Source organism: Arthrobacter gandavensis (assembly GCF_039528575.1).
Lineage (GTDB): Bacteria > Actinomycetota > Actinomycetes > Actinomycetales > Micrococcaceae > Arthrobacter_B > Arthrobacter_B citreus_B.
The window spans coordinates 220,244-269,838 of sequence record NZ_BAAALV010000001.1 but is presented as its reverse complement, the minus strand read 5'-3'; the positions used below and the strand labels follow the sequence as shown (position 1 = coordinate 269,838).

The window sequence follows — 49,595 nt, the reverse complement described above, 5'->3', positions numbered from 1 at the left end:
GCAGCGGATCCGCAGCTAGCGGACCCCGAGCAGGTCCACGACGAAGATGAGGGACTCACCCGGTGCAATTGCCGAGCCGGCTCCCCGGTCGCCGTAGGCCATGTGGGAAGGGATTTCCAGCCGGCGGCGTCCGCCGACCTTCATGCCAAGCAGGCCCTGGTCCCAGCCCTGGATAACCTGGCCGATGCCGACCGTGAAGTCGAGCGGGGCGCCGCGGTTCCAGGACGCATCAAACTCTTCACCGGTGGAAAAAGCCACGCCCACGTAATGGGTGGAGACGGTATCTCCGGCCTTTGCCTCGGCGCCGTCACCGACAATGATGTCTTCGATGACGAGATCCGTCGGAGCATCGTGCTCCGGGAAATCGATCTCCGGCTTCTGGCGGTCGTATTCACGCTTTCCGAATGACATGGAACTCCTTCGTTTTGGGACTGCCAGCAATCCTATCCGGATTGTCCGGTTACTTGGCCTCGAGGATGTCTACGACGAAGACCAGGGTTTCGTTCTGGAGTTCGTTGCCCTCAGCCGATCCGTAGGCGGTGGCAGGCGGAGCCACGATCAGGACCTGGGATCCTACCGTCTTGCCGGCCAGGCCGTCGGTCCACGCGGAAATAACCTGGTTCAGGCCGAAGGAAGTGGGCGCACCCCGTTCCCAGCTGGAGTCGAAGACGGAGCCGTCGGACCACTTGACGCCGTGGTACTGCACGGTGACCGTGTCGTCAGCCTCCACTACCTTGCCGTCGCCCTTCTTGAGCTCCTGGGCGATCAGCTCGGTGGGCGCTTCTCCCTCCGGGACGGTGATCGTGGGCTTGCCGTCGTCATCCAGGGTCACAGTGGGCTGGCCTTCGACCGGTTCGACGTCGGTGCCCCAGGCACGCGTCGGAATGTCGCGTGCGCCGGTAAGCGTGAAGACGATGAACTGCGTGGCAGTGCCTGCCTCTTCGTTGCCGGGAACGTAGTAGGCGAAGTCCGAGCCGACGGGAGCGCCGACGAGGGCGCTGTACATCTGCTCATTGCCCTGCTTGAGGGTCTCATCCACGGCAATGTCTTCGGCGGTTTCCGCGGTGTAGGTTTCCTGGCCCGCTTCGCCGCTTTCGGGATCCATGACTACCAGCCGCACGGAAGCGGTCTGGCCGTCAACCAGTTCCTCGCCGTCGCCGTCGTTCACCCGCACCAGCGTCGGTTCTTCGGCTGAGAGCGGGGTATCAAACTCCACCGTGGGGACGGCACCGTCACCGTTGGAACTGACCTTGACGGAGGAGAGCGGTTCGCTGCTGCCGTCTCCGGAGCATGCAGTGAGCAGCAGGAGGGCGGGCAGGAGCAGGGCTAGTACTTTGCGCACAGTACTTCTTTCAGTGGCGGACAAATGTCTTCTGCCGGCAGCGTGGGAGCACGGAGGTGCCCGCACCCTCTCCGGGCAGCAACACCAACCCTAACGCCTCCACCTGAAAGGAGCCTAGATCCGGTCCGGAGGCCTTGCGTCCGTGAAGCCGGCTCAGAGCGTGGACAGCAGCGCTTCGACCCTCTCGTCCACTGCAGCAAACGGGTCCTTGCACAGGACCGTCTGCTGGGCCCGGTCGTTGAGCTTCAGGTGGACCCAGTCCACCGTGAAGTCGCGGTTGGCAGCCTTGGCACGGCGCACGAAGTCTCCGCGCAGCTTGGCGCGGGTGCTCTGCGGCGGCACGTCAACGGCTTCCTTGACGGCGCTGTCGTCAACGACGCGGGCTGTTTCGCCGCGTGCCTGCAGGAGGTAGAAGAGCCCCCGGCGGCGGGAAATGTCGTGGTACGTGAGGTCGATCTGGGCCAGGCGGGGTGATCCCATGTCCAGTCCGCCCCGCTCCGCGTACCGGTCCACCAGTTTCTTCTTGATGGCCCAGTCGATTTCCGTGTCGATCCCCGAGGTGTCCCCGGACTCCACGGCGTGGAGCGTCCTTTCCCACAAATCCAGCACGCGCGGCACGTGGCGGTTGTGGGGGCCGTTGTCCTGCACGAAGTCCTGCACCCGGTCCAGGTAGATGTGCTGCAGTTCCAGCGCCGTCATCGTGGAACCGTTGGCCAGCTTCAGCGGTGCCGAGCCGGTGAGATCATGGGAGATCTCGCGGATACTGCGGATCGGATTCTCCAGGCGCAGGTCGCGCATGATGACCCCCGCCTCAATCATCCGCAGCATGAGGTCCACCGAACCGACCTTGAGCATTGAGGTGGTCTCGGACATGTTCGAATCCCCGGCGATCACGTGCAGGCGCCGGTAGTGCTCGGCGTCGGCATGCGGTTCGTCCCGGGTGTTGATGATGGGCCGCGAACGCGTGGTGGCAGATGAAACGCCTTCCCAGATGTGGTCAGCCCGCTGGGAGAACGCGTACAGGGAACCTGACTGGGTCCGCAGCACTTTGCCGGCGCCGACCAGCAGCTGGCGGGTGACCAGGAAGGGGATCAGGATGTCTGCCAGCCGGGAGAACTCCAGCCGCCGCGGAATCAGATAATTCTCGTGGCTGCCGTAGGAGTTGCCTGCGGAGTCGGTGTTGTTTTTGAACAGGTAGACGCTGCCGTTAAACCCCTCCGCCGCGAGGCGTTCCTCGGCCTCGTCCACCAGGTCGTCCAGGATCAGCTCCCCCGCACGGTCATGGGCTATCAGCTGCGCCAGGTCGTCGCACTCTGCGGTCGCGTACTCCGGATGCGAACCAACGTCCAGGTAGAGCCGGGACCCGTTGGTGAGGAAGACGTTCGAGGAACGCCCCCAGCTCACCACTTTCCGGAACAGGTACCGGGCAACCTCCTCCGGGGAAAGCGGCCTTGAATCCGGTCCGGAGTAGGCAATCCCGAATTCGGTTTCGACACCGAAGATCCTGCGTTCCATCAGTCTCCCTCCGCGCTGGAAAGCAAGCGGTCCAGCTCAACGGTTCCTATCCTGCGGAACGCCCTGACGGTTCCCCGGGTCGAAAGCGGATCACGGTCAAGGACCGCGACCTCCAGCAGACCGGCACCGAGCACTTCCGTTCCCTGCGCCGGGTCCTGTGCCGCCGCATCGACGGTCTGCCCTGCCTGGCCCGCAGCGACTTCCGGCGGCCGGCGGGTGGCGGCAAGGGCGCGCACCGCCACCTGGATCGCTTCGTTGAACGTGGTGTCCGGGGACCAGGTGCGCGCCAGCGAGTCGTTGACTATTTCCGCCTGGCCGCCCATGACGACGTAGTTGCTTTCGTCGGCGATTGAGCCGTCGTAGGTCAGCCGGTAGAGGTGGTCTGCGTATGGTTCCCTGCCCACCTCGGCGACGGCCAGCTCCACTTCGAAGGGCTTGCCCTCGGCGGTGAAAACGGAGCCCAGGCTCTGGGCGTAGACGCTGGCCAGTCCCCGGGCCGAGACGTCCTCCCGCGCATAGGAGTAGCCGCGGACGTCCGCGTAGCGCACGCCGGCCTGGCGCAGGCTCTCGAACTCGTTGTACTTGCCCACGGCTGCGAAACCGATGCGGTCGTAAATTTCACCGAGCTTGTGCAGCGACGGTGAGGGGTTCTCGGCCACAAACGCGATCCCGTCGCGGCAGGTCAGCACCACTACCGAACGGCCGCGGGCGATTCCCTTGCGAGCGAAATCGGCCCGGTCCTTCATCAGCTGTTCGGGTGAGACGTAGAACTGCTGTGTCATCTCCTAGGCCTCCCGTCCGGCAACTGAACGGCGGGCAACCAGGTCCTGGGCGAGCTGGCTGAGTTCCCGTTCCGGGATCTCGCGCATTCCTGCGGAGTTGACCACGTAGACCACGGGCCACAGCTGCCGGACCAGGTCCGGCCCGCCCGTGGCGGAGTCGTCGTCGGCGGCGTCATAGAGCGACTCGACGGCGATCCGCACCGCTTCGTCCTGGTCCAGTCCGGGGCGCCAGAGCTTCTTGAGGGCTCCCCGCGCGAAGACGGAACCGGAGCCCACGCTGTGGTGCTCATATTCCTCGTACCGGCCGCCGGTCACGTCGTAGGAGAACATGCGGCCGGTGTGCCGTTCGGTGTCGAAGCCGGCGAAGAGGGGAATGACCGCCAGGCCCTGCAGGGCCAGCGGGAGGTTCTGGCGGACCATAGCCGCGAGCCGGTTGGACTTGCCATCCAGGCTCATCGGAGTGCCCTCGATCTTCTCGTAATGCTCCAGCTCCACCTGGAAGAGGCGGATCATGTCCAGGGCCAGGCCGGCGGTTCCCGCGATGCCCAGCACGGAGTAGCTGTCCGCCGGGAAAACCTTGCGGATATGCCGGCTGGCGATCATGTTCCCCATGGTTGCCCGCCGGTCCCCCGCCATGAGTACGCCGCCGGCGTACGTCAGGGAGACGATGGTGGTGGCCTGGGGTGCTGCTGCCGATGCCGATCCTGCTGGGGCTGTTCCGAGCCTGCGGGCCGAAGGGAGCAGCTCCGGGTGGTGGCGGCTAAGGTGTTCGCTGAAGGATGACCCCGCCTCTGCGGCCACCGTGTGTGCAGGATCCGTTGGCACCATCCGCTACTGACCGCCCTTCTGGATGAACCCGCGGACGAACTCTTCGGCGTTGTTCTCGAGCACGCCGTCAATCTCATCCAGCAGGTCGTCAACACCTTCGGTCTGGGCTGAAGCCTGGTCTGCCGGCTCTGCTGCGGGGGGAGAAGTCTCTTCGGTCTCCTCCACTTCCTGCGGACGTGCTCCGGTATTCCTGCGGTCCTGGGTTGCCATGATGCCTGCCCTTTCCGGCTGACGCCGTGCTGCGGAATGTGTCCTAGGTCCTATGGTGCCACGGTAGGTTCCGGACCGGTCAGGAGACGGGTCACAAAATCCTCCGCATCTGCGGAAACATCAAACAGCTCTCCCGTGAGTTCCCTGGTTCCCCGGAGCGGCTCCCGGGTGGGGATGCGCTGCAGCCTGCGCCGGGACGGGAGCTCGAAGATAATCGAGTCCCAGCTGGCCCCGATCACCTCCGCCGGGAAACGGGTGATGCACCGCCCGCGGAAATACGCCCGGGTGTCTTCCGGCGGCTCTGCCACGGCGGCCGCTATCTGCTGGTCGGTCAGGATCCGCTCCATCTGCCCGCGGGCCGCCAGCCGGTAATAGAGGCCCTTTTCCGGGCGCATGTCCGAATACTGCAGGTCGATCAGGTTCAGCCTGGCATCGTTCCAGGCCAGCCCGTCGCGGTCCCGGTACGCCTGCAGCAGCCGTAGTTTCGCAACCCAGTCCACCTGCGCGGACGCGGACAGAGGATCCCTCTTGAGGGTCCCCACGACCGATGTCCACCGGTTCAGGATGTCCTCCGTGGCGGCGTCGGCCCCGCCTTCCCTGCGCGCATGGGCAGCCGCGGCTTCGAGGTACATCTCTTGGAGGTCCAGTCCGGTGACGCTCCTGCCGTCCTTCAGCTCCACCAGCACGGTGAGGGTTGGATCGTGGCTGATGGCCTGCAGGGCAGCCACCGGATCCCGGAGCTCGATCTGCGGAGCTGCGGCGTCCTCGATCATGGAGAGCACGGCCGACGTCGTTCCCATCTTCAGCAGCGCCGAAACCTCGCTGAGGTTTGCATCGCCGATAATCACGTGAAGGCGCCGGTACTTTTCCGCAACGGCATGCGGTTCGTCCCGGGTGTTGATGATCGGCCGCCGGATAGTGGTTTCCAAACCCACTTCGGTTTCGAAGAAGTCGGCCCGCTGGCTCAGCTGGTAACCCTGCCGCTGGTTGCTGGTACCGATTCCCACGCGCCCGGAACCGCAGATCACCTGCCGGGAGGCAAAGAACGGCAGCAGTCCCGCTACCAGCCGCGTAAACGGCACACTGCGCGGAACAAGGTAGTTCTCGTGAGCGCCGTAGGAGACACCCTTGTTGTCGGTGTTGTTCTTGTACAGGTGGACAGGCGCGAAACCCGGCGTCTTGGCGATATGCCGCATCGCCGTAAGCACCACGGCGTCACCCGCCTTGTCCCACAGCACCGCGTCATGCGGATTGGTGGTTTCCGGCGAGGAATACTCCGGGTGGGCATGGTCAACGTACAGCCGTGCACCGTTACCCAGCACCATGTTCATCAGCACTGAGTTGTCTTCCTGCTCCCCGTACAGGGCAGAGGGTCCCCCGCCCTCCATGGCGATCTGCTCGGCGTCCAGCACCGGAGGCGCGTCCGTCAGCTGGGTGGGGTCCGCCGCCGTACGCGGCACGGTGTACCCGCGGGCGTCGTTCAGGGGTGCTTCATCCGTGTAGTCCCAGCGCGTGCCGGAAAGGTTGCCCAGTCCGGCACGGACACTGGCAGCGTAGGCGTTGACTACCTGGCTGGAAAGCACGGTGGCGTTCGCGTTCGGCAGGGCCGGAGCGAGTACGCCGTACTCAGTCTCCGTGCCCATTACCCTGCGGACCGTCACAGATACTGCCCCGGGTTGGCCGCAGTCTCGATGGTCCGGCCCGGTTCCTGCCCCGCCTTGCCCTGGATGATCGTGCGGATATAGGTGATCCGTTCGCCCTTCTTGCCGGAGATGCGCGCCCAGTCGTCCGGATTGGTGGTGTTCGGCATGTCTTCATGCTCACGGAACTCATCGACGACGGCGCGCATCAGGTGCTCGATGCGCAGGCCCCGCTGGTGCAGCATCAGGAAGTCCTTGATCGCGTACTTCTTTGCCCGGTCAACGACGTTCTGGATAACTGCCCCGGAATTGAAGTCCTTGAAGTAGAGCATCTCCGTATCGCCGTTGGCATAGGTGACTTCCAGGTACTCATTGGACTTGTCCTCGGCGTACATCTTTTCCACCGTCCGGCGAATCATTTCCTTGACGGTGGCTACCGGGTCGTAGCCGTGCTCAGCGAGGTCGTCGCGGTGCAGCGGCAGGTCCGGGGTGAGGTACTTGGCGAAGATTTCCCCGGCACCCTCGGCGTCGGGCCGCATGATCTTGATCTTCACGTCCAGCCGTCCCGGGCGGAGGATGGCCGGGTCGATCATGTCTTCCCGGTTGGAGGCGCCGATGACAATGACGTTCTCGAGTTTCTCCACCCCGTCGATCTCGCTGAGCAGCTGCGGAACAATCGTGGTTTCGACGTCGGAGGAGACGCCGGTGCCGCGGGTGCGGAACAGCGAGTCCATCTCGTCGAAGAAGACGACGACGGGGCTTCCGTCCGACGCCTTCTCGCGGGCCCGGGAGAAGATGAGGCGGATGTGCCGTTCTGTCTCCCCCACATACTTGTCCAGCAGCTCCGGACCCTTGATGTTCAGGAAGTAGCTGCGTGTCCCGGGCGTGCCGGTCTGCTCCATCACGCGGGCAGCCAGCGAATGGGCCACGGCCTTGGCGATCAGGGTCTTGCCGCAGCCCGGAGGGCCGTAAAGGAGGATTCCCTTTGGTGCCTTGAGCCCGTGCTCCCGGTACAGGTCCGGATGCATAAACGGCAGCTCCACTGCGTCGCGGATCTGCTCGATCTGCGGACCGAGGCCGCCGATGTCCGAATAGGAAATATCCGGAACCTCTTCCAGGACCAGGTTCTCCACTTCGCTGCGCGGGATCTTCTCCAGTGCGTAGCCGATTCGGGTATCCACAGTGAGGGCGTCCCCCACGCGTACCTTCTCCTTGACCAGTGGCCCGTTGAGCCGGACCACCCGCTCGTCGTCGGCCCGTCCAACTACCAGGGCCCGGTCGCCCTCCAGCAGTTCCTGGACCGTGAAAAGCTCCCCTGCTTTCTCGAATCCGAGTCCTGCCACGACCGTCAGGGATTCGTTGAGCAGCACTTCCTGGCCCGGAACTAGCTGGCCCAGGTCCAGCAGGGGGCTCACGGCTACGCGCAGTTTGCGTCCGGACTGGATGATGTCCACGCTTTCCTGCACGGTGGCCGTGGTGGTCACCCCCGGAGCGGCGTCCGTCCGCGGATTGACGGCAAGCACCGTCCCGAAACTGAACGGCGTGGCCCCCTCTTTCTCCAGGGCATCCTTCAGCCGGACGATCTCCGCCCTGGCCGTCTCCAGCATGGCCACGAGACGGGCATTGTTGTGGGTCAGCGCTGCGAGCTGGCGGTCCAGGTTCCGCAGCTTGTCCCGAAGAACGTTGAGCTGCCGCGATTCAGTGCCGTCAGTACCGTATCCGCTGTCCATTCCGCCGCCCATTGGGGCCCCGCTGGTGTTTTCCGCATCAACCATTTTCCGACCGCCTTCATCGCTTTGGTCCCTTCGTTTGACGATAACGCAGTGACGCACGCAATACACCGGGCGCGGCGTCTTGTGTTTCGCCGCGGCCCGGATAAGGGGCCGGTCCGTCCCGAAGGCCTAGGCTCGGGGGTCGCCGCTGCCGTGCTCCTCCTGGAAGCGTTCGGCCTTGGCCAGCGCGCCGCGCTGGATGGTGGAACTGGCGTCCTTGGCTGCCCGGCGCAGCTTCTTGTCAGAGACTTCGCGCTCTCCCACGGCCGCCGGCGTCCAGGCGTTGAGGTCCTCCTGGCTGAAGTCCGTCTTGGAGGCGCGGCGCTTGGCTACCAGGCCGGTAGCGCCTTCGGCCAGACGGCGGGCGGAGAGCAGGAAGCCGGTGTGGGCCACCATGCGGTGGTCCGGGCGGACGGCAAGGCCTTCGAGGTGCCAGCCGCGGACCATGGACTCCCATCCCTCCGGCTCGGTGAAGCGGCCGTCGGCCCGAATGGCCTCGGCGGTGCGGGAGAGCTGGGTGACAGTTGCGACGTAGGAAATCCAGACGCCGCCCGGTGCCAGCACGGTGGCTACCGCGTCGGTGCATTCCCAAGGCGCCAGCATGTCCAGAACTACCCGGTCCACGCTGCCAGGCTCCTGGTTCCGGACTACCTCGTCCTGGAAGTCGCCCAGGGTGATGTCCCACGCCGGGTGGGGGCCGCCGAAGAATGTTTCAACGTTGCCGCGGGCAATGTCCGCGAATTCCTCGCGGCGCTCGTAGGAATGCAGTGAGCCGTTGTCGCCCACGGCGCGGAGCAGCGAGATGCTCAGTGCGCCTGAGCCAACGCCGGCCTCCACCACGCGCGCACCGGGGTAGATATCGGCCATCGTCACAATCTGGCCGGCATCCTTCGGATACACGACGGCGGCGCCGCGCGGCATGGAAAGGACGAAGTCGGAGAGCAGCGGGCGAAGTACCTGGTACTGGTGTCCGGTGGTGTTGGTGACGATTGTTCCTTCGGGGACGCCGATTACCGCCTCGTGCGGAAGGTAGCCGCGGTGGGTGTGGAACGCACCGCCCTCGGTGAGGGTGATGGTGTTCCGGCGTCCTTTTTCATCGGTGAGCTGGACGCGTTCACCGGGCCGCAGCGGTCCGCGGCGCATGTCCGCGCCGTGCGCAGCGGTGGATTCGGGGGTACCCGGGTTGTTCATGAGTGGCTGTCCTTTTGTATCTAACGGGCTTGTCTGGATTGTCTGGCTAAGCCGTCAGGGACGGCGGTTCTGGGTTCTGCCGGTGATCGCGGCTACGACGGTGTCCTGGCGCAGGAGCCCCACTACAGCGCCTTCGCGGTTGATGACTGCGTACTCGCTGCCCTCAAGCTTGGACAGGTACGCAATGAGTTCCTGTCCACTGGCGGCGTCGGGAATATAGGCGCCGGGAGCAAGGGCGCGGGCGACGGCGCTGGCAGGCGTCTGGGCGGCGAGGTGTTCCGGTACCGCGAAGAGCGCTCCGGGGTCCACTACGGCCTCAGGCTGCCCGGTGGGGGCGGTGAGGACCAGGGCCGTGCCCGGCCCGGCTGCTTCCGCCGCCTGCCGGACTCCGGTGACGGGTGTTCCGGCAGGGAGCTGGAGCGCTGGTTCCATGAGCGAGGCAGCCGAGACGGACGGCAGCCGCATGCGCATCCGTGCATTGCTGATGGAAGCGCCTGCCCCCATCCACAGGAATCCTGATACCAGGGCCGTGATAAGCAGCAGGCCGAAGTCGGGAGTCCTGCCCTGCAGGAACGGCGGCAGGATGATTGCGGCTGCCAGTGCCGCGGCAATGATGCGCCCTGCCCAGCCGGCTGCGAGTGTCCCGCGGTCCTGGCTCCCGGTGGCCTTCCAGACAATCGTTTCCACGATCCTTCCGCCGTCCAGGGGAAGGCCCGGGAGGACGTTGAAGACGGCGACCAGGAAGTTCGCCCACACAAAGATCTCGGTCAGGAGCCCGGCGACCGTGCCAGGGTCCAGGAACACCAGCAGGCCGAGTCCGGCCAAAGCCAGCAGGAAATTGGCAGCCGGTCCGGCCAGGGCCACGACCAGCGACTTCCCGGGCGTAGCACGCACGTCACCGAACTGGGTGTGCCCGCCCCACAAAGTCAGGACGATCCGCGGTGTGGGCCAGTTCCAGGCCTTGGCTGTCAGCGCGTGGGCAAGTTCATGCACCAGGACCGAGAAAAGCAGCAGCAGCGCATACCCCAGCGCGACGCCGTAGGCTGCGGCGGTGCCCAGCCCGGGGACCGTTCCGGCCACGCGCGGGCCAAAAAGAAAAACGATAACCGCGGCAATGATGAACCAGGACCAGGCAAGGGTTACCGGGACTCCGCCTATCTTTCCCAGGGGAATGCCCTCGCTGCGCTGCGTGCGCGTCGGTTCCTGAGTCAACGTGCAGCTCCTTCCCATGCCGAGACCAGGCCTTCAAGGTCCCGTACTGTTCGGCCGGCCAGGGTGTCCCACTGGATACGCCGCGGGTCTGCCGGGAGTGCGGTGATGTGCGGGACTGCTACGGCACACAGCCCGGCGGCATGGGCGGAGGTGTACCCCGGATAGGAGTCTTCGAGCGCTGCACAGCGGGTTTTGGACAGGCCGGGGACCGCAGCGGCAAGCTGCTCGAAGGCCAGTTGGTAGGGGTCAGGGTGCGGTTTTCCGCGTTCGACCATCTCCCCCGTCACGAGCAGCCGGAAGGTGCCTTCCGGGAGTTGTCCGGCGACGAGCCGTGCCAGCGGCCCGGTGGACATCGTGACCATGGCGCAGGGAATTCCGGCGGTTGCCAGCTCTTCCAGGAGTTCGCGTGCGCCGGGGCGCCACGGGACCTGCCGGCTAATGTTCGCGGCCACCTTTTCGGTCAGAGCGGAGATGACTTCATCCACGGAGAGGCTGACCCCGGCCTGCTGGAGGCGCCGTGCGGAATACGGAAGCGCCTGGCCCACAAGCTCGACGGCGTCCTCGTCTGTCCAGGTTCCGCCGTGTTCGCGTACCAGGTACTTTTCTGCCTGGATCCAGTACGGCTCAGTGTCCACGATCGTTCCGTCCAGGTCCCAGAACACGGCCTGCAGCGCAGGTGCGGGTCCGTCAGGGAGGACGGGAGTTCCAGGCAGGGGCATAACGCCAGTCTACGTGGAGGGGCGCCGGATCCTCGCGCAGCGCCCGGGCTTCGGCGGCGCGCGGGACTGACAGTGCGCAGCCGGGGGCATAAGGTGAAATCGTGAGTAATACCGAAAACGGCCCGGCAGCCGGCCTTCAGGATTTCTTCGCCGGGGGAACCGGCGAACGGGTGACCGTGATGCTTGCTGCCTTCGAGGGCTGGAACGACGCCGGTGAAGCGGCCTCCGATGCCCTGAACTTCCTGTCGCTTTACTGGGACAGCGAGAAGATCGCCGGCATTGATGCCGACGAGTACTACGATTTCCAGTTCACGCGGCCTGCCATCGAGCGGACCACGTCCGGCCAGCGGCGGATCAAGTGGCCCACCACGCGGATTTCGCGCGCGGAAGTGCCTGGATCCAACCTCGACCTCATCCTGGTGACCGGAGTCGAACCCTCCTACAAGTGGCGCGCCTACACCGCGGAGCTGATCGGCCTGGCCAAGGAACTCGACGTGGACTGCCTCGTGCTGGCCGGTGCCCTCCTGGCGGACGTACCGCACACCCGGCCCATTCCCGTCACCGCAACCTGCGAAGAAGAGGACCTGCGCGCCCATCTCGACGTGGAACCCTCAGAGTACGAAGGCCCCATCGGCATTGTGGGGGTCCTGGCCGAAGTGGCTGCCCTGGCCGACATTCCCACGCTTTCACTGTGGGCTGCCGTACCGCACTACGTAGGCCAGCCGCCGTCGCCCAAAGCGCAGCTGGCACTGCTGCACCGCATCGAAGAGCTCCTGCAGGTTCCCGTGGACACTTCGGTGCTCACCGAGGAAGCCGAAGCCTGGGAGCGCGGAGTGGATGAACTCGCCACCGAGGATCCGGAGATAGCCGCCTACGTCCGCCAGCTCGAAGAAGCGAAGGACACGGCCGAGCTGCCCGAAGCGACCGGCGAATCGATTGCCAGGGAGTTCGAGCGCTACCTGAAGCGCCGCCGCCGGGACTAACCCCGGCAGCCGCGTGCAGGCCGGCCAGCCGGCCTGCACCGAACTAGCGCAGGGTGATGCCCAGCAGGGCGTCGAAGGCCGCCGCGGCCAGATCGGCTCCGGATCCGGCAGGCGCGGCCCCCTCCGCCTTGAGCAGGCGCGCGGCCCATTCGTCCGCAGCGGCCAGTGCTGCCGGGGCATTCAGGTCATCAGCCAGGCAGAGCCGGAACTGCTTGAGCAGTTCCTCGGCCGATTCGGTGTCCGTCAGGGCCAGCGCCCGGCGGTAACGGCTAAGCCGTTCCTCGGAGCGGGCCAGGTCCTCGGCTGTCCAGAACCAGTCCGAACGGTAGTGGTGCCCGGCCAGGGTGATCCGGATTGCTGCCGGTTCCACGCCCTCGGCGCGCAGTTTCGACACCAGGACCAGGTTGCCCAGGGACTTGCTCATCTTTTCCCCGTCCAGCCCCACCATGCCCGCGTGGGCGTAGTGCGCAGCCAGCGGTTCGCCCGAGCAGGCCCAGGCATGTCCGGCGCTCATTTCGTGATGCGGGAAGACGAGGTCGGATCCGCCGGCCTGCACCGTGAACGGTGCGGGCAGGAACCGGCGGGCGATAACTGAACATTCAATGTGCCAGCCGGGGCGTCCGTCACCAAGGGAGCCGCCGGACCAGTGCGGTTCGCCCGTCCGGGCCACCCGCCACAGCAGGGCGTCCAGCGGATTGCGCTTCCCGGCCCGTTCCGGGTCTCCGCCGCGCTCGGCGAAAACAGGCATCATCTGTTCGGGAGTCAGGTTGGAAACCTGGCCCAGCCACCAGGCATCAGTGCCCTCCCGGCCCATGGCAGCGGCGGCGTCGACGGAGAAGTACACATCGCCGTCGGGCTCCTGGCCGGTACCGGGCACGCGGTAGGCGATTCCCCGCTCCAGGAGGTCTTCGACCACCGGCACGATCCACTCGATCGATTCAACGGCGCCGATATAGCTGCGCGGAGCCAGCACGTTCAGCGCTTCCATGTCTTCCCGGAAGAGCTGCGTCTGCTCCTTGGCCAGCACGGTCCAGTCGACCCCGGTGGCGTCCGCCCGTTCCAGCAGCGGGTCGTCGATGTCGGTCACATTCTGCACGTAGTTCACGGTGTGCCCCGCGTCCCGCCACTGGCGGTTCAGCAGGTCGAAGGCAACGTACGTTGCCGCATGACCCATGTGGGTTGCGTCGTAGGGGGTGATTCCGCAGACGTAGAGCCCCGCTTCGGGGCCCGGGACAACGGGTACGGTACGGCGCAGTGCTGTGTCGAAGAGGACCAGTTCCGGGGATTGTCCGGGCAGTTCGGGAAGGGGGCGGGATTTCCAGGCGATCACGTATTCACTCTACTTACTTGGCAGGCTTCGTTCATTTCCGGCAGCTGGGCAACCGGATCAGGGCTGCAGCACGCCGAAGGCGAGTGCGATGTAAATGGCGACGCCGAGTCCAATGCGGTACCAGACAAAGAGCGTGTAGCCGCGGGTGGAGACGTACCGGAGGAACCAGCCGATAATGATGAATCCGACGACGAAGGCCACAACGGTGGCCAGGGCAGTTTCGGCTCCTCCATAGGGCCCGGTCTCGCCCCAGGATTTGGCGAGCTGGTACAGGCCGCTGCCGAACACTGCCGGGATCGCGAGGAGGAAGGCATACCGGGCCGCGGCTTCACGGGTATATCCCATGAGCAGGCCGGCTGTGATGGTTCCGCCGGACCGGGAGACGCCCGGGATCAGGGCCAGGGACTGGGCGAATCCATAGAGGATGCCGTGCTTGTAGGTGAGCTGGTCCAGTGTCCGCTGCTGTTTGCCGACGGCGTCTGCCACGGCCAGGATGACGCCAAAGACAATGAGCATGGTCGCCACGATCCAGAGGCTGCGGAAGGTGGACTCGATCTGGTCCTGGAAGAGCAGGCCCAGTATGACGATCGGCAAGGTTCCCGCGATGATGAGCCAGCCCATCCGGGCATCGGGGTCGGAACGGGGAACACGTCCTGCCAGGGACCCGAACCAGGCCTTCACGATCCGGACGATGTCTTTCCAGAAGTAGACAGCGACGGCGGTCTCGGTTCCCAGCTGGGTAATGGCCGTAAAGGCGGCGCCGGGATCCTGGGCTCCCGGAAGCAGTTCTCCGGCAATGCGCAGGTGGGCGCTGGAGGAAATGGGCAGGAACTCTGTCAGGCCTTGAAGAAAGCCCAGAAAAATCGCTTCGAACCAGTTCACCCTACGACTCTAGGGCACACGGCGCTGCCCTTATGCCAGGCGTGGCCGCCGGCACAGCCTGCTAGCGGTCGCTGCGCGTCTGCGGGCGGGGCTGGCTGCCTTCCGTGTCATCCGCGCCGGATTCGTACGAATCGCTGTCCACTCCGAAGTCCGGCCTGCGCAGGAGCTCCTCGTCTTCGTCGAGCAGGTCCTCGTCGATTTCCTCTTCGTCGTCGTAGATTTCCAGTGGTGTCACTTCGCCGTAGGCGTCGTAAAGAACCTCCTCGTAGACTTCGAACGCATCGGCGATGGCCAGGTACGCGTCCTCTACGGCGGGATCTTTTTCTCCGCGGCGTGCGGCGGCAGCAGCGAGGTGCTCTTCGAAGGCAGCGACCAGGGACTGGAGTGCAACGCGCGGATCTACGGTCATGGACTAGACGTTAGCCGCAAAGGAGGCAAAATGGGATGGAAATGCGAGAACAAATTCTGAGACCGGACGTCTCGTTCAAGACCGCTCCCGCCAAGGACTATGAGTACCTGGTCCTCTCCGTAGGACCCCGTGAGTCCCTCCCCGATGCCCGCAGGCTCATCACCGACCACGCCGAATATGGCAAGTGGGAGCTGCAGCGGACCCGCATCTACCGCGGAGGCACACACCGTTACTGGCTGCGGCGCAAGATCATGCGGGTAACGCGTACCGCTTAGCTGCGCGGGCCGCGGGGCTACGGTTCGCCGACCGGACCCAGCACGGCTTTGGCCATTGAGTCATGAGCCGAGTCTTCGCTGGAGGGATGGAACATTCCGGCCAGGACATCGCGGTAGAGCCGCTCAATCTCATTGCCCCTGAAGTAGCCTGCTCCCCCGGTCACCTGCATGGCTGTCTCCACGATCCCGCGGGCGGTGTCGGTGGTGCGCAGCTTGAGGCCGGAAAGCCGCGGGAACCAGAAGGCACCGTGGTCGGAACCCGATTCCAGGTCCCGGGCGACGGCGTCGAGCTGCAGGCGCACCCCGTCCAGGCGGATCGCTGCGTCGGCCACCCGCCAGCGGGTGTGCGGGTCCTGGGACGCCGGCTCCCCCTGGACACTCCGCTTCCGGGCGGCCGCGGCCGCCAGCTCCAGTGCGCGCTCCGCGAGTCCCGTGTAGACCGCGGAGAGCAGTGTCTCGAAAAGGCTGAAAATGCCAAACACGAAGGCATCCGAGTGGGGTCCGACTGGAGTGTGCCGCACTATCCGCGCGGCCGGAACCACGGCTTCCTCAAGCAGGGTGGTTTGGGACTGCGAGGCGCGCATGCCCATGGTGTTCCAGTCGTCCAGCGTGGTGATGCCGGCTGTACTGCGGTCCGCAAAGCCGAAAACGAGCTCCGGCTGCTCCGGATTGGAACTGTCCTTGCCGAAGACGCCCAGCCGGGTCCATGCCGGGGAGAGGCTGGTGAAGATCTTGCGCCCGGTAAACGCATAGCTTCCGCCGTCCTGCGGCACCGCATCGGTCTTTGAATCAAAGAGGACAGCTGAGTTGCCGGGTTCTGAAATGCCGAACGCGAACAGCTCACCTTGAGCTGCTTCTTCGAGCACGAAGGAGAGCGAGTCATCCCCGCCGCGGGCGAGCAGATGGGCGACGCCGCACCAGACCAGGTGCATGTTTACTGCCAGGGCGGTGGCCGGGGCCGCTGAGGCCAGCCTGCGCTGGCAGTTCACGACCGCCGGGATGTCCAGCCCGGACCCGCCCTGCTCCACGGGGGTGAACAGCGCCAGGTAGCCTGCGCTGCGCAGGTCTTCCAGGTCCTGGGCAAAGAACGCGTTGTCCTGGTCGTAGCCGGCTGCGCGGCCGCGCAGCGTTTCCAGGAGTTCAGGAGTCAGGACTTCTTCGGGGGACCTCAAAACAGCTTCCTTTCAATAACCGTTGGCGGGGGGCGGGGACCTTGCCCGGCCTTAGTAGCCGCGCAGCAGGCGGCCCAGGACGCGTGTCCCGAACTTCAGGGACTCCACCGGAACGCGCTCGTCCACTCCGTGGAACATGCCCGTGAAGTCAAGGTCTTCGGGCAGCCGCAGTGGTGCGAAGCCGTAGCCTGTGATCCCCAGGCGGGACAGCGACTTGTTGTCAGTGCCGCCGGAGAGGGTGTACGGGAGCACCGGTGCGCCGGGGTCCTCAGCCTGGAGGGCAGCCACCATCGAGTCGACGAGATTTCCGGTGAACGGAACCTCAAGCGACACGTCCTTGTGTTCGTAGCTGACATCGATGCCTTCTCCAGCCAGCGACTTCACTATTTCCAGCAGCTGTTCTTCCTGGCCGGGCAGGGTACGGGCGTCGATGAAGGCTTCGGCCGTGCCGGGGATGACGTTGTGCTTGTACCCGGCCTCCAGGAGGGTTGGATTCGCGGTGTTCTGCAGGGTAGCGCCGACAAAGCGTGCCACCGTTCCCAGTTCGGCCAGAAGCTTCTCCGGGTTCTCCGGGTCGAACTCGACGCCGGTGAGCTCCGTAACCCCGTCCAGGAACGCACGGGTCGTGTCCGTGAGTTCGATGGGCCATTCGTAGGATCCGATGCGCGAGACGGCGCCGGCCAAGCGGGTAACCGCGTTGTCCGTGTTGATCTGCGAGCCATGGCCGGCCCTGCCGTGGGCCTTGAGGCGCAGCCAGGAGATGCCCTTTTCCGCTGTCTGCAGGAGGTAGGTCCGGCGTCCGCCGATGGTGGCGGAGAACCCGCCCACCTCGGAGATGGCTTCGCGGGCACCCTCGAACAGTTCAGGCCGGTTCTCCACGGCCCACCCGGCTCCGTAAGTGCCGCCTGCTTCTTCATCGGCGAAGAACGCAAAGATGATGTCCCGGCGGGGACGGGTGCCGGTGCGGGCCATCTCCCTCATGACCGCCAGGATCATGGCGTCCATGTCCTTCATGTCCACGGCGCCGCGGCCCCAGATCAGCCCGTCCAGTTCCTCGCCGCTGAACGGGTCCACACTCCAGTCCTGCTTCTGGGCGGGTACTACGTCCAGGTGCCCGTGGACCACCAGGGCAGGCAGGGAAGAGTCCGTGCCCGCCATTCGCGTGACCACCGAGGCACGGCCGGGGGCGGATTCGAAAACATCAGCCTCGAGGCCTGCCTCTTCGATGAGGGCGGCAACATACTCCGCCGCCTCCCGCTCCCCCGGTCCGGACCCGTCGCCGTAGTTGGAGGTGTCGATGCGGATCAGGTCCCGGCAGATGCGGGCGACTTCGTCTTCGGCACGGATGCTCATGGGGCTCTCTCCTTGCTGGGCAGCTTTACGGCCCAGCCTAGCCACCCGTGGCTGTTTCGGCGGAGGTTTGTTCCGGTCCATGTCCCGTAACAGTGGGCACCGGAATCCCCGATTCGTTGTTCTCGCAGAAACCGTGTTAGAGTTTTTCCCGTTGCAAACGAAGAAACGGAATAAAAAACGCTCTTCGGAAGACACCTAAGCGCGGGTGGCGGAATGGCAGACGCGCTAGCTTGAGGTGCTAGTCCTCTTATTGAGGGTGGGGGTTCAAGTCCCCCTCCGCGCACAACTGATGATCCTCTCATCAACGAACACCCCGGTCCCTGGACCGGGGTGTTTTGTTTTGCCCGGAACACCCCGGTGTGTACCTCATCACACTCTGCGGGCCAGGCAGACGCTGTGGCACGGGAACCGGCTTGGTACCCTCGCTCTATGGACGGCAGCGGCTTCCTAAACGTGATCCTGGTCCTGTTCTTTGTGCTCCTGGGCGGGTTGTTTGCCGGGGCGGAAATGGCTTTGGTGTCGCTACGCGAGGGACAGATCCTCCGTCTGGAAGGATCCGGACGGAGGGGCGCGAAAATTGCCGCCCTGGCTCGCAACCCCAACCTGTTCCTCTCCGCCATCCAGATCGGCGTTACCCTCTCCGGGTTCTTCTCTGCGGCATACGGCGCGTCTGCCCTGGCGCCGGCTGTCTCCCCCGTGCTGGAAAGCTGGGGACTGAACGCCGCGGCTGCCCGGACCACGGCCTTCATTGCCATGACCCTGGTGGTGGCTTATCTGTCACTCGTGTTCTCCGAGCTGGTGCCCAAACGCCTTGCCATGCAGAACGCAGAGGGGTTTGTCCGTGCGCTGGCGCCTCCCCTGTCGGTGTTTGCCACGGTGATGCGTCCGGTCATCAAGCTGCTTTCCGTCTCGACCAACGGCGTGGTGCGTGCCCTGGGCGGTGACCCGAACCTCAAGAATGTGCCCATCTCCCAGCAGGAGCTCCTGGAGATGGTAAAGGCCAGCCCGGTACTGGCAGATGAGAGCCGCAGCATCCTGGCTGACGTCTTTGGCGCCGGACAGCGGCTGCTGCAGGAAGTGATGCGGCCCCGGCCCCAGGTCCAGTTCCTGCACGCAGGCTTGACTGTGGCCGAGGCGCGGGAAGCCGTCCACAGGCTGCCATACTCGCGCTACCCCGTGATCGCGGACTCCCCGGACGATGTCCTGGGGTTCGTCCACGTCAGGGACCTGCTTGGCCAGGATCCCGGGACCGCTGAGCAGACCCGGCTCAGCGGGATCCTGCGGCCCATCCTCTTCCTCCCCGGTACGGCCACGGTGCTGCCCACGCTGTCCCGGATGCGCAGGGAGAACAGCCACATTGCCGTCGTCGCTGACGAATACGGCGGTACCGACGGCATCGTCACCCTTGAGGACCTGGTGGAGGAACTGGTCGGGGAAATCTACGACGAATATGACACCGGGAAAGACCCGGAGGACCAGCTCCTGGCCATGGAGGGTGAACTGGTTGTCGACGGCGGACTGATCCTGCAGGAATTCAACCGGCTCACCGGGATCCAGCTGCCGGAAGGACAGTACGAGACCGTGGCAGGCTACATCCTCGACCGCCTGGGCCGGATGGCGGCGCCGTCGGATACCGTGGCGGCTCCCGGCGGCAGGCTCCGGGTACTGGACGTTGAACACCACCGCATTCGTTCGGTTCGGGTAATTCCCGACGCCGTACCGGGCTAGGTTTCCAACGGTTCCGCGCCGGGATCCACGGCGATTCCGGCCGCAGGGAGGGGAAATGCGCCCGGCGCATTGCAGGGCGGCAGCGGACACGCGCAGAATACCGGGCATGAGTGCACCCGGCGGAGGCGAGGAAACGGCTACCAGCGGCGTGCCGCAGTCCGGCAGCGGGCCGCAGCTCAAACGCGTGATGGGCACCAAGCTCCTGCTGCTGTTCATAGTCGGTGACATCCTTGGCACCGGCGTCTATGCACTGACGGGGCGGATTGCCGGAGAGATTGGCGGAGCCGCCTGGGCGCCCATCCTCATCGCCTTCGCGGTAGCCACCATCACCGCTCTGTCCTACCTAGAACTCGTCACCAAATACCCGCAGGCAGCCGGTGCAGCGCTCTATACGCACAAAGCCTTCGGCGTACACTTCGTGACCTTCCTGGTTACCTTCGCGGTTCTGTGCTCCGGCATCACCTCGGCCTCCACTGCGGCCAAGTTCCTGGCGGAGAACTTCCTGGTCGGTTTCGGACTCGGCTGGGGCCAATTCGGCGTCACGGCCATCGCCGTCGGGTTTATGGTCCTCCTGGCGCTGATCAACCTGCGCGGGGTAGGCGAAAGCATCAAGTTCAACGTCTTCCTGACAATCGTTGAGCTGACCGGCCTGCTGATTGTCATTGGAATCGGCTTTTGGGCCATGGGACAGGGCAACGTCGACTTTTCCCGCACAGTGGTCTTTGAAACCGAAAGCGGCAAGTCCATCTTCCTGGCCCTGACGGCGGCCACTTCCCTAGCCTTCTTCTCCATGGTCGGATTCGAAGACAGCGTCAACATGGCGGAGGAAACGCGGGATCCGGCACGCATTTTCCCCAAAGTGATGCTCACGGGCCTGGGCATCACGGTGTTCATCTACCTGCTGGTCTCCGTGGCAGCCGTGGCGGTTGTCCCCGTGGGCCAGCTGTCTGAGAGCCAGACCCCGCTGCTCGAGGTGGTGCAGGCGGGTGCCCCTGACTTCCCCATCGACGTCTTCTATCCGTTCCTGTCGATCTTCGCGGTCGCGAACACCGCGCTGATCAACATGCTGATGGCGAGCCGCCTTCTCTACGGCATGTCCAAGCAGGAGGTCCTGCCGCGTCCCCTTGCGCTTGTCCTGCCCGGGCGCCGGACGCCGTGGGCCTCGATCGTGTTCACCACGCTTATTGCAATCGGCGTGATCATCCTGGTTACCAACGCCATGGGCGCTGATACCGTTTCAGCCCTGGGCGGCACCACGGCACTGTTGCTGCTGTGTGTCTTCACCGTGGTAAACATCGCCTGCCTGGTGCTGCGAAAGTCCCCGCCGGACCCGGTGGAAGGTGAAAGCGTCCCGGACGGCGGCGCCGAGAGGAAAACCTTCCGCTCCCCCGGCATCATGCCCTGGATCGGCGCGCTGAGCTGTGCTTTCCTGGTTGGTCCGTGGGCCCAGGACCCCATCGAATATTCAATCGCCGGTATCCTGCTGGCTATTGGCGTGGTGCTCTGGTTCTTCACCTGGCTCTGGAACCGCGGAGTCAAGGCCAAGCGCACCCGCTTCACAGATCCGGAGGAACTCCATGGCTAGCGTGATTGTCGGCTACGTCCCTGCGCCGGAGGGCGCCGCTGCCCTGAGCCATGCCCGCCGCGAGGCAGCCCTGTTCAAGGACAGGCTGGTGATCGTCAACGTCCGCACAACCGGCCGCGGACTGGGCCATGGACACAGCCATGGTGAAGACGCCTCCGACGAGCTGGACAGTATTGCCGCAGAGCTCGAAGCCGCGGGCTCGGACTTTATGCTCATCCACCCGGAGGGCGACTATGATCCGGCGGATGAGATCCTCGCCGCGGCCGCGGTGAACGACGGCAGGCTGATCGTGGTGGGCCTGCGCCACCGCACCCCGGTGGGAAAGCTCATCCTGGGCAGCACGGCCCAGCGCGTGCTGCTCGAAGCGCCCTGCCCGGTTCTCTGCGTCAAGGCCGGACAGTAGCACCCAGACCGGCAGCGACCGCCTCGATCCCGGCCCAGGTTTCCGCAAAGGACGTGGAAAGCGGGGAGAGGCCCAGCCGAATGCCGTTCGGATTGCGGTAATCGGGAATCACGCCCTGCTCCCACAGCCGGGCGGTGACGTCCCTGGACCCAGGATGGTCGATGGTGATGTGGCTGCCGCGCTGCAGCGGGTCGCGGGGCGACGCGAGTACGGCGCCCAGCGGGGCAAGGACTTCATCGAATGCCTCGACGGCGAAAGACGTCAGCTGCATCGACTTCTCCCGAACTGCGTCCATGCCGGCCTCGGAGATAAGGGTAATCATGTCCTGCATGGCCAGCATCCCCAGGATGGGCGGCGTTCCGGAAACCACCCGCTGGATGCCGGCAGCCGGAACGTAGTCCCGGCCCATGCCGAAGGGATCCCCCGCCCCCAGCCAGCCCCGGATTGGCTGCTCGAAATTTGCCTGGTGCCGTGCGGCAACGTAGGCCCACGCCGGAGCGCCCGGGCCGCCGTTCAGGTACTTGTAGCTGCAGCCGGCGGCGTAATCCACCTTCCAGGCGTCAAGTTCGGCGGGCACGGAACCTGCGGAGTGGCAGAGATCCCACAGGACCCGCCCGCCGGCGCTGTGGACCAGTTCCGTGATTGCCGGGACGTCCGCCACGAAACCGGAACGGTAGGCAACGTGGCTCAGCACCACGAGCGCGGTCTGCGGGCCGACGGCGGCGGCTACCGCTTCGGGGCGGACACCGCCGTCGTACTCGGCATCAACCCAGCGCAAGGTGAGGCCGCACTCCGCGGCGATGCCCTCCATGACGTAGCGGTCGGTGGGAAAATTGTCCCGGTCCAGGACAATCTCGTTCCGCTTCCCGCCGTCGGAGACTGCTGTCACTGCGGCACGGGCAAGCTTGTAGAGCAGGACCGTGGTGGAATCGGCGACGACGCACTGGCCAGGTGCTGCGCCCAGCACATGCTCGCCCAGCTGGTCGCCGATGTGCCGCGGCAGTGCGAGCCAGCCCTCGTCCCAACCCCGGATCAGCCGGCCGCCCCACTGGCTGCGTACAAAGTCGCCCAGGGTCTCCAGCGTGGCGGCCAGCGGCCGGCCCAGCGAATTGCCGTCCAGATAGGCAGGCACGGCGGCATCGTCATGGCCCAGGAATTTCGTGCGCATGCCGCCGAGCGGATCGGCGGAGTCCAGTTCCCGGGCACGTTCGGACAGGCGTGACGTTGTTCTCATGGCGGGAACTTTAGCAGCCGCTCCTAGTCCTGGGGGGCTTGGTTCCCGTCGCCGAGCGGACGTGCCCAGCCATGGAAATGCCGGCGCCGGCTGCGCTGGTTCCACCCGGTGAAGGAGGTTGCGCCGCGCTCCCCCGGGCTGCCCGACTCGGAAATCCGGACACTGACGGTGGCGGGGAGGAACACCGGTGACTCGAACTCGATGTTCCACTCGAACGGCTCCTGCATGGCCGGTCCTGTTTCACCCACCACCCGGGATGCCATGTACATGCCGTGCGCGATCGACCGCTTGAGGCCCAGCGCCTTGGCCGAAAGCGCACTGAGGTGGATCGGGTTGAAGTCGCCCGAGACCCGGGCGTAGTTCCGTCCCGCATCCGGGCCCAGGCGCCACTGCGCGGTGGGCAGCGGCGGCACGAACTCGGGCCTGGATCCGGCCGAGGCGGGCCGGTCGAACCGGGGCAGGAAGACACCCTTGGCCAGGTAGACCGAACGACCGGTCCACACCAGCTCGCCGGACGAGCGGACCTCGGCGACAAGCTCTACCTGGGTACCCGCGCGGTGACCCGCCAGGTTCTCCGCCCAGGCCGTCACTGTGAGCGGCTCGGCGTAGTGGATTGGGCGCAGGTGGGTGACCTCGTTGCGGAGGTGCACCAGGCCCAGGAGCGGAAGCGGAAAGTCCTCCCGTGCCATGACGCTCATGGCAACGGGGAACGCAAAGGTGTGCACGTAACCCGAGGGCAGCGTGTCCTGGGCGCTGTGCAGGACGAGCCGCTGGAAATTGGTGAGGTTTTCCAAATCAACCCGGGCGTGCTGCACGGTGTGCCGGGCCGCAGGAAGGTCCTTCGGAGCCGACGACGAGGACAGGCGGCTGCGGGCGGCATTGGAAGCAGCGGTGAGGTACAGGCGGCCGAGCGCCGGGATGGCTTCGAGTTCCTGGACGCTCATGCCCCCACCATATTCTGTCCACAGACCCGCAGCACCTGTCCGTTGACACCGGCGGCGGCGTCGGAGGCCAGGAAAGCGATCGCCTCAGCGACATCCACCGGCTTTCCTCCCTGCTGCAGGCTGGAGAGCCGCCGGGCCACCTGACGGGTCAGCGCCGGCATCCGGGCCGTCATGTCGGTTTCGATGAACCCCGGGGCGACGGCGTTGATGGACCCGCCGCGCGGCGCGAGCAGCGGGGCGGTTGCGCGGACCATACCGATAATGCCGGCCTTGGACGCGGCATAGTTGGTCTGCCCGCGGTTCCCGGCGATGCCGCTGGTGGAAGCCAGGGAGACGATCCGCCCGTCGGGGCTGAAGGTCCCGGACTCCAGGAAACGGGTGTTCATCCGCAGCTGCGAGGCAACATTCACCGCAATGACGGAGTCCCAGCGTGCCGCATCCATGTTGGCCAGCAGCTTGTCCCGGGTGATCCCGGCGTTGTGGATGACGATGTCCAGCTTGCCGTAGCGTTCGGCGGCGTGGGCCAGGATCTTGTCCGCGGCGTCTTCCCGGGTGATGTCTACCTGCAGCGCGGTGCCGTGGATTTCATTCGCGACGGCGGCAAGCTGCTCGCCGGCGGCCGGGACGTCCACCACAATGACGTTGGCGCCCTCGCGGTGCAGCACACGGGCAATCGAGGCTCCGATGCCGCGTGCGGCGCCGGTGACGACGGCTGTCTTGCCCGCCAGTGATGCATTCCAGTCCTCCGGCAGTTCACCGGCAGCCGAGCCCACGGTGATGAACTGGCCGCTGACGTAGGCGCTGCGTCCGGAGAGCAGGAAATGCAGCGCCGCGGCAACGGACGGTGCCGCGGCATCCGTTCCGTTGGCCAGCACGATCCCGTTGGCGGTCGCGCCGCCGCGCAGTTCGTGGGCAAGGGAACGAAGCGTGCCGTCCACGCCCTGCCGGGCAGCTGCCGCCGCGGGATCCTGTGCCTCGGACGCTGGCCGGGACACGGTAATGACCCGTCCGCCCGGAGCAAGGTCACGCAGGCTGGCACCGGCGTCGAGGCTGACTGCGCCCAGGTCTTCGGGACTTGCGGCTTCGTCGAGCACCATCAGGATGGCGCCCAGCTTCTCCTTGGGCGTCGCATGCCGCCGGACGTCCTGCTGCCAGGAAAGCAGCAGCGAAGCCAGCGTGTCCGCGCTTTCGCCCTTGCCCAGGACCAGGACCGGGCCCGGGATGAGCGGCTTGGCCGGATCAAAGCGGCGCAGCACCGAAGGGCGGGGCAGGCCAAGCTTCTTGGCAATTTCCTTCGTGATGCCCGAGTTGACGAGCGTGAGGTAGGTATCCGTCATGGCTAGCGTGCCTCCAGGATCGCTACGAGGCCCTGGCCGCCTGCAGCGCAGATCGAAATCAGTCCGCGTCCGGAGCCCTTCTCTGCGAGCATCTTGGCGAGGGAGGCAACAATGCGTCCGCCGGTTGCGGCGAAGGGGTGCCCCGCGGCCAGGGAGGAGCCGTTGACATTGAGCTTGCTCCGGTCAATGCTGCCCAGCGGCGCATCAAGTCCCAGGCGGGTGCGGCAGAACTCATCGTCCTCCCAGGCCGCGAGGGTGCTCAGGACCGTGCCGGCGAACGCTTCATGGATCTCGAAGAAATCGAAGTCGGCGAAGGTCAGTCCGTTGCGGGCCAGCAGGCGCGGCACGGCGAAAGCGGGTGCCATCAGCAGGCCGTCCCGCCCGTGGACGAAGTCAACGGCACCGGCTTCGGCGTCGACGATGTTCGCCAGCATGGGCAGGTCGTTTGCCCGGGCGTAGTCCTCGGAACCGAGCAGGACCACGGATGCTCCGTCGGTGAGCGGCGTGGAGTTGCCGGCCGTCATGGTGGCTTCGTCGCCCAGGGACCGGCCGAAGACAGGCTTGAGCTTTGCCAGCTTCTCCAGGGAAGTGTCCGCGCGGAGGTTCGAGTCCCGGGACAGGCCGCGGTAGGGAGTGATCAGGTCATCGAAGAATCCCCGGTCGTAGGCCGCAGCCAGGTTGCGGTGGCTGTTGTAGGCCAGCTCATCCTGGCTCTCCCGAGTGATTTTCCACTGCGCGGTGGTCAGCGCCTGGTGCTCTCCCATCGAGAGGCCGGTGCGTGGTTCGCCCGTAGTGGGCGCGTTCGGCGCCAGGTCCCGGGGGCGGATCTTCGCGATGGCTGCGAGCTTCTGCTTGGTGGTCTTGGCCCGGGAGAGGTCCAGCAGTGCCCGGCGAAGTCCTTCGCTGACTGCGATCGGTGCGTCGGAGGCGGAGTCGACGCCGCCGGCAATCGCCGAGTCGAGCTGTCCGAGCTTGATCTTGTTGGCCAGCGAGACCACGGTTTCGAGTCCGGTGGCGCAGGCCTGCTGGACGTCATAGGCGGGGGTTTCCGGCGACAGTGCCGAACCGAGAACAGCTTCCCGGGTGAGGTTGAAATCGCGGGAGTGCTTCAGGACGGCGCCGGCAGCAACGGTGCCGATCCTCTCGTCCTGGAGGCCAAACCGGGCTACCAGCCCGTCCAGGGCGGCGGTCAGCATGTCCTGGTTGGAGCTGTGGGCGTAGGCACCGCCGGAGCGCGCGAAGGGAATGCGGTTGCCGCCAATTACGACGGCGTTGCGGACGGCAGGTCCGGTGCCGGGGGCGGGTGCCGGCGCGGACGTGGATGATGCAGCCATTCGTCAGTCTCCTTGGGGGGTCGTGGTGTGACGAGAGTTACTGTAACCCACCGTACCTGATACGCTGGGTATCGTGAACACCGCAGTGAAACAAGACACACCTTCCCAGGACGGCCGCTCCGTCCGCTGGGAAGCGCACCGCACCGAGCGCCGCACGGCCCTGATCCGGGCTGCCCGCCGGGCCGTGCACACCCTGGGCGCCCAGGCCTCCATGGAGGAGATCGCTGCCTCCTCCGGAACCTCCAAGTCCGTGTATTACCGGTACTTCGGAGACAAATCCGGGCTGCAGCAGGCCATGGGAGAAGTGGTCATCAACCAGATGCAGGACAAGATCCTCGCGGCCGGACGCAGTGCCGATTCACCGCGTTCGGGCCTGCGCGCCATGGTCTCCGCGTACCTGCAGATGGCGCAGACCTCCCCCAACGTGTACGCGTTCGTTACCGGCTCCGCAGCCGGAGAAGCGCCGGGAACCAGCGAACCCGGCGTCGCCGTCGCGCTTTCACACTTCTTCGCCAACATCAGCAAGATGATGGACCACGCCGTGCAGGCGTACATGGAAGGGCATGATTCCGGCTCGATGACCCAGGCCGCAGCCGGTTTCTGGCCCATAGCCGCTCTCGGCATGGTTCGGGCAGCCGGAGAGCGGTGGCTTGCCACGCCCGAGCCCGACCGTCCCACGGAAGCCGAAATGACGGACCAGCTGACTGCATGGCTGTTCGACGGAATCGGCTGGGACACCCCCGCCCGCAACACCACCGATGCTTCTGAACCCACCACTGCGCATGGCAGCCGCGGGGATTCCTCCGCAGCGCCGAACGCCGACCAGTAAGGACACGCAATGACGCAATCAGTCTCTACCCCGCAGCGCCAGCTTCCCCCCAGCACCGTCATCCGCGAAGACGACTCGGCGACGGTCAACGTCGAGGAACTCGGCCGTGCCCTGCTGGGCAAGTGGCAGGATATTCGGCTCCAGGCCCGAAAGCTCGCCGGCACCGACGCGCTGCACACCCCGGCCGGCCTGACCCACACGGAGCACCGGCTGCGGGTTATGGATCAGCTGAAGATCCTGGTGGACGCCGATGCCGTCCACCGCGCCTTCCCGGCCTACGTTGGCGGACAGGACAACCACGGCGGGAACATCGCCGGGTTCGAGGAACTGGTTGTGGCCGATCCTTCCCTGCAGATCAAGGCCGGCGTCCAGTGGGGCCTCTTCGGCTCCGCAGTCCTGCACCTGGGCAACCGCGAACACCATGAGAAGTGGCTGCCGGGCATCATGAGCCTTGAAATCCCCGGCTGCTTCGCGATGACCGAAACCGGCCACGGTTCGGATGTCTCCAGTATTGCCACCACCGCCGAATACGACGAGGCGGCACAGGAGTTCATCATCAACACTCCGTTCCGTGCTGCGTGGAAGGACTACATCGGCAACGCGGCCGTGAACGGCAAGGCTGCCGTTGTCTTTGCACACCTGATTACCAAGGGCGTGGACCACGGCGTGCACGCCTTCTACGTTCCGCTGCGCGACGAGAACGGTTTCCTTCCCGGCGTCGGCGGTGAGGACGACGGCGTCAAGGGCGGGCTGAACGGAATCGACAACGGCCGGCTGCACTTCTCCAACGTCCGGATCCCGCGCACCAACCTTCTGAACCGCTACGGAGACGTTGCCGAAGACGGCACGTACACCTCTTCCATCGAGAGCCCGGGCCGGCGGTTCTTCACGATGATCGGCACCCTGGTCCAGGGCCGGGTATCGCTGGACGGTGCTGCGGTTGCCGCCTCGAAGCTGGGCCTGAACATTGCCATCAAGTACGCCACTGAACGCCGCCAGTTCAACGGCGCCTCGGACACGGTCGAAGAGGTGCTGATGGATTACCAGCAGCACCAGCGGCGCCTGCTCCCCCTGCTTGCAACCACCTACGCGGCGTCCTTCGCGCACGACGAGCTGCTGGCCAAGTTCGACGACGTGTTCTCCGGAACCGATGACACCGACGAGAACCGCCAGGACCTTGAAACGCTCGCCGCTGCCCTGAAGTCGCTCTCCACCTGGCACGCGCTGGACACCCTGCAGGAATGCCGTGAGGCCACCGGCGGTGCCGGATTCCTGGCCGAAAACCGGCTCACCGCGCTGCGCTCGGACCTGGACATCTATGTCACCTTCGAAGGTGACAACACGGTGCTCCTCCAGCTGGTGGCCAAGCGGCTCCTGGCCGACTACGCCAAGGAGTTCCAGGGCGCGGACTTCGGCGTCCTGGCCCGCTACGTGGTGGGACAGGCCACCGAGCGCACCTTCCACCGCACGGGCCTGCGCCAGATCGTGCAGACCGTAGCGGACACCGGATCCGAGAAGAAGTCCGCTATTGCCCTGCGTGATCCCCGCACCCAGCACGACCTGCTGGCAGACCGGGTGGCCACGATGGTCGCCGAGGTTGCCGGCGAGCTGCAGAAGGCACGCAAGCTCCCGAAGGCCGAAGCAGCGGCAGTATTCAACCGGAACCAGCACGATCTCATCGAAGCCGCGCGGGCGCACGCCGAGCTGCTGCAGTGGGAGGCCTTCACCCGCGGGCTGGAGCGCATCGAGGACGAAGGCACCCGCCAGGTGGTCACGTGGCTGCGCGACCTCTTTGGCCTGGGCCTGATCGAAAAGAACCTGGCCTGGTACCTGATGCACGGCCGGCTTTCCTCGCAGCGCGCCCGCACGCTTGGTGAGTACGTCAACCGCCTGCTCGCCAAGATCCGGCCGCATGCCATGGACTTGGTCAATGCCTTCGGCTACGGCCCGGAGCACCTCCGCGCCGCCGTCGCCACTGGAGCCGAAAAGCAGCGCCAGGATGAATCAATGGAGTACCAGCGCCTGCTGCGGGCCTCAGGGGCCGCTCCGGTGGATGAGAAAATCCTGATCCAGCGCCGGAAGCAGGCGGCCATGGGCAAGCGGTAACGCCCGGCCGAACCCGTCTTACCCGGAAGGGGCCCGGCACCGGTTAACCCCGGTGCCGGGCCCCTTCGCCGTGTTTGGATGAGCTAGGGAAGGACCGAGCGGTACACCTGCAGCGTCGCTTCGGCAATCGCGTCCCAGGAGAAATGGTCCGCGGCGCGGTGCCTGCCTGCCGCTCCCATTTCCCGTGCCCGGTGCGGGTCGGTGACGAGTACGGTCAGGGCGGCGGCGAAGTCGCGGACGAATCTCTCCGGATCCAGCGGAGTGCCTGTGCCGTCCTGCACCTGCTCGATGGGCACCAGAAGGCCGGTAACGCCGTCGTCCACCACTTCCGGAATGCCGCCGGTTGCGCTGGCCACCACGGCGGTGCCGCAGGCCATCGCTTCCAGGTTCACGATGCCCAGGGGCTCGTAGATGGACGGGCAGGCAAAGACAGTGGCGGAGCTGAGCACCTTGATCAGCTCCGTGCGCGGCAGCATACGTTCAATCACGACGACGCCGTTGCGTGAGCTTCTTAGCTCGCCGATCAGTGCGGTGGTCTCGGCAGCGAGTTCCGGGGTGTCCGCTGCGCCGAGGCAGAGGACCAGCTGGACCTCCGGCGGCAGCAGCGCCGCGGCCCGGAGCAGGTACGGGACGCCCTTTTGCCGGGTATTGCGTCCAACGAAAACCACCGACGGTGCGTCCGGATCGATGCCCAGCGCCCGCAGGCCGTTCGGATCCTCGTCCGGGTGCCAGGTCTCGGTGTCGATTCCGTTGTGGACTACCCGGACCTTGCCGGGCGTGACCTCCGGGTAGGCGCGCAGGATGTCCTTCCGCATCCCCTCGGACACGGCGATGATGGCCGAGGCGGCGTGGTAGGCCGTCTTCTCCACCCAGGAGGAGAGCGCGTATCCCCCGCCCAGCTGCTCGGACTTCCACGGCCGCAGCGGCTCGAGGCTGTGGGCGCTGAGGACGTGGGGAACGCCGTACAGCAGGGACCCAAGATGACCCGCCATGTTGGCGTACCAGGTGTGTGAGTGGATCAGGTCCGTACCTTCCAGCCCCTGGAGCATGTCCAGGTCCGTGCCAAGGGTCTGCACGGCAGGATTGGCGCCTCCCAGTTCGGCAGGAACCGGGTAAGCCTGCACCCTGGCGCCGTGGTAATCAGCCTCCCGCGGTGCACCAAAGCAGTGAACGCGCAGGTCAGCACGGCTGGCCAGCACACGGCTCAGTTCTGCGACGTGCACTCCGGCTCCGCCGTAGATCTCAGGGGGGAATTCCTTGGAAACGATATCTACTCGCACTTGATCAACGTAGTGCACATCACGCGCAGTGATCTAGTGTGTTGGTCAGCACGCTTCCCAGTCAGGCACGGCTTAACAGATTTCCCGTATACCGGGAGCAGTCAGGAGCAGACACATGGCACCGAAGAAAGTCCTGTCCGTCGTCCTCGCCGGCGGCGAGGGTAAGCGGCTGATGCCGCTGACCGCTGACCGGGCCAAACCAGCGGTGCCATTCGCCGGCAAGTACCGGTTGATCGACTTTGCCCTGTCCAACCTGGTCAACTCCGGCTACCTGCAGATCGTGGTGCTGACCCAGTACAAGTCGCACAGCCTGGACCGCCACATCTCCGAAACGTGGCGCCTGTCCACCCAGCTGCAGAACTACGTCGCCTCCGTGCCGGCGCAGCAGCGGGTAGGCAAAAGCTGGTTCCTGGGCAGCGCCAACGCCCTGTACCAGTCGATGAACCTGATCGACGACGCAAGGCCGGACATCGTCGTCGTCATTGGCGCGGACCACGTCTACCGGATGGATTTCTCGCAGATGGTGGAGGCGCACATAGCCTCCGGGGCGCCGTGCAGCGTTGCCGCGGTCCGGCAGCCGCTGGCCATGGCGGACCAGTTCGGCGTCATCGAAACCGATCCCGGAGACCCGGGCCGGATCGCCGCCTTCGTTGAAAAGCCGTCGAGCACGCCCGGACTGCCTGATGATCCCGGCAGCTTCCTCGCCTCCATGGGCAACTATGTCTTTACGACCGACGCCCTGGTGGAGGCTTTGCGGATAGATGCCGAACGCCTGATCACCAAGCACGACATGGGCGGGGACATCATTCCCTGGTTCGTGGAACGAGGTGAAGCGAACGTCTACGACTTCACCGAGAACATCATTCCCGGCGCTACTGAGCGTGACCAGCGGTACTGGCGGGACGTAGGCACCCTGGACTCCTACTACGACGCGCACATGGACCTCATTTCGCCGGTGCCGTCCTTCAACCTCTACAACCTGCAGTGGCCTATCTACACCCGGCAGAGCACCTCCCCGCCGGCCAAATTCGTTCGGGATTCAACTGCCGCGCCCGGCACGGCAGTGGACTCAATCGTCGCCAACGGGGCCGTGATCTCCGGCGGGACGGTCAGCGGTTCGGTACTTGGCCACGACGTCTACGTTGACGCCGGCTCCACGGTCAGTGACAGCGTGATCATGGACGGTGTGAGGATTGGCGAGGGCGCAGTCGTCAAGCGTGCAATCGTGGACAAGTTCGTCCAGATTCCGCCGGGCGCAACCGTCGGGGTGGACCGAGACCTTGACCTGGCGCGCGGCTACACGGTGACGGCGTCGGGGCTGACGGTGCTGAGCAAGGGACAGACGGTACGGGTGGAGTGACCAGCACCGCCCGATAACGGGCGCGGGGCGGGTTAGCGGTAAGGTCGAGGTGCACCAGTTTGCCCTCCGCCGTGATACCCCCGGCGGACCCACCGCAGAAACGTGATCCATGAGCAGCACAGACCTCAGCCCCGAAGACCTCAGCACCTGCCTTCGGGTCCTCTCCACCATCCATGCCCTGGACGAAGACCATCCGGACCACGTGGCCGTCCGCCGTGCCACGGCGAAGATGTTCAAGGCAGTGAAGAAGCACCGCAAGGTGACCAAGCGCGAGGCCGTGGCCGAAGCGGACCGCGCCGTCGTGGCCCGGACCGCCACGGGGGCAGCTGACCGCATTGATGACGAGACCCGGGGTGCGCAGCTGCGCAGCTCTGCGCACGGTCCTTCCGCAGGGACCCTGCTTAAGCCCCGAAACTGCTACATCTGCAAGCAGCCCTTCACCCTGGTGGATGCTTTCTACCACCAGCTGTGCCCCGAATGCGCTGCGTTCAGCCACGGCAAGCGAGATGCCAGGACGGACCTCACCGGCCGGCGTGCCCTGCTGACCGGAGGCCGCGCCAAGATCGGCATGTACATTGCCCTGCGCCTGCTGCGCGACGGCGCGCACACCACTATCACCACCCGCTTCCCCAAAGATGCCGCCCGCCGCTTCGCTGCGATGGAAGACTCCGCAGACTGGCTGCACCGGCTGAAGATCGTGGGAATCGACCTGCGTGATCCGGCGCAGGTTATCTCCCTCGCCGACGCGGTAGCCGCTGACGGCCCGCTGGACATCCTCATCAACAACGCGGCACAGACTGTGCGGCGCAGTTCCAACGCCTACCAGCCGCTGATGGACGCTGAGCTCGAAGCGCTGCCGTCGAATAAGCCGATGCCGGAACTGGTGACCTTCGGCAACACGTACAACGCCCACCCCACGGCGCTGGCCGGGTCGGTCGCTGAACATCCGGTGCTGGCAGGTGACGCCGTCACCTCCCTGGCCCTGACCGCCGGGTCGTCCTCCCTGGCCAAACTGGGCGACGGGACGGCGATCGACGCCGGCGGCCTGGTGCCGGACACTGCGCCGATCAACTCCTGGACCCAGGTGGTGGACCAGGTTGAGCCGCTGGAAATGCTCGAAGTGCAGCTGTGCAATGTGACGGCGCCGTTCCTGCTGGTCAACCGGCTGCGTCCGGCCATGGCGGCTTCCCCCGCCCGGCGCAAGTACATCGTGAACGTCTCCGCCATGGAGGGACAGTTCTCGCGGCGCTACAAGGGCCCGGGACACCCCCACACCAACATGGCCAAGGCGTCGCTCAACATGCTGACCCGCACGAGTGCCGGGGAAATGCTGGAAACTGACGGAATCCTCATGACTGCGGTGGACACCGGCTGGATCACCGATGAGCGGCCGCACCCCACCAAGGTCCGGCTGGCCGAAGAGGGATTCCATGCCCCGCTGGACCTGGTGGACGGGGCCGCCCGCGTCTACGATCCGATCGTGATGGGTGAAGCCGGCGAGGACCTCCACGGGGTCTTCCTCAAGGATTACCGGCCCTCTGCCTGGTAGCAGCCCTGCGGCGGAGGGCACCTGCGCCCTTGCTGAGCTCCGACACTACGACGATGGTGGCTGCCACGCCCACGCAGAGCAGCCACTGGTCGGCGTTCAGCGGAACCGTTTCGAAGAGGTCCTCGAAGAACCCCAGCTGCACCACCAGGACCTGCAGCAGCACCACCGCGCCCAGCGCGAACCAGATGGTCCGGTTGGTGAATGTCTGGAGCGAGAAGAGCGACGAGGTTTCGCTGCGGACGTTGAGCAGGTTGAAGACCTGGTAGAAAACGAACGTGGTGAACGCCATGGTCGTCGCAAAATTGGTGCTGGCTGCGGCAGCCTCCGGGAAGAGCGACGGCGCCGCCAGCAGCACCCAGCAGGTTCCCGCGGCCATGACCAGCCCGGAGACCGCCAGCGCAGCGAGCCGCTGGCCGGTCAGCAGCGGCTCGCGGGGCCTGCGCGGGGACTGCCTCATCACTTTCGGATCGGTTGAGTCCACGCCCAGTGCCAGGGCCGGCGGACCGTCCATGATGATGTTCACCCACAGGATCTGGATTGCAGTGAACGGCGCTCCCCCGGCAAAGCCGAACGTGGCAGCGGCCAGGAAAATCAGCACGAAACCCCACGCGGTGGTCAGCTGGAACCGGACGAACTTGATGATGTTCGCGTAGATCCCGCGGCCCTCCCGGACAGCAGTGACAATGGTGGCGAAGTTGTCATCGGTCAGGATCATCCGCGCTGCACCCTTGGACACGTCCGTCCCGGTGATGCCCATGGCGATCCCAATGTCAGCCCGCTTCAGGGCCGGAGCGTCATTGACGCCGTCGCCCGTCATGGCCACCACCGAGCCGTCAGCCTGCAGCGCCTCCACGACCCGCAGCTTGTGCTCCGGCGAGACCCGGGCCAGCACGCCGACCTTCGGGACGAGCTCCTGCAGCTGCCGGCCATCGAGCTCGTCCAGCGCCGAACCGGCCACTGCCTCGCCCGGGATCCCAAGGTCCTTGGCGATGGCAGACGCCGTGACAAGGTGGTCTCCGGTGATCATGTGCACCTGGATCCCGGCGGCACGCGCCTCTTCGATCGCCTCCTTTGCTTCGCGGCGCGGCGGATCCATGATGCCTACGACGGCGTACAGCACCAGTGAGGTGACTGCGCGGCGCAGCTGCTCCGGTTCACTGGGTGGAAGATCCTCGACGGGACGCCCGGCTACAGCGAGGGTGCGCAGGCCGGCGTCGGCGATCAGCTCCACTTCGCTGAGTACGCGCTCCCGGTGTTCCGGGGTCAGGGGCTCGACGCCGTCCGGGCCGGCAAAGTGGGTGCAGAGGTCCAGGACAACCCCGGGCGCGCCCTTGACGTTGCACCAGGTCCTGTCCGGAACGCGCCGGTCCGAGTTGAACGTGGCCATGAACTTGTATTCCGAGTCGAACGGCACCTCCGCGAGCCGCGGATGTTCTGCACGCGCGCCCACCGGGTCTATGCCCGCTTTTTCGGCCAGCACCACCAGTGCGCCTTCGGTCGGGTCGCCGCTGAGCACTCCGTCCGTAACGGACGCGTCGTTGCACAGCACCATGGCCAGGTACGCCTCGGTCATTGCCGGAACCTCCCCGCCGTCGGGACTGAGGATCTTGCCTTCCAGCCCATACCCGGTTCCGGTGACGCGGCACCTGAGCCCAAAGGCGGAGACCATCCGCCGCACGGTCATCTCATTCAGGGTCAGCGTGCCGGTCTTGTCGGTGCAGATGTGCGTGGTTCCGCCCAGCGTCTCTACGGCGGAGAGCTGTTTGATGATGGCTCCGCGGGCCGCCAGCCGGGAGGCACCCATGGCGAGGGTGAACGCGACGACGGCGGTCAGGCCTTCCGGGATGGTGGCCACGGCGAGGGAAACGGACGTCAGCAGCAGTGAGTTGAGGTCTTCGCCGCGGAGGAGCCCGAGGATAAAGACCAGTGCCACTACAGCCAGCGCGATCCAGGTCAGCAGCGCAGCCAGCTGGTCGATGCTGCGCTGCAGGGTGGTCTTCTCATCCTGGGTGCTGCCGAGCAGGTGGGCGATGCGGCCCATCTGGGTGTCCATGCCGGTGCCGGTGACTACCATCGTCGCCCGCCCGCGGCTGATGTCGGTGCCCATGTAGAGCATGCCGTGCCGGTCGGCTACCGGTGAATCTGCGGCCTGCAGGGAAGCGGCGTCCTTGTTGACCGGCTGCGACTCCCCCGTGAGTGCGGCCTCCGCGGCCTGCAGCCGGACCGCTTCCAGCAGCCTGCCGTCTGCCGGTACCGAGTCCCCGGCCTCCAGCAGCACTATGTCCCCGGGCACCAGGTCCGTGCGGGTAATCGTTGCGATGCTGCCTCCGCGGCGGACCCGGGTGGTTCCCACATCGGTGCGGCGCAGTGCTTCCAGGCTGTTCTCCGCCCGCCGTTCCTGGACGTAGTTCAGGCAGGTGTTCAGGATGACCACGGCAAGGATGACGATTGGCGTTTCAAGTTCCCGGGAAACGACGGCGCTGATCACGGCGGCTGCGAGGAGCACCAGGATTAGCCGGTCGGAAAGCAGTGCCAGGATTTTGCGCCATGCCGGAACCGGAGGCTTTCCTGCCAGCTGGTTGGACCCGTAGAGCTCCAGCCTGCGGGCAGCCTCGCCTGGGCTGAGGCCCGATGCCGGATCGCTGGTGAGCGCTGCCGCGACTTCCGGTCCGGGCCGGGTCCAGGGCTCGGACACCTGGGGATCAGGGGCTCCGGGGGCAGGAGTTCCGGCCCCGGAGTTGCTGCCATGCTGCATGGGATGCCCCTGTGCTCGGCTCGCCAACTGGTCCGGATCAGTCTACCAATGCGCTGCCGGAGCGGTAATGGCGCGGTACGGAGTTGGTGCCGCAGCGGGTTCTCCGCCAAGGTTGGAGAATGCCAGCGCCCACCGCTCTCCGTGCCTACCTCCCCGGCCTCGCTGCCGCAGCAGCCGCCGTCGTGCTCTGTCTGCTGGTGCACCGGGTCTTCCCGGCGGTTCCGGTGCTGACGGCCGCGGTCCTGACGGGACTTCTTGCGGGTAACGTGCCTGGTCCGGCAGCGGTTTCGGCCGGCCCCTGGCGTCCCGGACTGACACTGGCCGCCAAGAGGTTCCTGCGGCTGGGCATCGTCCTGCTGGGCCTAAAGGTCTCCCTGGTGGACATCGCCGAGCTGGGGTGGCTCACTGTTGTGCTGATCATTGCGCTGGTGGGATTCTCCTTTGGGGCAACCTACGTGGTCTGCCGTGCCTTCCGCCTTCCGGGAGAAGAACCGGTCCTGGTGGCCGCCGGGTTTTCAATCTGCGGGGTCTCCGCGGTTGGCGCTGTTGCCGCAGCCAGGGGAATCGGCGCGGAACGGACCGCGGTTCCGGCGGCGATGGTGACCCTGTGCGGAACGCTGGCCATTGCTGTACTGCCGTTGTTCAGTGCGGTCCTGGGCCTGTCCCCGGAGAGATTCGGGTTCCTGTCCGGTGCTTCCATCCATGACGTGGGACAGGTGGTCGCCACCGCCCAGACCGGAGGGGCAGCGGCACTGGCGCTTGCCGTCGTCGTCAAGCTGGTGCGCGTACTGATGCTTGCGCCTGTCAGTGCCATGGCCGGGCTGCAGCACCGCCGCCGTGCCGGCAGCGGCGGGGGCAAGTTCCCTCCGCTGGTTCCGCTTTTCGTGGCCGGTTTCGTGGCGGCCGTCGCGCTTCGAACCACCGGGCTGCTGCCGGCCGGCCTGCTGGAAGCTGCCGCCCTGATGCAGGAGCTGCTCTTCGCCGCGGCGCTCTTTGGGCTGGGTGCATCAGTGAACCTGCGCTCCCTTGCCCGCACCGGCGGCCGGGCAGCTGCGGCATCGCTGGTGTCCTGGGCCATCATCGTCGCGGCAGCACTCGGCCTGGCAGTGCTGCTGGTTCCTGCCTGATCCGGGTGCCCGCCGCGGCGCCTCCCCCATCACCGGCTGAAGTGGTTGAATGAACTGGTGCCTAACGAAAACCTGAGCCGCGATGAAGCAGCCGCCCGCTCCGCCCTCCTGCGAGTTGACTCCTACGACGTTGAACTGGACCTGGGAGACGCCGCGAATCCTGCCGCTGCGGGATTCCGGTCGCGCAGCACCATAACGTTCGACTGCGCCGAGTCGGGTGCATCAACGTTCCTGGACTTCATCCACGGAGGCGTGGACGCCGTCGTGGTTAACGGCAAGGCCTACGATCCAGCGGAAACCGTGAAGGGCTCCCGGATCATGCTGCACAACCTGGTGACCGGCACCAACGTCGTCAGCGTTGAAGGAACCGCCTTGTACAGCCGCAGCGGCGAGGGCCTGCACCGCTTCACCGATCCAGCCGATGGGCGGACCTACCTCTACACGCAGTATGAACCCGCTGACGCACGGCGGGTTTTCGCCAACTTTGAACAGCCGGACCTGAAGGCTTCCTTCACCTTCCACGTCACGGCCCCTTCGGACTGGGAAGTTGTCTCCAACTCCCCCGAAGCGGCGCGCACACCGGTGGGCGCAACACGCAGCCGCTGGGACTTCTCTGCCACGAAGCGGATCTCCACCTACATCACCTGCGTGCTGGCCGGACCGTATTTCAAGGCGGAAGACTCCTGGCGCACAACCCTTCCGGGCGGGGACGAGCTGGTGGTGCCCCTTGGTGCCTACTGCCGCGCCTCGCTGGCGGAGCACTTCGACGCGGACTCCATCTTCGACACCACCAAGCGGGGGCTGGAGTACTTCCATCAGCTCTTCGCCTACCCGTACCCGTTCGGGAAGTACGACCAGGCGTTTGTGCCCGAGTACAACCTGGGGGCAATGGAAAATCCCGGCCTGGTCACTTTCACCGAGGCCTATGTGTTCCGGACCAAGGCCACCGAAGCGCAGTACGAGGCGCGGGCGAACACCATCATGCACGAGATGGCGCACATGTGGTTCGGTGACCTGGTGACCATGCGCTGGTGGGATGACCTGTGGCTCAAGGAGTCCTTCGCCGACTACATGGGTGCCCTGGCCGTGGACGAAGCCACAGACTGGACCAACTCGTGGGTCAGCTTCGCCAACCGCCGCAAGGCCTGGGCCTACGTACAGGACCAGCTGCCCACCACGCACCCCATCGTGGCGGACATCCCAAACCTTGAAGCTGCCAAGCAGAACTTCGACGGCATCACCTATGCCAAGGGTGCCTCGGTCCTGAAACAGCTGGTGGCATACGTAGGTTTCGAGGCGTTCGTTGAAGCCTCACGCACCTATTTCGCCCGGCATGCCTGGGGCAACACCACCCTCGCGGACCTGCTCGAGGTGCTCGGTTCCGCCTCCGGCCGGGACATGAGCGAGTGGTCGCGGATGTGGCTGCAGACTGCCGGCGTGCCTGTCCTGTCCGTAGACGCTGAACGGACTGAGGACGGTACCTATGCCTCCATCGCCGTGCTGCAGGACGCACCGGATCCGGTCAGCGGGGAACAGATGCCCAGACCGCACCGGATCCGCCTGGGGTCCTACGACTTCGACGCCGACGGTTGGCTCGTACGCACCGGATCGGTGGAGATCGACGTCGCCGGCCGGCGTACCGCGGTGCCGGAACTGGCCGGCAAGCCCGTGCCGGCACTTCTCCTGCCCAACGACGGAGACCTGACGTACGCCAAGATCCGTTTCGATCCGGCGTCCCTGGCCACACTGCTGGAATCGCTCCCCCGCCTGCGGGATCCCCTGGCCCGCGCCATCTGTCTTTCCGCGCTCTGGAACAGCGTGCGCGACGGCGTCCTGTCGGCCCGTGATTACCTGCGCCTGGTCATCCGGACCGCTCCGTCGGAGCCGGGAGCAGGCGTGAAGCAGGTACTGCTGGACAACGCACGTACAGCCGTTGAACGCTACGCGCCGGCGGAGATCCGCGGCGCGCTCAGGGAACAGCTCTTTACGGCGGTTGCGGGCCAGCTAGCCGACGCGCCGGCAGGAAGCGACAGCCAGCTCATCCTGGCCAGGGCCGCCGCAGCGCTGGGCAGGCACAGCACCAGCCACAACGAACTGCTTCGCGGCCTGCTCTCCGGTGAGGTCAGCTACCCGGGACTCACCGTGGATTCGGACCTGAGGTGGCGGCTCTGGCAGGCACTTGCGGGTACCGGCTCCGCGGGCACGGAGGAGCTAAAGGCAGAGTTGGCGGCGGACAACACGGCCGCGGGCCGGGTGGGGTACACCGTGGCAGCGGCGGCGCTGCCCGACGCGGACGTGAAGCTTGCCGCCTGGGCAACGGCAGTGAATACAGCGGAACTTTCCAATGAGCTGCTCTCAGCCACCATTGAAGGCTTCAACATCGGAAGCCACGAAATCCTGGACGCCTTCATTCCGGACTACTTCGCCGCTTTGGACACAGTGTGGTCCACGCGCAGCATAGAAATAGCGTCACGAGTGGTGGCTGGACTCTATCCGTCCGCACAGGACCTGGCGCCGCACACGGTACCGGCAGACCATCCGGTGCTGGTGCTGAGCCAGGAATGGCTGGAGTCCAACTCCGCGGCTCCGGCTGCGCTGCGCAGGATCATCATCGAAGCGCAGGACCAGCTGCTCCGCGCCCTGCGTGCCCAGGCCGCGGCCCGCTAGCTGTAGTTCCCACGGTGGTTGTGAAGGTCCGGCCAGTACGCCGGCCGGGCCTTCGCAGGCCAACGCCTGCGCTAGCGCCGTTTGGCTACGCTCAGCAGGAAAGCCGAGTCCTCGACGGCGGTGACGGCATGGCGGGCCTGCGGCACGATCAAATGGTCGCCGGAGGATCCTTCCCAGCTCTCGCCTTCGGAGTGCAGGGTGATACGCCCCTTGAGCACAGTGATGGTGGCTTCGCCGGGGTTCTCGTGTTCGTCCAGGCTGAACCCGGCGGCGAGGGCAATCACGGTCTGGCGCATTACGTGCTCATGACCGCCGTAGACCGTGGCCGCGCTCCTGCCCGAGGAAGCCTCCCGGGCCGTCTCAAGATGGTTACGCACCAGCGCCGTCAGCGACTTCTTTTCCATGCCGGGAAGTCTAGATGCCGGGTGGGCAGTTAGGTAGCGGGAACTACGGGACCCGGTTGATCCACTCGGGAGTATCGAACTTGGAGACGACCTTTTCCTTGGCGCGCTCCATTTCGGCGTCGGTAATGCCGGTTGTCCTGGCGCCGTAGCGCTCAGCAAACGTCTGCATCATGGTGTCCAGGATTTCTTCGCGGCTGAGCCCGGTCTGCCGGCGCAGCGGATCCACGCGCTTCTTGGCGCTGCGGGTGCCTTTGTCGGAGAGCTTCTCCTTGCCGATGCGCAGCACCTGGACCATCTTGTCCGCATCGATGTCATAGGACATGGTCACGTGGTGCAGCATGGCGCCGGAACTGAGCCGCTTCTGTGCTGCTCCGCCAATCTTGCCCTGGTCCGTGGCGATGTCATTGAGTGGCTGGTACCAGGCCTTGATCCCCAGGCGTTCCAGTGACTCCATGACCCATGCATCAAGGAACGGATAAGAGTCGGCGAAACTGAGCCCGTCAACGAGGGACTGCGGGACATAAAGCGAATAGGTGATGGCGTTGCCGTGTTCCATGAACATGGCGCCGCCGCCGCTGATCCTGCGGACAACCGTCACGCCGTGGCGTTCGGCGCCGTCCGGATCCACCTCGTTGCGCAGGGACTGGAAGCTGCCGATCACCACGGAGGGAGATTCCCATTCCCAGAACCGAAGCGTGGGATTGCGCCGTCCAGCGGCGACTTCCTCCGCCAGTACTTCGTCCATGGCCACGTGCATATGCGTGGACAGCGGGGTGGGCGGGATGATCTCCCATTCGTGGTCCCCCCAGCTGGTGGCCTTGGCCAGCGCACGGCGGACAGTGATGGCCACTGCTTCCGGGGAGAAGCCGAACAGCACGGCGTCGGGTCGCAGCCGGGCCCGGATCGCCTCGGCGATTTGTTCTGCGGTGCTCTCAGCGGAAAGGCCGGTCAGCGCTGCGTTGATTTCGTCAAGCGCGTCATCCGGTTCAAGGAAGAAGTCTCCGCTGAGGGATACCGAGTCCAGGAGGCCGTTCTGAACGTCGAGGTCCACCACGACCAGTTTGCCGCCGGGAACTTTGTACTCCCCGTGCCGGCGGCCGTCGTGTGCTTCGCTCATGCTGATCCTCCTGAAAAACTCTCACCCTCGGCGCCTGGTACGCCGGACATTGGACGTAAACGAAAGGTCCGTCCGGAACATTCCGAACGGACCTTCCAATTCTAGGCTGCTGCCCAGGAAAAGCTGAGGCTACTTCTTGCCGCCGAAGCCCTTGAACCGAGCGTTGAAGCGCTCCACACGGCCGGCGGAGTCCATGATGCGCTGCTTGCCCGTGTAGAACGGGTGCGATGCGGAGGAGATTTCCACCTCGATCAGCGGGTAGGTGTTGCCGTCTTCCCACTCGATCGTCTTGGAGGACGTCGCCGTGGAGTTGGTCAGGAACGCGGTGTCGGACGCGAGGTCACGGAAAACAACCGGGGCGTACGAGGGGTGGATGTCAGACTTCACAGTAATACCTTCTCTAGGTGACTGGATTTTGCCAGGCACAATGGGGTTCAAAGCTCTTATGGCCAATTGGCCAACAATCAATCTTAGCGCAATGACAGCAGTGATGCGCAAAACCTGCCTGCGCTGGACGTTCGGTGTCCGCGCCTACCAGCCTAGCGCAGTCCTCCGCCGCTGCCCCAGCCGGTAATCTCGGCCCTGATCGAGGTGCTGATGCCGCGGGTAGTCCCGGCATAGTCGATCAGCAGCGGCCGGTACAGGTCATCGAGGGTCAGGACAATCGAACCGGCGAAGTCGCCGGGATTAACAGGTTCGACGACGGCGGTCAGCCGGGTGGCGGGGGCGCCTTGGTAAAGAACCCCGTATTCAGCACGGACGCTCCCGGCTGTCTGCACCAGTGACCGCAGCCGGTCCGGATGGGCCGTCAGCTCGGCGGCATCGGCCAGCACGGCAGCATAGGCTTCTTCCGCGCTGCCGGAGGGATCCGCGCTGGTCTCGGACTCTCCGGTCCGCAGCGTGCGTCCGGCCCCGGAGACCGAGATGTGAAGTTGCCCGTCAGCGCTTCGAAGCTCCATGGCGAATTCCGGCGCGGTGCGGAACTGCATGGTGTAGGTCCCCGGAGGCAGCCAGCTGGCAGTGGTGGTGACCTGCTGCTCCGCCCCTGTTCCGGCTTCCATGGCGGCGGCGACGCAGTCCGCGGCACCGGTGAACTCACCGCTGTCCCCGCGAAGCAGGAACCGGCACGCGTCCTGGACACTCTCCGCCATCCCGGCCGGCGCACCGCTCACGCTGACCTGCAGGGGTTCCGGGACCGCAGTGGGCTCAGGTTCCGCGGTGCGCACCCTTGCCTGCTGCGGCGCGGGTTCCGGCCGTGGGGGTTCGGACGCGGGAGATTGTGTCCGTGCGGTCATTTGTTCGGCCGTAGGACCACAGGCCGCGGCTACGGGGAGCAGGGCCGCGGCAAGGCACAGCGCGGCGAGGCGCCGGTAACCGTGCTTGCGTGCTGGCATGGACTGCCCCTGGGCTCAAAAGAGACGGTAGTGGGTCGTGCACGGCAAGTGTGACACCAACAGGCTCCGGATATAAGCGTGGGGAAGGGCTAAGAAACCCGGCACTCCCAAAAAGCCACAGCAGACGCGGCGGCGACGTTCAGGGAGTCGACTCCGCGCTGCATGGGAATCCGGACGGTCAGGTCAACCTCGGCCAGGGTACTCCGGGATAAGCCGTCGCCCTCGGTGCCCAGGATCAGCGCCAGCTTTTCGTAACGGCGGGCACCAAGTTCTTCCAGCGTCAGTGAGTCCTCTTCCAAGGCGAGGGCCGCCGTCGTGAATCCGGCTGCCCGGAGTTCGGAGAGTGCTCCCGGCCAGGACCCGAGCCGGAGCCAGGGAACCTGGAACACGGTGCCCATGCTGACGCGGATGGCCCGGCGGTACAGCGGATCTGCACACTGCGGGCTGACCAGGACGGCATCCACACCCAGCGCGGCGGCCGAACGGAAGATCGCGCCGATGTTGGTGTGGTCGACGATGTTCTCCAGGATGGCGATCCGCTGCGAGCCGGCCAGTACACCTGCCAGTTCCAGCGAGGCCGGGCGCTGCATGGCTGCCAGCGCCCCGCGGTGCAGGTGGAATCCGGTGATAGCTTCGAGGATCGCCGGAGTGCCTACGTAGGCTGGGGCATCCGGAAAGCGGTCCAGGATGTCCTGCAGGTCCGGCAGCCACTTCTCGGCCAGGAAAAAGGACCTGGGGATGTGGCCGGCGTCGATGGCCCGCCGCAGGACCTTGGATGATTCGGCTATGTACATTCCCTCGGCCGGTTCGCGCAGGCGGCGCAGGGATGTGTCTGTCAGCCGCGTGTAGTCCGAAACGCGGGGGTCATCGGCAGATTCAAGATGGATGAGGCTCACTTAGAAAACCATAATCCAGAGCGCCACGAGCCCCAGCAGCACGATCACCGTGCGCAGGGCAACCGGCGGAAGCCTGCGCCCCACCGCCGCGCCCAGGAACCCGCCGACCAGCGATCCGACCGCGATCAGGGCGACGACGGGCCAGATAATCCGGTCGAAGGCGAAGAGCAGGTAGGACGATGCCGCCACCACGTTTACGCCCAGGACAAGCACGTTCTTGACCGCATTCGCATTCTGCAGGGTGCCGTGAAGGAAGATGCCCAGGATGCCGACCAGCAGGATGCCCTGCGCAGCGACGAAGTACCCGCCGTAGATGCCGGCGAGGAAAATGAGCACGGTCAGCTGCCAGGACGGGCGGCGGGGACCTTCTGCGACGTCCCCGGGCTGCTCGTTGCGCGCTGCGCGTTCCCGCACCCAGGCTTGGAGCCTGGGCTGGAAAACAACGAACAGGAGCGCCACCACGATGAGGAAGGGAGCTACCGTGCCGAAGACGTCCTCCGGAAGGTGCAGCAGCAGCCAGGCACCGGTGATGCCGCCCAGGATCGATGCCGGAAGCAGCCTCAGCAGGGTTCCGCCGAGTCCTGCCAGCTCGCGCCGGTACCCCCATGATCCGGCGATGTTGCCGGCAATCAGTCCCATGGCGTTGCTGATGGTGGCGGCAACCGGTGCGTACCCCAGTGCCACCAGCACCGGGAAGGTCACCAGGGTGCCCGAACCAACGACTGCGTTGATCGTTCCGGCCCACAGGCCGGCGAAAAGAACCAGGGCGTCGTGAAGCCACCCTGCCGAAGACAGGATCATTCAGCTGGACGTCCTGCTAGCGGCGGGCCGTGGCGGCGTAGCGGCCCGCGGCATCGCGCTGGACGGCCAGCGGCAGGTCAAAGGCGGTGCTCAGGTGCTCTTCGGTGAACACGGTGTCGATGGGGCCGGCTGCCACCACGGCGCCGTCGCGCATCAGCAGCGCGTGGGTGAATCCCGGCGGCACTTCTTCAAGGTGGTGGGTCACCAGGACGATCGCGGGGGCGTCTTCGTCCGCAGCCAGGTTGGCCAGGCGCTGGACCAGGTCTTCGCGGCCGGCCAGGTCCAGCCCTGCCGCCGGCTCGTCCAGGAGCAGCAGCTCCGGGTCCGTCATCAGTGCCCGGGCAATCTGCACACGCTTGCGTTCCCCTTCGCTCAGCGAGGAGAAGCGGCGGTTGATGTAGGTGGACATGCCCCAGTCGTGCAGCAGGCGGAACGCGCGGCGTTCGTCCAGCTTGTCGTACTTTTCACGCCAGCGGCCGGTCATGCCGTAGGCAGCGGTAAGGACTACGTTCAGGACTGTTTCATGCTCCGGGATCTGGTTGGCCAGGGCTGCCGAGGCCAGTCCAATGCGGGGCCGCAGCTCAAAGACATCAACTGCGCCCAGCACTTCTTCCAGGATTCCTGCCATGCCCCGCGTGGGGTGCATCCGGCCGCCGGCAATCTGCAGCAGCGTGGTCTTCCCGGCGCCGTTGGGTCCCATGATGACCCAGCGTTCGCCTTCCCTCACCTGCCAGTTCACGCCGTCCAGAAGGGTTTTTCCGCCCCGGACGACACTTACTCCGGCAAATTCAAGAACATCACTCATAGCAGTAGACACTAGGCTAAAGAAAGGCGCGTTGGCGAAACGCGACGCCGCCGCATGTCCGCGCGGCCGTGTCCAGACCGGCTGCCCACACCGTACGAAGATCGGAAACCACGCATGTCCCCTGAAACCACTCCGGAATACAGTGTTGTCAGCTACGGACGCGAACTCGCTGACGCCTACCTCGGAGCGGTGCAACAGGCCGTGGCCGGCACGGGAGCGCGCATCGTCGAGCTGGAGAACGCGGAGGGCGACGGCTACGTGGTGACGAAACTGTTCGTAACCTTCGACGGCGGCCTCGAGGCCCTCCGCTCGGCCGTTGCCGCTGCCGCCAAGGCGGCGCTGGCAGGCGGAGCGTCTCCTGCACAGAGCGCCGTCGTGCCCGCTTCACTGGTTGAGCCGGGACGCAAGCTGCTGGTCATGGATGTCGACTCGACACTGATCAAGCAGGAAGTCATTGAACTCCTCGCGGCGCACGCCGGCCGCGAGGCAGAGGTAGCTGCCGTGACCGAAGCCGCGATGCGCGGGGAGCTGGACTTCACACAGAGCCTCCATGCCCGGGTGAAGACACTTGCCGGACTGCCCGAGTCGGTCATCGGGGAAGTGGGAACGCGGATTGAACTCTCCGACGGCGCTGAGTCGCTGGTCAAGGCGTTCCTGTCCGCAGGCCACGCAGTTGCGGTGGTTTCCGGCGGGTTCAACCAGGTGCTGGCTCCCCTGGCCTCCGCACTGGAACTCACGTTCGCCCGAGCCAATCAGCTGGGAATCGAGGACGGACTCCTGACCGGGACGGTCACCGGCGAAGTGGTGGACCGCGCGGTCAAGGCCCGGTGCCTCCGGGAATGGGCGGCGGAGCTGGATATCCGCCTGGACCAGACGATTTCCGTTGGTGACGGCGCGAATGACCTGGACATGCTGGCGGCGGCCGCACTGGGCGTGGCATTCAATGCCAAGCCGGCAGTACAGGCCGCCGCGGACGCCGTGCTGAACCTGCCCAGCCTGGACGTGGTTCAGCACTTCGTGAAGCTCTAGAGGACCTAGGCGCTGAGGTAGTCCGCTCCACCGACGTACTCGGTGTGCCCGGCAGGCACGTCTGCAAGGGCCATGCGGGCTACCTCGGCGGCGAACTCCTCGACGGAGTAGAGCCGGCCGGCCTCTTCGCGCCGCGCTTCGATGGCACCCGGGTTGGCGCGGTCAAGCAGGGTTGCGGTCACGGTCCCTTCGATCATGTCGCCGGAAACCACGACAAGGGTGATTCCCTTTTCCTCCAGCTCCGGGATACGGGCACGCAGGGCGTCCTCACCGGCACGCTTGCTCCGGGCAACGGGCTCGTACTCGGGCATGGTGGGAACAGAGTTGATGAAGTGGGCCTGGTGGCTGGTCACGAAGACCACCCGGGAGCCCGGCTTCATCTGCGCAGCTGCCGCCGTAAGCATGTTGACCTGCGCGTCGCGGTTCAGCTTCAGCGCATAATCATCCTCCACACCGGTTTCCATGCCGCCGGAGGCATTGAGCACCAGCAGGTCCAGGCTGCCGAAGGAATCCAGGGCCGCGTCAACCAGGGCGGCAGGGCCTTCGGGGGACGTCAGGTCGGCACCCACGGCAACAGCCCGGCCGCCGCCGGCCTCAATGCCGGCCACTACCTTGTTGGCGCGGGGTGCCTTCTGGCGGTAATTGACGACGACGCCTGCACCTTCGGCGGCAAGCAGTTTTGCGACTTCAGCGCCGATGCCCCGGGATGATCCGGTGACGATTGCCGCTTTGTGCTCGAGCTGGCCCATAAGAACTCCTTTGTGGAAACTTTGTGCGAAATAGCTAAAAATTTGCTCTCTGCATCCCATCCTGCCAGCCGGTACCGGCGGGAGCCTTGGTGGAAACCTCCAAGGAATACCCCGCAGGCACGGGCTAGTGTCCCATTCCCAGTCCGCCGTCCACGGGGATGACAGCGCCGGAAATGTAGCCTGCTTCCGGGCCCGCGATCCAGCGGACGACGCCGGCTACTTCTTCCGGCGCCGCGAAACGGCCCGCCGGAATGGAAGACAGGTAGTTCTTCTGCGTGTCCTCGGGCAGGGCGCGGGTCATGTCAGTGTCGATAAACCCGGGTGCTACGACGTTGGCAGTGATGTTCCGGGAGCCAAGTTCGCGGGTCAGGGAGCGGGCGATGCCCACCAGGCCAGCCTTCGAAGCAGCGTAGTTGACCTGTCCCGGGGAGCCGTACAGGCCCACTACCGAGGAGATCAGTACCACGCGGCCGCGGCGGAGCTTCAGCATTCCCTTGGACGCCCGCTTGACTACCCGGAACGCTCCGGTCAGGTTGGTGTCCACCACGGAGGTGAAGTCGTCTTCGCTCATGCGCAGCAGCAGGGTGTCCCGGGTGATTCCGGCATTGGCCACCAGCACCTCAACGGGGCCGTGGGCGGCTTCCACTTCGGTGAACGCGGCATCGACCGAAGCCATGTCCGTGACGTCTGCCTTGACGCCCAGCATGCCTTCGGGAACGTCTCCGCTGCGGTAGGTAATGGCGACCTTGTCCCCCGCCTCAACGAATGCCTTGGCGATGGCCAGGCCTATTCCTCGGTTTCCACCGGTGACAAGGACACTGCGGCCGGCCTGGGACTGGGAATCGTTCTGCACAAAAAATCCTTACGTATGGAGGCGGAGCATGAGAATCCGATCCTATCGGCGCCGGAGGCAACTACAAGTTACCCGGCAGCAGTGAGACAATGGGGGAATCTGTTTGGAGAGTGATGACCCAGTGACGATTCTGCGATGAACCAGGGATGAGCAAGCTATCCCGCCGCGGCACCCGCATTCCGCGGATTACGGACGCCCGATCGGCGCATACCGATGAGATGCACGCGCGCATGGTCAAGTACACGGTGTCCATGAGCATCCGCATGGTGTGCCTGTTCCTGCTTTTCTTCGTCCACGGCTGGATGCTGTGGGTTGTAGTGGCGGGCGCCGTCGTGCTGCCGTGGTTCGCCGTCGTCATCGCCAACGGAGGCAGTGACAGCAGCAACCTTGGCGGAGACTCCCCCTACGAGGCTGCCGCTCCGCAGCAGCTTGAGGCACGGGTTTCCGACGCTCCCGAGTCCCCCGGCACCACGGTGCTGAGCGGCGAGATCATTGACGACGACGGCCCTGCCGGCCGGGGAACGCAGGCACCGGGCGCATGAACCTGCTTGACCAGTTATCCGGCGGTGCCGGCGCAGAAGACCGTGCCCGGTGTTCCCGCAAGGGATGCCGTGCCGATGCCGAATGGCAGCTGCTGTGGAACAACCCCAAAATCCATACACCTGAGCGGCGGAAGATCTGGCTGGCCTGCGGCGACCACCGCGGCTGGCTCGAAGACTACCTGCAGGTCCGCTCCCTGTGGAAGGAAACGCTGCCCCTTGCCGGCAGCGCCGGAACCGAAAGCGACACCCACTAGATGTACAAGTTCCTCCTTTCCAGCCGGTGGCTGGGCTGGTTCGCCCTGGTGTGTGCGCTGGCGGCTGTCTGCGCGTTCCTGGGCACGTGGCAGCTCGACCGCCGCAATGCTGTCCGGGAGGACATTGGCTGGGTAGAGAGAAACTACTCGGCGGACCCGGTTCCCTTCGAAGAGGCAGCCGGCTACTTCGAGGAATTCGATCCGTCAGCGGAGTGGCTGCCGGTCGAGCTGACCGGCACCTACGACACCGCGAACCAGCGGATTGTCCGCAACCGCCCGCTGAACGGCCGCCCCGGCTATGAGGTCCTGGTGCCGCTGAAGCTCCAGGACGGCACCGCCGTCGTTATCAACCGCGGCTGGCTGGCGATCGGCAACAACGAGGCAGGCTGGCCGGACGAGGTGCCCGCCGCTCCGGAAGGTGAAGTAACCGTCACTGCCCGCATCAAGCCCGCAGAACCCACCCTGCTTCGTGGCGCACCGGAGGGCCAGCTGGCCTCGATCGACCTCGCAACGTACCAGGAGCAAACCGGGTATCCGCTGGAGCAGGCCGCCTACGGGCTGATGGACACCGAGGACCCTGCGCCCGCCGACCGGCCCGAGGCGGCTCCCAAGCCTGCGCTGGACGAAGGCCCCCACCTGTCCTACGCCCTTCAGTGGTATGCCTTTGGCCTGCTCTTCTTCGTTGGGTTTGGCTACGCTGCCCGCCAGGAAGCGTGGAACATCATCGAGGCCGGCGAGGAAGACGAAGACGACTTCGAGGACGAGGACGAGGTCCACTCGGCAACGCCGGCTCCGCGCCGCAGCCGGCCGGTGCGCAAGCGCCGCGGCCCCACGGGCGAAGAGGAAGAAGACGCGATCCTGGACGCCCAGGGCTACTAGGTTCCAGCCAGGCCGTCAC

The 49,595-nt window shown here is 65.7% G+C and carries 46 protein-coding genes and 1 tRNA gene; 16 read left to right on the top strand and 31 right to left on the bottom strand.

Annotated elements, in window-relative coordinates; all coding sequences use genetic code 11:
• Positions 1-15: 15 nt before the first annotated feature.
• From ABFX29_RS01265 to ABFX29_RS01215, 11 genes are all read right to left on the bottom strand, one after another.
• Positions 16-411 carry an FKBP-type peptidyl-prolyl cis-trans isomerase gene (locus ABFX29_RS01265; RefSeq protein ID WP_152227925.1) on the bottom strand — a complete coding sequence of 132 codons (396 nt, stop codon included), beginning with the start codon at positions 409-411 and terminating at the stop codon, positions 16-18.
• 49 nt (positions 412-460) lie between these two features.
• A complete protein-coding gene (locus ABFX29_RS01260) occupies positions 461-1,342 on the bottom strand; it encodes an FKBP-type peptidyl-prolyl cis-trans isomerase (RefSeq protein WP_152227926.1) in 882 nt (293 codons plus the stop codon).
• A 153-nt stretch (positions 1,343-1,495) separates the two neighbouring features.
• Complete coding sequence (pafA, locus tag ABFX29_RS01255) at positions 1,496-2,857, bottom strand: Pup--protein ligase (RefSeq protein WP_152227927.1); 1,362 nt, start codon at positions 2,855-2,857, stop codon at positions 1,496-1,498.
• Positions 2,857-3,639: a proteasome subunit alpha gene (gene prcA / locus ABFX29_RS01250; RefSeq protein WP_152227928.1), complete on the bottom strand. Its 783-nt coding sequence runs from the start codon at positions 3,637-3,639 to the stop codon at positions 2,857-2,859. The genes pafA and prcA overlap by 1 nt, the downstream gene beginning before the upstream one ends.
• 3 nt (positions 3,640-3,642) lie before the next feature.
• Positions 3,643-4,467: a proteasome subunit beta gene (gene prcB / locus ABFX29_RS01245; protein ID WP_152227929.1), complete on the bottom strand. Its 825-nt coding sequence runs from the start codon at positions 4,465-4,467 to the stop codon at positions 3,643-3,645.
• A 3-nt stretch (positions 4,468-4,470) separates the two neighbouring features.
• Positions 4,471-4,677, bottom strand: coding sequence for a ubiquitin-like protein Pup (locus ABFX29_RS01240; protein ID WP_152227931.1), 207 nt, complete (start codon positions 4,675-4,677; stop codon positions 4,471-4,473).
• A 50-nt stretch (positions 4,678-4,727) separates the two neighbouring features.
• On the bottom strand, positions 4,728-6,320 hold the full coding sequence (gene dop, locus ABFX29_RS01235) for a depupylase/deamidase Dop (protein ID WP_152227933.1): 1,593 nt from the start codon (positions 6,318-6,320) through the stop codon (positions 4,728-4,730).
• A gap of 14 nt (positions 6,321-6,334) precedes the next feature.
• Positions 6,335-8,059 carry a proteasome ATPase gene (gene arc / locus ABFX29_RS01230; RefSeq protein WP_152228397.1) on the bottom strand — a complete coding sequence of 575 codons (1,725 nt, stop codon included), beginning with the start codon at positions 8,057-8,059 and terminating at the stop codon, positions 6,335-6,337.
• Positions 8,060-8,218: 159 nt separating this feature from the next.
• Complete coding sequence (locus ABFX29_RS01225; protein ID WP_152227935.1) at positions 8,219-9,280, bottom strand: tRNA (adenine-N1)-methyltransferase; 1,062 nt, start codon at positions 9,278-9,280, stop codon at positions 8,219-8,221.
• A 54-nt stretch (positions 9,281-9,334) separates the two neighbouring features.
• Positions 9,335-10,510 (bottom strand): site-2 protease family protein, encoded by a 1,176-nt coding sequence (locus ABFX29_RS01220; protein ID WP_152227937.1) that lies wholly within the window; start codon positions 10,508-10,510, stop codon positions 9,335-9,337.
• Positions 10,489-11,211, bottom strand: coding sequence for an HAD family hydrolase (locus ABFX29_RS01215; protein WP_152227940.1), 723 nt, complete (start codon positions 11,209-11,211; stop codon positions 10,489-10,491). The genes ABFX29_RS01220 and ABFX29_RS01215 overlap by 22 nt, the downstream gene beginning before the upstream one ends.
• A 101-nt stretch (positions 11,212-11,312) precedes the next feature.
• Here ABFX29_RS01215 and ABFX29_RS01210 point away from each other — a divergent pair, with 101 nt between their 5' ends.
• Positions 11,313-12,194 carry a PAC2 family protein gene (locus ABFX29_RS01210; RefSeq protein WP_246167468.1) on the top strand — a complete coding sequence of 294 codons (882 nt, stop codon included), beginning with the start codon at positions 11,313-11,315 and terminating at the stop codon, positions 12,192-12,194.
• Between the two features lie 43 nt (positions 12,195-12,237).
• Here the strand turns inward: ABFX29_RS01210 and mshC are convergent, their stop codons facing one another.
• The 3 genes from mshC to ABFX29_RS01195 all read right to left on the bottom strand — a co-directional run bounded on the left by mshC (position 12,238) and on the right by ABFX29_RS01195 (position 14,815).
• On the bottom strand, positions 12,238-13,524 hold the full coding sequence (mshC, locus tag ABFX29_RS01205) for a cysteine--1-D-myo-inosityl 2-amino-2-deoxy-alpha-D-glucopyranoside ligase (protein ID WP_152227942.1): 1,287 nt from the start codon (positions 13,522-13,524) through the stop codon (positions 12,238-12,240).
• 57 nt (positions 13,525-13,581) lie between these two features.
• Positions 13,582-14,406, bottom strand: a complete 825-nt coding sequence (locus tag ABFX29_RS01200) for an undecaprenyl-diphosphate phosphatase (RefSeq protein WP_152227944.1) — start codon at positions 14,404-14,406, stop codon at positions 13,582-13,584.
• Positions 14,407-14,467: 61 nt separating this feature from the next.
• Positions 14,468-14,815: a hypothetical protein gene (locus tag ABFX29_RS01195; RefSeq protein WP_152227946.1), complete on the bottom strand. Its 348-nt coding sequence runs from the start codon at positions 14,813-14,815 to the stop codon at positions 14,468-14,470.
• Between the two features lie 41 nt (positions 14,816-14,856).
• Here ABFX29_RS01195 and ABFX29_RS01190 point away from each other — a divergent pair, with 41 nt between their 5' ends.
• A complete protein-coding gene (locus tag ABFX29_RS01190) occupies positions 14,857-15,090 on the top strand; it encodes a DUF5703 family protein (RefSeq protein WP_152227948.1) in 234 nt (77 codons plus the stop codon).
• Positions 15,091-15,107: 17 nt separating this feature from the next.
• Here ABFX29_RS01190 and ABFX29_RS01185 read toward each other — a convergent pair whose 3' ends face one another.
• Positions 15,108-16,262, bottom strand: a complete 1,155-nt coding sequence (locus tag ABFX29_RS01185; RefSeq protein WP_152227950.1) for an acyl-CoA dehydrogenase family protein — start codon at positions 16,260-16,262, stop codon at positions 15,108-15,110.
• Positions 16,263-16,313: 51 nt separating this feature from the next.
• Positions 16,314-17,615, bottom strand: a complete 1,302-nt coding sequence (locus ABFX29_RS01180; protein WP_152227952.1) for a M20/M25/M40 family metallo-hydrolase — start codon at positions 17,613-17,615, stop codon at positions 16,314-16,316.
• A 199-nt stretch (positions 17,616-17,814) separates the two neighbouring features.
• On the opposite strand from ABFX29_RS01180, the gene ABFX29_RS01175 reads away from it, so the two are divergent.
• The 4 genes from ABFX29_RS01175 to ABFX29_RS01160 all read left to right on the top strand — a co-directional run bounded on the left by ABFX29_RS01175 (position 17,815) and on the right by ABFX29_RS01160 (position 21,331).
• Positions 17,815-17,898 (top strand) — tRNA-Leu (locus tag ABFX29_RS01175).
• 146 nt (positions 17,899-18,044) lie between these two features.
• Positions 18,045-19,343, top strand: a complete 1,299-nt coding sequence (locus ABFX29_RS01170) for a hemolysin family protein (RefSeq protein WP_152227954.1) — start codon at positions 18,045-18,047, stop codon at positions 19,341-19,343.
• 106 nt (positions 19,344-19,449) lie between these two features.
• Positions 19,450-20,928: an APC family permease gene (locus tag ABFX29_RS01165; RefSeq protein ID WP_387012695.1), complete on the top strand. Its 1,479-nt coding sequence runs from the start codon at positions 19,450-19,452 to the stop codon at positions 20,926-20,928.
• On the top strand, positions 20,921-21,331 hold the full coding sequence (locus tag ABFX29_RS01160) for a universal stress protein (protein ID WP_152227956.1): 411 nt from the start codon (positions 20,921-20,923) through the stop codon (positions 21,329-21,331). Before ABFX29_RS01165 ends, ABFX29_RS01160 begins: the two co-directional genes overlap by 8 nt.
• Here ABFX29_RS01160 and ABFX29_RS01155 read toward each other — a convergent pair.
• From ABFX29_RS01155 to ABFX29_RS01140, 4 genes are read right to left on the bottom strand one after another with little or no spacing between them, the layout of a single operon-like run.
• The gene (locus tag ABFX29_RS01155) at positions 21,315-22,565 is read right to left on the bottom strand and encodes a kynureninase (RefSeq protein WP_152227958.1); all 1,251 of its coding nucleotides are present in this window, start codon (positions 22,563-22,565) and stop codon (positions 21,315-21,317) included. The genes ABFX29_RS01160 and ABFX29_RS01155 overlap by 17 nt on opposite strands.
• 23 nt (positions 22,566-22,588) lie before the next feature.
• Positions 22,589-23,509 carry a MaoC/PaaZ C-terminal domain-containing protein gene (locus tag ABFX29_RS01150; protein WP_152227960.1) on the bottom strand — a complete coding sequence of 307 codons (921 nt, stop codon included), beginning with the start codon at positions 23,507-23,509 and terminating at the stop codon, positions 22,589-22,591.
• Positions 23,506-24,846, bottom strand: a complete 1,341-nt coding sequence (locus ABFX29_RS01145; protein WP_152227963.1) for a 3-oxoacyl-ACP reductase — start codon at positions 24,844-24,846, stop codon at positions 23,506-23,508. The genes ABFX29_RS01150 and ABFX29_RS01145 overlap by 4 nt, the downstream gene beginning before the upstream one ends.
• A gap of 2 nt (positions 24,847-24,848) precedes the next feature.
• Entirely contained in the window at positions 24,849-26,180 is a 1,332-nt protein-coding gene (locus ABFX29_RS01140) for an acetyl-CoA C-acetyltransferase (RefSeq protein WP_152227965.1), read from the bottom strand.
• An 85-nt stretch (positions 26,181-26,265) separates the two neighbouring features.
• On the opposite strand from ABFX29_RS01140, the gene ABFX29_RS01135 reads away from it, so the two are divergent.
• Positions 26,266-27,009, top strand: a complete 744-nt coding sequence (locus tag ABFX29_RS01135) for a TetR/AcrR family transcriptional regulator (protein WP_338081034.1) — start codon at positions 26,266-26,268, stop codon at positions 27,007-27,009.
• 9 nt (positions 27,010-27,018) lie between these two features.
• Positions 27,019-29,115, top strand: coding sequence for an acyl-CoA dehydrogenase family protein (locus tag ABFX29_RS01130; protein WP_152227969.1), 2,097 nt, complete (start codon positions 27,019-27,021; stop codon positions 29,113-29,115).
• An 83-nt stretch (positions 29,116-29,198) separates the two neighbouring features.
• Here the strand turns inward: ABFX29_RS01130 and glgA are convergent, their stop codons facing one another.
• Entirely contained in the window at positions 29,199-30,395 is a 1,197-nt protein-coding gene (gene glgA / locus ABFX29_RS01125; protein ID WP_152227970.1) for a glycogen synthase, read from the bottom strand.
• A 115-nt stretch (positions 30,396-30,510) separates the two neighbouring features.
• On the opposite strand from glgA, the gene glgC reads away from it, so the two are divergent.
• Both glgC and ABFX29_RS01115 read left to right on the top strand, forming a co-directional pair.
• Complete coding sequence (gene glgC, locus ABFX29_RS01120; RefSeq protein WP_152227972.1) at positions 30,511-31,755, top strand: glucose-1-phosphate adenylyltransferase; 1,245 nt, start codon at positions 30,511-30,513, stop codon at positions 31,753-31,755.
• Positions 31,756-31,864: 109 nt separating this feature from the next.
• Positions 31,865-33,304, top strand: a complete 1,440-nt coding sequence (locus tag ABFX29_RS01115; RefSeq protein WP_152227975.1) for an SDR family oxidoreductase — start codon at positions 31,865-31,867, stop codon at positions 33,302-33,304.
• On the opposite strand, the gene ABFX29_RS01110 is transcribed toward ABFX29_RS01115, so the two are convergent.
• Positions 33,276-36,059: a cation-translocating P-type ATPase gene (locus ABFX29_RS01110; RefSeq protein WP_152227977.1), complete on the bottom strand. Its 2,784-nt coding sequence runs from the start codon at positions 36,057-36,059 to the stop codon at positions 33,276-33,278. The two genes, ABFX29_RS01115 and ABFX29_RS01110, sit on opposite strands and share 29 nt — an antisense overlap.
• Positions 36,060-36,178: 119 nt before the next feature.
• Here ABFX29_RS01110 and ABFX29_RS01105 point away from each other — a divergent pair, with 119 nt between their 5' ends.
• Complete coding sequence (locus tag ABFX29_RS01105; protein ID WP_152227979.1) at positions 36,179-37,186, top strand: YeiH family protein; 1,008 nt, start codon at positions 36,179-36,181, stop codon at positions 37,184-37,186.
• A gap of 57 nt (positions 37,187-37,243) precedes the next feature.
• A complete protein-coding gene (pepN, locus tag ABFX29_RS01100) occupies positions 37,244-39,853 on the top strand; it encodes an aminopeptidase N (protein WP_152227980.1) in 2,610 nt (869 codons plus the stop codon).
• 71 nt (positions 39,854-39,924) lie between these two features.
• Here the strand turns inward: pepN and ABFX29_RS01095 are convergent, their stop codons facing one another.
• The 7 genes from ABFX29_RS01095 to ABFX29_RS01065 form a co-directional block, all read right to left on the bottom strand.
• Positions 39,925-40,257: a cupin domain-containing protein gene (locus ABFX29_RS01095; protein ID WP_152227981.1), complete on the bottom strand. Its 333-nt coding sequence runs from the start codon at positions 40,255-40,257 to the stop codon at positions 39,925-39,927.
• Between the two features lie 43 nt (positions 40,258-40,300).
• Complete coding sequence (lplAB, locus tag ABFX29_RS01090; protein WP_152227982.1) at positions 40,301-41,374, bottom strand: lipoate-protein ligase LplAB; 1,074 nt, start codon at positions 41,372-41,374, stop codon at positions 40,301-40,303.
• A 129-nt stretch (positions 41,375-41,503) separates the two neighbouring features.
• Positions 41,504-41,761, bottom strand: coding sequence for a type B 50S ribosomal protein L31 (locus ABFX29_RS01085; protein WP_091604901.1), 258 nt, complete (start codon positions 41,759-41,761; stop codon positions 41,504-41,506).
• Positions 41,762-41,913: 152 nt separating this feature from the next.
• Positions 41,914-42,768, bottom strand: a complete 855-nt coding sequence (locus ABFX29_RS01080) for a hypothetical protein (protein WP_152227983.1) — start codon at positions 42,766-42,768, stop codon at positions 41,914-41,916.
• Between the two features lie 89 nt (positions 42,769-42,857).
• Positions 42,858-43,664 carry a TrmH family RNA methyltransferase gene (locus ABFX29_RS01075; protein ID WP_152227985.1) on the bottom strand — a complete coding sequence of 269 codons (807 nt, stop codon included), beginning with the start codon at positions 43,662-43,664 and terminating at the stop codon, positions 42,858-42,860.
• A complete protein-coding gene (locus ABFX29_RS01070) occupies positions 43,665-44,465 on the bottom strand; it encodes a sulfite exporter TauE/SafE family protein (protein ID WP_152227987.1) in 801 nt (266 codons plus the stop codon). It lies immediately after the preceding gene.
• A 16-nt stretch (positions 44,466-44,481) separates the two neighbouring features.
• Positions 44,482-45,270, bottom strand: coding sequence for an ABC transporter ATP-binding protein (locus ABFX29_RS01065; protein ID WP_152227989.1), 789 nt, complete (start codon positions 45,268-45,270; stop codon positions 44,482-44,484).
• 114 nt (positions 45,271-45,384) lie between these two features.
• Here ABFX29_RS01065 and serB point away from each other — a divergent pair, with 114 nt between their 5' ends.
• The gene (gene serB, locus ABFX29_RS01060; RefSeq protein ID WP_152227992.1) at positions 45,385-46,299 is read left to right on the top strand and encodes a phosphoserine phosphatase SerB; all 915 of its coding nucleotides are present in this window, start codon (positions 45,385-45,387) and stop codon (positions 46,297-46,299) included.
• Between the two features lie 5 nt (positions 46,300-46,304).
• Here serB and ABFX29_RS01055 read toward each other — a convergent pair whose 3' ends face one another.
• Positions 46,305-47,048 carry an SDR family oxidoreductase gene (locus tag ABFX29_RS01055; protein WP_152227994.1) on the bottom strand — a complete coding sequence of 248 codons (744 nt, stop codon included), beginning with the start codon at positions 47,046-47,048 and terminating at the stop codon, positions 46,305-46,307.
• Positions 47,049-47,172: 124 nt separating this feature from the next.
• Positions 47,173-47,901, bottom strand: coding sequence for a beta-ketoacyl-ACP reductase (gene fabG / locus ABFX29_RS01050; protein ID WP_152227996.1), 729 nt, complete (start codon positions 47,899-47,901; stop codon positions 47,173-47,175).
• Positions 47,902-48,047: 146 nt separating this feature from the next.
• On the opposite strand from fabG, the gene ABFX29_RS01045 reads away from it, so the two are divergent.
• From ABFX29_RS01045 to ABFX29_RS01035, 3 genes are read left to right on the top strand one after another with little or no spacing between them, the layout of a single operon-like run.
• Positions 48,048-48,443, top strand: coding sequence for a DUF3099 domain-containing protein (locus ABFX29_RS01045; protein WP_152227998.1), 396 nt, complete (start codon positions 48,048-48,050; stop codon positions 48,441-48,443).
• Positions 48,440-48,697 (top strand): hypothetical protein, encoded by a 258-nt coding sequence (locus ABFX29_RS01040; RefSeq protein WP_152228000.1) that lies wholly within the window; start codon positions 48,440-48,442, stop codon positions 48,695-48,697. Before ABFX29_RS01045 ends, ABFX29_RS01040 begins: the two co-directional genes overlap by 4 nt.
• A complete protein-coding gene (locus tag ABFX29_RS01035; RefSeq protein WP_152228002.1) occupies positions 48,698-49,576 on the top strand; it encodes an SURF1 family cytochrome oxidase biogenesis protein in 879 nt (292 codons plus the stop codon).
• Positions 49,577-49,595 lie beyond the last annotated feature (19 nt).

Coding starts and splice junctions, on each gene's coding strand:
- ABFX29_RS01095 (WP_152227981.1), bottom strand. CDS start 40,257: ATGGAAAAGAAGTCGCTGACGGCGCTGGTGCGTAACCATCTTGAGACG.
- ABFX29_RS01045 (WP_152227998.1), top strand. CDS start 48,048: ATGAGCAAGCTATCCCGCCGCGGCACCCGCATTCCGCGGATTACGGAC.
- ABFX29_RS01150 (WP_152227960.1), bottom strand. CDS start 23,509: ATGAGCGTCCAGGAACTCGAAGCCATCCCGGCGCTCGGCCGCCTGTAC.
- ABFX29_RS01165 (WP_387012695.1), top strand. CDS start 19,450: ATGAGTGCACCCGGCGGAGGCGAGGAAACGGCTACCAGCGGCGTGCCG.
- pafA (WP_152227927.1), bottom strand. CDS start 2,857: ATGGAACGCAGGATCTTCGGTGTCGAAACCGAATTCGGGATTGCCTAC.
- arc (WP_152228397.1), bottom strand. CDS start 8,059: ATGGGCGGCGGAATGGACAGCGGATACGGTACTGACGGCACTGAATCG.
- ABFX29_RS01110 (WP_152227977.1), bottom strand. CDS start 36,059: ATGCAGCATGGCAGCAACTCCGGGGCCGGAACTCCTGCCCCCGGAGCC.
- ABFX29_RS01225 (WP_152227935.1), bottom strand. CDS start 9,280: ATGAACAACCCGGGTACCCCCGAATCCACCGCTGCGCACGGCGCGGAC.
- ABFX29_RS01065 (WP_152227989.1), bottom strand. CDS start 45,270: ATGAGTGATGTTCTTGAATTTGCCGGAGTAAGTGTCGTCCGGGGCGGA.
- ABFX29_RS01195 (WP_152227946.1), bottom strand. CDS start 14,815: ATGACCGTAGATCCGCGCGTTGCACTCCAGTCCCTGGTCGCTGCCTTC.
- ABFX29_RS01145 (WP_152227963.1), bottom strand. CDS start 24,846: ATGACGGATACCTACCTCACGCTCGTCAACTCGGGCATCACGAAGGAA.
- ABFX29_RS01040 (WP_152228000.1), top strand. CDS start 48,440: ATGAACCTGCTTGACCAGTTATCCGGCGGTGCCGGCGCAGAAGACCGT.
- ABFX29_RS01155 (WP_152227958.1), bottom strand. CDS start 22,565: ATGAGAACAACGTCACGCCTGTCCGAACGTGCCCGGGAACTGGACTCC.
- dop (WP_152227933.1), bottom strand. CDS start 6,320: ATGGGCACGGAGACTGAGTACGGCGTACTCGCTCCGGCCCTGCCGAAC.
- ABFX29_RS01265 (WP_152227925.1), bottom strand. CDS start 411: ATGTCATTCGGAAAGCGTGAATACGACCGCCAGAAGCCGGAGATCGAT.
- ABFX29_RS01220 (WP_152227937.1), bottom strand. CDS start 10,510: ATGGGAAGGAGCTGCACGTTGACTCAGGAACCGACGCGCACGCAGCGC.
- prcA (WP_152227928.1), bottom strand. CDS start 3,639: ATGACACAGCAGTTCTACGTCTCACCCGAACAGCTGATGAAGGACCGG.
- ABFX29_RS01140 (WP_152227965.1), bottom strand. CDS start 26,180: ATGGCTGCATCATCCACGTCCGCGCCGGCACCCGCCCCCGGCACCGGA.
- ABFX29_RS01190 (WP_152227948.1), top strand. CDS start 14,857: ATGCGAGAACAAATTCTGAGACCGGACGTCTCGTTCAAGACCGCTCCC.
- ABFX29_RS01160 (WP_152227956.1), top strand. CDS start 20,921: ATGGCTAGCGTGATTGTCGGCTACGTCCCTGCGCCGGAGGGCGCCGCT.
- ABFX29_RS01215 (WP_152227940.1), bottom strand. CDS start 11,211: ATGCCCCTGCCTGGAACTCCCGTCCTCCCTGACGGACCCGCACCTGCG.
- ABFX29_RS01105 (WP_152227979.1), top strand. CDS start 36,179: ATGCCAGCGCCCACCGCTCTCCGTGCCTACCTCCCCGGCCTCGCTGCC.
- ABFX29_RS01170 (WP_152227954.1), top strand. CDS start 18,045: ATGGACGGCAGCGGCTTCCTAAACGTGATCCTGGTCCTGTTCTTTGTG.
- lplAB (WP_152227982.1), bottom strand. CDS start 41,374: ATGAGCGAAGCACACGACGGCCGCCGGCACGGGGAGTACAAAGTTCCC.
- ABFX29_RS01180 (WP_152227952.1), bottom strand. CDS start 17,615: ATGAGCATCCGTGCCGAAGACGAAGTCGCCCGCATCTGCCGGGACCTG.
- ABFX29_RS01055 (WP_152227994.1), bottom strand. CDS start 47,048: ATGGGCCAGCTCGAGCACAAAGCGGCAATCGTCACCGGATCATCCCGG.
- ABFX29_RS01080 (WP_152227983.1), bottom strand. CDS start 42,768: ATGCCAGCACGCAAGCACGGTTACCGGCGCCTCGCCGCGCTGTGCCTT.
- glgC (WP_152227972.1), top strand. CDS start 30,511: ATGGCACCGAAGAAAGTCCTGTCCGTCGTCCTCGCCGGCGGCGAGGGT.
- ABFX29_RS01035 (WP_152228002.1), top strand. CDS start 48,698: ATGTACAAGTTCCTCCTTTCCAGCCGGTGGCTGGGCTGGTTCGCCCTG.
- serB (WP_152227992.1), top strand. CDS start 45,385: ATGTCCCCTGAAACCACTCCGGAATACAGTGTTGTCAGCTACGGACGC.
- ABFX29_RS01070 (WP_152227987.1), bottom strand. CDS start 44,465: ATGATCCTGTCTTCGGCAGGGTGGCTTCACGACGCCCTGGTTCTTTTC.
- ABFX29_RS01240 (WP_152227931.1), bottom strand. CDS start 4,677: ATGGCAACCCAGGACCGCAGGAATACCGGAGCACGTCCGCAGGAAGTG.
- prcB (WP_152227929.1), bottom strand. CDS start 4,467: ATGGTGCCAACGGATCCTGCACACACGGTGGCCGCAGAGGCGGGGTCA.
- ABFX29_RS01130 (WP_152227969.1), top strand. CDS start 27,019: ATGACGCAATCAGTCTCTACCCCGCAGCGCCAGCTTCCCCCCAGCACC.
- ABFX29_RS01115 (WP_152227975.1), top strand. CDS start 31,865: ATGAGCAGCACAGACCTCAGCCCCGAAGACCTCAGCACCTGCCTTCGG.